The organism is Photobacterium angustum (assembly GCF_003026365.1).
Lineage (GTDB): Bacteria > Pseudomonadota > Gammaproteobacteria > Enterobacterales > Vibrionaceae > Photobacterium > Photobacterium angustum.
In genome coordinates this window covers 115343-173013 of sequence record NZ_PYOM01000010.1, presented here as the reverse complement: position 1 = coordinate 173013, position 57671 = coordinate 115343, and the positions used below count along the sequence as shown (strand labels likewise).

Genomic DNA, 57671 nt, shown 5'->3' with positions numbered 1-57671 from the left:
TCTGTATTAGTTTTCGATGCGATACATCCCTTCTATTTTGATAAAGATAATCAATAAAGGACGAATCTAGTCCGATTTTTTGACCAGCTTCATTTGGCAAACTACAAAAAATTGATGGCAATTTCTCGGACATTTTAATAGCTAATTCTTCTTGTTTTGGAGAACGCCAGAATTGAAAAGCTATAACCGATTTAACTAATTGATGAAATGATATTTCTTGTTTTAGAGCTACATATTCTCTCGGATCTCTTCTAAGTTCATTGAAAATTTCAAACACATTAGAAAGTTCGTTTTCAACCTCTTGGTAAAAGTCTTCGATCATTTGAGGGTTATCAAAACCTTTAATAGTGTATAGATGCTTTCTATACATCATCTGGGCAGGATGCATTCGACTAATATTTCCGTAAGGTTTCCTCAAAACAAACAACTCATCATCATTTTCAGGCGCAAAGCCTTTTAGATATACTTCAGGTAAAAAGTGATGCTTAACTTTTTGTTGTTTTGTCAAATGTAACTCCTTTAATCAAAAGTGTATCAATAAACATTCTTATTTTTAACAGTGTAATGCCTAAAAAACCAGACCATAATACTAGCTTTTTACATTGAATTTAATAGTATTAAAAACACTTTGTTGCTTATGAAAAGTTCATTAACAAAATATCAATGAACTTTTTCTCTGAATGGAGGAGGGTTATTTTGAGCTATCTTTGATATCTAGCTCATTGTTCGACAAAAGTAAGTTAGGCACTTTGCTTTATTTGAACTGATAGGTATTAGGAAAAATAGGGGTAACGTTCGAATAACGCCCTGTTAAGGGGTGAGCAACGCAATACCGAAGCCGCCACATTCCACCTTAAACACTAAAACCAACGCATAGTAAAAATGCCACGCGCTGCGAATCCCTCTTGAACAGTTTGTATGTGCATCCGTATTTATCTTGCCACTATATGTATTCATGAAGTGTACGAGCAGTGAGAAGCCTTGCACCATGGTCAACGAACTCTCTGATATTGAGTTCGGCTTTCCAGCCATTTTTTCCTTGTGAACCATATAAATAAACGACAGGTTTTAGATATTTATAGTCACCTAACTCTTCAATATCAAAGTTAATCTTTTGACCATGGATAATCTTATTACACGCTTCCCTTAGAGATAACTTTTGTACACAACTTTTTGACGACAACCTCCCACAATAAAATGGATTTTTTTCATCCTTATCCGCTTCAGACTCGTCATCTAATATGCGCAAGATAATAGCACTTTGCAATAAAGTACGACTTACTTCATCTTCCATAAACTCAAGAGGCAACCTGTTGATAAACAGATTATTATTACTAGCTGAACTTTGCTCGGCAAAAGATCTGCTTGCCTCGAAATAACATGCGAGCCTATACACATCTAGACGAATTTGTTTTAAGTCTAAGTTATGTCCTTTCAAGAAGTTAGGATTTTCTATTTCCGCCATTTATCCTCCAAGCACATAACAGTATATTAATAAGCATTCTTACTTTCGCGCAAAAACACACGCATAAAAAACCTTTATCATGCTTCCAATCTTTACTTATATAAGGTGTCTTGGGCTTGTCCAACACTTCGGATAGATGTCGGCTAAGCGACACATATCCTTATTTATTAGATTACATAACCATTTGCACTATTTATAAATTCCACCAATTTCCCCATACGTTCTTTTAAATCTAAAGTATCTAAGTCAACAGGATTGTTCTCTACATAGTGACGAGCAACTTTCACTTTATTTGCTGTTTTTTCTTCACTATTTCGCCCTTTATGATACTTAAGGAGGTTTTCCCACTCACCTTTATTTACTAATTTGCTTGCAGATGGATGAACTGCCTTAACACTTTCTTCAACTTTATCGAAGTCAAGGTAATTCTCGACTTCTCGTCCCTTAGTTACCCACGCAAATCCTGGACCTAAATTAAACTCATCTTTCAACCTTTGTTTAGTAGCATTGATACGCGCTCGAGGCTTATCTTTATCGCTATCAAACATTATCACCGTATTTCGATTCAGCTTTCTTACAGAAATTAAATCATCAACCGCTTCGTTCTCAGCATCCTGATCAAGAGCTGTTAGGTGGCTGAACAATCTACCACCATAAAACATAATTGAATAATGCACGCCCTCAACTAAATCTGGCGATTGGGCGCCAAGCCAATAGTTTAGATATATTCGGTCAGACGGTCCCTCAACCCAAATCACACAATTTGCTTGTAATATGTCTGAGGCTTTATATCCAAGATCATTACATATATTTGAACGCTGCTTAGTACTCGAAATAGCTTCTACACAGGAAACTCCATCAATTTGTGTGATATGGAAAATTTCAGATTCCACTGCGTCTAATAAATGAGCTGAATGCGTTGTAAAGAAATACTGATTTTCTGTCTTTTCTGACAAATATTTTATCAGCTTTCGCTGTAATAGAGGATGCAAATGAAGCTCTGGCTCTTCTACACAAACAATTGTTTCATCAAGTAATGTCGCAGCTGCTGCTAGAATCACTACTTCATGAACGCCAGTACCTAGTGACTCTAATGGAAGTGTTTTACCATCCATATGTATGAGTACCATATTTCTTTCATATGGTATTTCAATTTTTGCAGTCTCATTCTCCAGAACCTCTTGTATAAAGCCATTAATAGAGAGAAACTTTTCTTTTAGTTTTTGTTGGGCAAGAGGCGGGTTTTGAATTTTTGCAATTCTCTCGATTATTCCTTCGCCACTATAATCATTTGCTTCACTTCCAGCCGCTCCAATTTTTCTAATCGCAGGTATTACTTCAACGTTAGGTGTAGGGCCAGGTAAATAGGAAAGAGCCTTCAGAGACTCTGGTATCCAATCCGTTCTAATATCTCCCCCTGAACTACGAGTCAGTCCACTCCATAATTTTTTCCACTCATTATGATCAAGTTTTTGAAAGACCTCATCAAAATTAACCTCTAGTTCAAACTGACCGTTAGGGTTTTCAGCTTTATATGTAAACCAAACTGCTCCATTATGCATAAAGCTCTCAGAGCATAAAACTTTCCTTGCAAGCTGACGGTGAACAATGTGGTGCCTATCATTAGGCAGTTTTTGCTGGATGTAGTTTTCAATATCCTCCTCAAACAATGGGAATGAAACACGATGCTGAGCCCTTTCATTTGATAGGTGGCGATCAATATCTTTAAAAGGATTCTCTTTCTTACTTCCTCCAAAATTTTGTTTATTCTTTGCTTTGTCGACAAAGTAGGCATACTGATCATTTAAAAAATTGACAATATTTGATTTCCCAACATTGTTCTGGCCAATAATTAAATTAACTTTTTTTAGTGGTCCTATCCTGACCAATTTATCGCCGATACTTCGATACCCAGAAAAACCAAAACCTTTAAGTAGCACAAAATTATCCTTGTAAATCTAGCTGAATGTTAATAAGTATTATTACTTTTATACGAAATAATCTCCCTAAAGCCTCACAATCATAATCAATTTAATTTATAAATATCATGAGCTTGATTGCATTATTTTGTTTCAAAATATTTATTGTGTACGTTGAAGGTAGGAAATGTATTTAATCAGTCTTATTAAAACAGAACTCAAGCGATAAAATTACCACCTTTCATTATAACTGTTCATATAAACACACAATAAAACTAATCCAAATTCACGTTAATGCGATATGAATGAGTATTTGCTCTGAATGATAATGGGGCAAATTTGAGCTAGCTATGGAAGCTAGCTCGATATTGGAGAGATACGTTTTAAAACTGATACTCTAAAGAGCTTCTGTCAGATTAGGAAAAGTATGTTGAGATCTTAGAGGCTTGTTATATGTCGCCTATAAGTTGCTTTTCTCATATTAATAAAGCCCAAACCCATGTTCTTTATCTCGCTTCAACTCTTCTATTATTTGCCGGTTTATATATGCAATATGATCTTTAACCCAGTGCCTTACATTAAAATTATCATGTTCAATCAGTGGGCTTAGTGCTGCTTTCTCTGATTCTAAGTAGGGCACTAGAGAGCCTGACCAACCACGGGTTCCCATATTGGCGCTCAGTTCATTCGCTACTCGTTGATCATTTCCAAAGTTCTCAAGCAAGGCGATAAACAAAGCCGAAGGCTGTTGCATGTCATCAACTATTTCGATGACATTTAAGCAACGGGCAACAAAAACTGGGCCAGTATCTGGTTGCTTTAAGCACCATTCCATAACATTCTCAACTGGAATAACAGAAAATACACTTGGCACATTTCCCACCAAACTTGTTTCCCTATCTAAGAGCTGCTGTAACCAATATTTATCCATTCCTTCAGCTTGAACGATAGCCTCACCAAATATCGGCCAAATTACGTCACCATAGTCACTCATTAAACTCAGCATTAAAGGTTTGGTGTAAGACCAAATATCACTATGATTTAAGCCGAATTTACTGGCTGCAATTAATTGATTAGTTAGTGCAATCGCAAGCTCTTCATCTCGCTCTTTTAATAACTTTTCAGCCATATCATGCCAATGATGTGTATCTTTTGTGCTGTTCTCTTTCCCCTTATGTAAAGGTACAGCTGTGACTAAATACTTAAGCGGATCTCTTAGCTCTTTGATACTATCCTTATTGCTAAAACAATACATATAAATCACATTGAGCGCAGACCAGCTTGCCTGTTCGCCCAGAGCAGCCAAATGCAAGCAAAATACAGCCACCACATCCGGCTCAATGCTGTCAGTGACACTGCCATAACTCAGTGCATTCGCACTATTTGGCGATAGCACACCTCGCTGAATGAGATCCAACAGATTATCCAAATGTGTCTTGCTGATATCACCAGTCCGTATAAAATCTGGATAAAGATGAACCAATTTCTCATCTACTATTAAACGGTCAATATTCTCTTGCCAAAGCTCTTGCGACTGCTCAAACAAACCTCGATATAAACCTAAAACTAAACTAGGGTTAGGCTTTTCAATAGCGGATAAGCACTCTAGAGCAAAACCAAGTATCGGCATAACATCAGTTAAGTCATGAGCCAGTTGGCGGCCAAAAGCATAGGACTGCTTTTGCTCTCCCTGTAACAATAAGCTGAGGTGAGGGAGTAGTTCTTCAATATCATGGGAAAGTTCTGTCGCAAGTGCTTTTGCATTCTCTGCTGCCACATCGACGTAGTGACCATCTTCACCTTTATGATGCTCCCAGGGAGGATTGGTTACCAAAATCTTTAACTTCTCGGGTATTTCTGCTTTATCGGGGCTTAGTAACTTTAACCAGCTATTCAGTGCATCAGTCGCTTCTTGCTTGATATCTTCTGAATCATACTCAAAAGTGCTTTTGATGCTGTCTAGAGCTTCTGGCCAATAGCAGCCATTGATAGATACAACCGTCCTAATCGCCGAATCCAACATTTCAATCCGGCCACGAGCAACAAAGCCTCGAATTGAATGGCCTATATCTGACAGGACCTTTTCTCTTTGTGCATCGCCTCGTTTAAAAAGAACCAGCATTAAATCAATAGCTTGTTGCCAGAAATCAAAAATATCTTGCCATAGCGCGGGCTGCCACTCTTCAAGTGGTGCTTTAGTCCCCTGATATTCTGCCCCAATAGTTCGTGTGCCTCCATAAGTACTGATTGCTTCACCTAAAGCCTCAAGAACCACAATATCTATATGAGTTTGATTCACTGCAATAGCTCGCCTTAAAATATCAAAGCGAATATTAGGCCGCGCTTGCGTTCCAGATAGATGTACTCGAAACAACTGAGAAAACATACCTGTTGCATTGTTGCTCCAACTTTCATTTTCAGCAGATGCCAGCAATAACATACACCATGCTGATTTTTCAAATACGTCCGCATGAAAGCATAGCTTTTCCAATGCCCATACTAGGTTTCTTCGCGTATCACCATCTATAGCTTGAAGTTGTTCAAGACTGTACTCAGACAAAACTCGGTATAAAGCATCACTAGTTGACTCGGGGTTCACCTCTACAAATGCGCGGAAGAGTTTCGAACCCCTTTCTGTAAGCAGTTCCTCCGCTTGGACAAAAGGGCTTTGCCCCCCAAATAATCGTCCTGAAAATCTTTGAACACTTTGCTGTTCATCAAGATACGAAGCCTGAATACAAAAACTCTGCATTAAAGAATCTGGAAGGGAATCAATTAGCTGCTTTTGACGATCGTATGACGCCTCCTCCCACCATTCTGACGCCAGTGTCAGTGCCAGTGGCTTAGGTACCAGTCTCGCGTACCGGCCCGCACGATTTATGATTTGCCGACTGGTGAATGTTCTTAATACTCTGTCAAACGTTTTTAAGTCGGACCCTGCAACATCTTCTGCAATATATTTAGCCTCTTCGCCAGCTGTCCCTTCAGCCGTACCAAAGACATCGAACAGGGAACAAGCAGATAACATTCCCTTCTCAACATCTGTTATACCGCCATCACCATCGATTAGTTTTCTTACGACAGAACTACTTTCTATCGAACCAAGCAACCTACCCTCTTTCTGATACTGTACTGCGATTAGAGTAGCCATAAGAGGATAGCCTTGAGCAAACCGAGCTACACGATCAACGTCACTCGAATCCATTCCAACTAATATTGGGGACAGGACCTGCTTTATGGCCTCATCTGACAATGGAGAAAGTTGAATATGAATAGATTCATCAACTTGTTCATCTGAATAGCCAACTGTAACAAGTTTTAATAGGCAATCTGTTTTATTGACCTCCTTGACCAAATGGTTGTGCAAGTCAATATTACAATTTTCAATTACTACTAGGCCATGAACACGGTCTTCAACCATTGCCCGAATACTTTCTTTAATGATTTTTTCGTAACCAGGTGCATTAAAAATAAGGACACATGAATCATCAATAGAAGTAGATACATCAATAGCTTCTAATAATAAGCGTGTCTTACCTAACCCAGATGCTCCTGTTAGCCTAATCACAGCTCTTTCTAAATTCAAAGCAGCAACACACGACTCAAAATCTTTTGTTCGATTTTCATCAGTCGCATAATGGTAACTATGATTTCTTTCTACACTTTTCCAGTCTTCGAGATCTCGTGAGGCAGTATTTTTATATCTATTTACGGTATGTTCTTCCAAAATAAATTTTTTAAAAACAATATATGAAGATGATTCCATACTTTCCGGTTTAACAATTGAGCTGTGATTAACATCGTTAATTGTTTCAACCTGATGATGCCTGAAGATACTCTTGGAACTAGAAGAAGATACAATATCATCATTTGCAGCGATAATGCTCATAATCTCCAGAGCATTGTCCAGCTCACTATCTATCCACTGATCATTTAAATCATCGAGTTCGCTGGAGTCACGACACAGACTTTGAAGATGCCTATTTCTGAATGAAATATACTTGCCAACATTTGCGAACCCTGACCCATCATGTGGGACGTCAAAAAAGCATACTTTTCTGATTTTATGGTTTATTTTTTTATCCTTCATGCGAAGGAGAAGTTTTTTCACCACTAGGCCACCCAAACTATGGCCAGCAAGAATAATTTCATCGTTGTCCAAGTCGCACCGAGCTTTTATATCGGTGAGTAGGCCATTTGCTATATTCAAAATACTGGGGGCACGCTGTAAAAATTGTTTAATTATATGGGGCGACTGATAGCCATATGAAACAATGTTATAATCAAGGTCTGCATCCTGCTCAAGAAACTCTGGAAATTTTCCCCATGTTCCGTCAGAGGAACCGCCCAGACCGTGGACGAGTATTATTTTTTTTCCCATTTTAAAACTCTAATTTAGTGAATTCGAAGGAAACGATAGAACAAAATAACTCTTCGTTTTCCAATACACAGACTTGACTGCCACCGTCGATATCCATGGTGCTAAAGGCATATAACAGTGTATTTTCAGCAGGTATTGCCTTTATAATATTTTTAGAAAACACAGACACCATATCAACAACATACTGCTCTATAGGTCTTATCCTTCCACTAATAAATTGCAAAACATGTCTGTTTAATTATAAGTAATCAACTAGACTCATAATCTGCTATTAGTATTTTTAGGTCAAGGGGTTACATGAGAAAGTAGTAAGGTATTGATGTTTGAGAATACTGAGTAGCAAGCGCCATACTTTCTGTGTGGACACCCGGTTCGTGAGCACATAGCAATCATGAACTTATCTGAGCGCTACTGTATAAGTTTGGTCTCATACCCCTGTTGACCATTAGAAAATATGAAAAGCATCCAATTAGCTTTATTTGGGTAAACTACGAATAATTGAAACAGAGAATTCATCCGACGAAACTAGCAAATAGGCTTATATAAGCTAGCCAAGATAGCTAGCTCATTTGTTGGACATAAACGAAGATCTAAATCGTTTAGAACAGATTAGAAATAATATGAATAGGAGTCTAATACCCAGCACTCATGAGTAAGGGGTCTCGAAACTGCTATTTTTTCTAAACCAACAATCTAGATTATCGCAACGATATTCTCCGTCTTTTTCTGTGGCATGTAATAGAGTTAACGGTCGAAAATTGGAGTTACTGTCTAGGTTTAGATTTACGAAATCATACATGTGCCAAAGAATTTCTGATTGCTCAATTTCTTCTTTATCACCGCCAACAATTACTACACACCATTCATCAACGATATATTCTAATTCTTTGAACCTGTTCTCTATATTGTCGATAACCGACTGGTTCAACAAACCTTTCTTGATTAAGTTTTGCATCCAAAAGTAGTTTTCATTATCTTGAAAATACTGTGTTTCGGTCAGAAATGTATATAACTGAAGTTGCCCCAAAACAGCCCATTTATTGAACTCAGAGCTTCCCCACTTTTTAACCTCTATTATACTTATACTGCCCTCTGGAGATATTCTGAGGATATCAGGTCTAGCTAACTTGTCATTAATGGCATCTGTCCCGTAAGGTGTATACGCTTCTTCGATGTATGTATCTTCGGACCATGCAGATCTCATCCAGTTACATATTATCTCTCGCCATTTTGTCTCATGCATATAATTGTGCGTTCTAATATTTCATTGTATTTGTAATTACAGCCTCAATTAACCTCAACTCGCTATTGTGAATAAAGTCAATCCTGATAACCCAATAGCAATGTTTCCTTCTAACTCACCAAGAAACTTACATGGTATATCTGTACTGTACACTTCATTAATATCAATTCTATAAATAGGAGAACCATTACCATTTAAGACAAACTCACCATCAAAAGAACCAATAACAGAACCGTTTACATCTAATACTTGCTTCACTAACCTCTCCGATAAACATAATTATTTTAAGGTAAAGCCTAAAAAACTAGACAATTATACTTTAACTGCATTTATAATGTCATGTTCTTAGTGATATTTATTTAATAAGGCAAGTTAGGAAAACTAAGGTTAAAGATATAACTAATTTAAAAATACATTAATACGATATGAATGAGTATTTGATCTAACACAAAATGGGGCATAAACGAGCCAGAACAGAACGCCCTGACACATGATAGCTAGCTCGTTGTGAGCAAAATACACTCTTCAAAATTAAATCAGGAACGACATAGCAGCTTAACTCACCGTCGATTATTGATGGTGCATATCACTCTAACTGCTGCACCATGTTTTGCTCAAAACCATCAATAAATTCAATTTTTAAGGCCGTTAATTCTTAAACATTACGTTCCCTTCTGAACTTCACAGAAAAGATCACCAATGCACAGTAAACGTAGAGCATATAAATTGAAATAGAGGAATTTATTCAAAGCATTTTAAAGTCATGTGGTAACGCCACTGGTCACTTCCTTCGCATCATCTTAAGATGAAATTATTCTTGTATGAGTTACATAAATGCACTATTTCTATGACATTTTTTGATGTTTATTTCTATTATCACACCCCAATCAATAGCCTTTGCCTATCAACAATAATATATCAATAATTAGCACCTACTAATAATCCTAATATAATTCCATGATTTACATAGCTCGGAGAAATTCAGGAATATCAAATTATTAGCATTTTAATATATTATTGCAATAATATCATACGCTTACAAGGTTTTCGCTTTGTTGTAAATTAGACTATTGTGAAATCATAAAATGATCATCAAAGAGTCTTTATGCTAACAAAAATTGTTCAACAGCCTTTCATGCCCAATGAAATCATCCGGTCTCTTAATTTATGGAAACGAGAGATAGCAAAGTCACATCAGTACCTACCATTCGTCACTGTTCGTCAGGTCAACAAAGTAGGTCGCCGTCATTGGATTTATTGCCCACGCCAAGGAAGAGATGTACACCTCCTTTCCGACGGTGAACTTAGCGCATACAAAATTTTATTGTGGCAACCTGAGACCATCAGCGTCGAAGAACAGTATGCGTTGGATATTGATGAAACCTTGGATATCGCAGTCTCAAGCAACATTATCCACCCCCGCGATTGGAAAACGAATTTTGCTCACATTATGACCACGGATTTTGTGCGAACAAAACGAACAGAATCAGGAGCTAAGCAGCGAGTCGCTTACACCTTTAAGTATTGGAACCAGCTTTACGAACACTGTGCTGATGGGAGCATTAAGCAAATAAATCCGCGTACCTGGCAGAAATTCGCGATTGAGCGGGAGTATTGGCGTCGTCGAGGAGTAGCCTATCGCGTCATCACAGAGCGAGACACAACTAAAACACGAGTTTGGAATATTAACTATTTCGAGCTAGCGTATGATTTGGTTACTAATAAAAATGAGCTTGTTGAATTTGGCGAGGCATTTATTGAGTCCTGGTCTTTAAGCCCTCGAGCAGAACTTCAAAACCATTTGAGTAATATATCAAAACAACTAGGAACCACCTATCGGCGCAGCCAGTCGCTGTTTCAATACAGCGGGCTTCATCACTTGCTTCCTATCGACACCACAAACTATATCCGTCTCTTTCGTCCGGTGGGGCTCAATTTATGATTTACGCTGGACTTCAAATTTTATCAGAGGATGGCGAAACCAATTTATTAGTCTGCCATGTCCTGTTTCATCATCAACTAGCAGCTGTTGCTGATATGAAATTAGCGATGACCAGCGCCAATATATCTAAGCCGAAAATATGGGAATTCAAGCAGCTAATCAAACTCATCCATAAGACCGGTATACAATCTCATCACTTTAAAAATCCAGCTGAAATGACTTTCAGTGATGAAGAGCTTAAGAGACAAAAGCGACATACTTGGTTAATTAAACGCGATGCTAAATACGACCGTATTAAGTCGGTTATTTGTGAGCAGCACATCAGTCAGTACCTCTATGGAAAAGGCCTAGCGGACGAAATCTACCAGCTCAAACAACGCAATTTAGAAAAGGACCCAGAAACTGCCTGGACAACAGTCGGTGCTTACTACAACGCCCTTAATCGCTATATAGTGTTTGGTTGCACACCCAATGCGCTACTTCCAGTAAGGCTCAAGGCCTGCGGCTCAAATTACCTGCATATCGAAAAACCTGGCGAAAGAAATGTAAAGCGAGGACGCGGAGGCGCAGATAATCGAAAAAGTCGTTCAAAAAGCTGCGGTGTCACTAAGCATCACAAGCAAAATATGAGGAAAGTTATTGCCTTTGTGAAAAAAGCCTTTGATAAATTCACCTTTTCAAAAGCTCGTGAGATTTTCCAACTCAATTTCGAATGTCATGTCGTTGAGCGAGAAACCGAAGGAGTCGTTCAGCGAACTTATTTCCCTTATAAAGAGGAAGATAGCTTATCTGATGAGCAGCTTCGGTATCACTTCAATCAGATCCTAACAAAAGCCGAATACCTCAAGATCAAGTTCGGCAACCTCGTTTATGAGAAAGACTACGCCGACAAGCAAGGCGATGCGCACGACGGAGTCATCGGTGCGACACATCGCTATGAAATCGACGCTACTGTGTTGGATGTCTATGTTCGTTACCCTTATGACACTACTGGACAATACTCTATGGGAAGACCTGTCCTGTATCTGGTTATTGATGTCTTTTCTACCATGATTGTAGGCATGTACCTTGGATTTGATGGGCCAAACTGGCAAGGGTCTGCGCAGGCATTAGTCAATGCCTGTATGGATAAAACCGAGTTCTGTGCGCGGTATGGGGTGCCGCCCGAAAAGGTTAACTGGCCAGCGGCTCATATCCCAGTTCAAGTGACGGTGGATAATGGGCGCGAGCATACTGATGGGGTCATTAGCTCTGTTCTTAAACATGAAATCGGCATTCGAGCCTATAACTTCACAGCAGTCTTTCGAGGTGATGCAAAGGGAATTGTTGAGAGAAAATTCGGGGTTCTAAATGATCAGGTTTTTCACTTTATTGCTGGAGCTATTCCCAAGACTGCCGACAGAGGTGAACAACACCAATCGAACCAATCTGAATATGATTATGATGCACTGGTATATCGGATCATTTTGGAGATCCAATTCCATAATAACTCGGCAGAGCGCATAAAAAAGTTAGATATCAACGCCATCCGAGCGGGTATTGAAATTACGCCACAAGCGCTGTTTTTGCACTCTCTAAGTCAGGAAATGAACGGGGGGCGTCCATCAAATGATGAAGAGCCAGGACGGATCCACTGGGCATTTTTACCGGAGGAAACAGCCACTGTACGCAGTGATGGGATCTACCTTGAGGGCCTAATATATAACAGCGAGTTTGCCAGAAAGGCTGGTTGGTATACCCGAGCACGTCACCATGGTTCGTTTAAAATAGCCGTAAAGCGCCCACGAGATTGGAGTTCTCAGCTCTGGCACAAGACCCCTGATGGTGAGTATGTTTGCCTTTATCTAAAGAACACAAACGCCGAAAGCCCGTTCATTGATATGCATTGGGAGCCTCTGCTGCACTTACTGGAACAGTTTAAAGATAAGAAAAATCAAAATCGCCTAGACCAAAGAAAACTGCTCGCCCTCAAGCAAGGCTTGATTGACCAAATCGAGGCACATAATCAAGCACAAATCGGTGACGCTCCAGAGAACACTCGTGTATCAATTCAACCTGGCATTAAAAGCCGCCAAGCCGTGCAAAAAGCCTTGGAAAAATTACTTAACGCCGTTGAATTTCATGAAGCAATCATGCAGGAATCCATCCCTGAGGCTCCTCGCCGGAATCAGTTTGATGATCTTGACACAGAACTCAATATGTAAGGAGCCAACATGATTGAAATCGAAGCAAATTATCAGCCACACCTAGACGAAAATCTCAATGGTAACCCTCTAACCGAAGCCATTACAGTAGAGCTGGATAAGAAGGCGTTCCTCCGAGAAATTACTTGCACTCCGAAAATTCAGCAAAACTTTTGGTCTCTGCCACCGATTTATCAAATGACTCAGCTTCGCCAGTTAACGGATGTACATCAGCCCCTACCCCAGGCCTGGAACCTTTACAACAAACTGTTAGGATTGATCCTCTACTCATACACTCGACGCAATCCGTTTTCACGCGAGATGATCCTCCAGAAAACGAATATTGCAGAGGAACTCCGCAAAGGTCGATTTACTAAAGGAGTACCAGTTGGGCTGACAACCGCACCATCGGTACTGATTTCAGGCGATTCTGGAACAGGGAAAACCACAACGATTCGCACCTTATTGAGGAAAATCCCTCAAGTCATTCATCACATAAACTACAGAGGGCGACACTTTGCCAATAAGCAACTAACTTGGGTGAGCTTTGACTTACCACCAAATGGTGCGCCAAAAGCTATGGCTGCAAACTTTTTTCGCGCCGTGGATATCGCACTTGGGACTGATTATGCTGCTGAATGGGATGAACGTCAAAAAGACTCCATTGATAAGCATCTGTCTGGTATGCAGCAAGTGGCCGCCGAGCACAATCTTGGGCTTGCGCACGTGGATGAACTCCAGTTCATGCTGGCCTACGCCAAAACCCCCAACTCGCCTTCACTTCAGATCCTCGAAAGCCTATTCAATAAAATCGGTGTTCCAATTGTGCAGAGCAGTACCGCAGAAGGTGTGGCTCTTTTTGATACCTTAGAGACAGGTGATCACCGCATCGGTCCAGATATGACGACCGTACGAAGGATGCTAAACGATAGAGCATTTCAGTTTTCTAACCACGGCGTCAATTCTGAGTATTTTAATACGTTATTCGACACCCTATTCCCTACGGGGCTGATTTACGATGTCAATGGAAGTGATGTTATGGCATTCCGTAATAGGTTTCACCAATTGAGCTGTGGGCTGCCTGCGGTAATGATCCGCTTGGCACTACTTCACCACGAAACCCTTTTAACCTTACTCAGCAAAACAGTGGCTGGAGCGAGTGGATATCAAACCTATGATGTGAACCTACTAAATCGTGTCTATAAAAACCAATTTAATTTGATTGATCCGGCGCTAGCACAATACCGACGAGGGGATAAGTTGGGATATGAAGATTCGATTCGAGCTGAGACCCAAAAAACTGTCTATAGCAACCAGGATATGAAGAAGGAGCAAAAGAAACTCTCTAAAAAGACACCCAACGTAATTAAGACGGAGCATGCTGAACGCTTAATCATGGGTGTCAATGAGCACATGTCGCAGAAAGACTTTCTTCAGGGTTTCGACGAGGGTTTGAATGACTAGGCATTGTTTACCAGCTCCCTTCCCCAATGAGCATCTGCTGAGTGTGCTCGCTCGTTGGTTTGACTTCACTGGTCGCAACGATTTTCTTATGACGGCAAGGGCGTTGTCGGCCAATGTGGGAAATCTTACGCCTGCGGCGATTTGGCGGCCTATCTATCATGATTTGGCCAGTCACTATGCTGCGACGATCAATTGGGAAAAATTGTTACAGCACCATACACTGGTACCCTACTATGCCCCTTTTTTGCAATATTCAGAAATAGCACTGATTAGGAAAAGATGCGAGGAGTTAGGTACTACTAAAGTACAGCCAATGCAACAAAACCGCGTGCGCCATGCTCACCGTTGGCGTTGGTGCTTACACTGCGCCGAATCCGATTTTGAAGAGTTTGGAGTGGCCTACTGGCATACCTTTCACCAGATACCCTCGATGGTTTGCTGTTATCGCCACAATACACCATTACTAACTCATTGTGAAAATTGTGGTTTTTCGTATCAGCACTTTCAGAAACACTGGCTTCCTCCTATTAATGGTCGTTGTCGTACATGCCATAGCGAAGTAATACAGCTAGAACCAAAGCAATCCCCCCTAACCCAATGGTTGGACGGTGTGAGCTTTGGGTTACAAACCCACGGACTTAAGATTAACCGGCAGCATTTACTTAAGCTAATGAGACAACAGATTGGCTTCGAATCGCTCCCCTCAAATTTGCCGGTTGCGACAAGAGCTCAAGTCGCCGCTATTCAACGGGATTTTCAAACATGGCTATCTGATGACGTCTTATCGCAATATTTCATGCTAAGTCGAGAAGATACATTTAAGCAGGGAAATCAAATGCTAAAACTTGTTTCTGTCGCTTTTCGTGACAGACAAGTGCCTCCTATAAATATGCTATTGATGTTGAAGTTTCTGGGACTCGATAGTGATTTGATAAGGCAGATAAATTAACCAAACAGATAATAACAGCGAGGTTGTTATGTTGGTCTTTAGCCCCGAACTTTTTGACGATGAATCCCTATATAGCTGGTTAGCTCGTTGGGGGCTTCGCTCGGGCATGCCGTCAAACCGCGTTGCACTAAAACACCTGATTGGCGATGGTTATAGGCAGTTAACCTCATTATTGCCCAGCTATGCTGAACCTCTCTCCAGACTATCACACCAGCCTGTTGTTGAACTGATTGGAAAACACACAGCAATTGGCTACTTCCGGCTTTTCACTGATATTAGTGTTTTCGAACAAGTTGTGGCAGATATGGTAAGTGGGGATACACACAGTGTTTACGCCCGATTATCAATTGTGGCCAACCGAGTGGTTGAGCCAACAGATATAAGATTCTGCCCCATATGTGCCGCTCGTGATTACAAATACCATGGCGTAACCATATGGCACATGGAACATCAGCTTCCCGGCGTTGTTGCCTGTGCACATCATCGCGTTCTTCTTTGCAGTATGGTCAGAACACGAAGTCGATTGCTGCTCCCGCCACAAACGGACAAGACCACTCATCTATCTATCGCTCCTCTGGCCGCAGTTCGCTTGGCACAACTCAGTACAGAGTTGCTCTACTCAAACATGAAAGCACTTGATAGTGGCAAAGTGGCATACTGTTATCGTGTTCGCCTTGCAGAAAAAGGCTATGCCTCTATTGGGTTAAAGGTACGACAAGATGCCTGGAGAAAAGAACTAGAAAATTATTGGCTACCAGTGCTTAAAGAACCTTCAATAAAGTCCGTGTTTGACCTTGGCAATGGTCTACAATTTCCGTCCTGCATGGTAAGGGGCATCGCAGCTCAGCACCATCCACTGAAACATCTGCTGATGATAGGAGCGCTATTCAATTCGGTGTCTGAATTCGCGAACTATTACCAAACAGCAGACGCGATACATAAAAAGCTTAACGAACTCCACAAAAGAAAACCAAACAAATCAAAAGACTTAGCTGAGTTAGATTATCAGCAACAAGTTCTTTTTCAGCTTCATAATGGAAAAAGCCTTCGCCAAGTCACGCAAACGCTTGGCGGGAGCGTGACAACAGTAAAACGCATTGCTCTAAGGCATGGCATAGAGATCAACCGTCGAGCTCAAAAACTATTTGAAGCACAAAGATGCGCTATCCGGCAACTGTTGGTGATAGGAAAATCCACACAGGACATAGCCAAAGCTATTGGATGCTCCGTAGGTGCGGTAGAACAAGAGTTGGGAGCTTACCCTGAATTGAAAGAATTGCGAAGGAAGATACGATTCTACCGCAAACGTGGTGAACACAGAACTAACCTACTTCAAACAATAGAAGACCTCGAAGTACCAACAAGAAAACAGGTACAAACTGTTGCTCGGGCTAGTTATACATGGTTGTTTAAGCACGATAAGGAATGGTTGTATGAGCATTTGCCGGTTGCCACTAATTCACATGGTAGAAGCCAATTAAAGGTGCCATTAACTCAACGAAAATGACCAACCCACTTAGCCTGAACTGACAATCCGACCAAAGCTTGATAGCAAGTCAGCCACTCTTCGTTATAGGTTGCCCGATTAGGCCAAGTTATTCATCCTAACTTGTTCGATCGAGTATGAGTCAGCATACCTGTATATATATCGCCAATTCAGCAAGTTGCATCTCATGGTGTGCTGCAACCTAATCAAATTTGACACACAATTGATTTGAGACAACATATCTCTGTATCAGTACCACAACCTGAGCAAACTTGTTTTTTAACAATATTTCCTTTCTTCATCTCGCGGTCACATGGATTTGTCACAAACTTCATTAACATAACGACCTTCATAAGCTAATACGTTTTGCTTGATAGTCACAAACTTTATTGCCAAATCATTTATTGTAACCTTATGATTTTGCTTGAACGGTTGTCACAATCTTTATTCACTTATAACACCTATTTGAGATACGAATTACGTCCGTTAGCTTATAGCAAAATCAAAAAGCGAACCCATAAGGTTCGCTTTTTTGTCTATGAGCGAGATAAATATACAGCTTGAAACATTCGTTTGATGGTTAGCGTAATGATAATAATCATAACAATATCGTAGAATCGCTAACTCACATTTGGACATTAACTAGTTTACTGATAAGTCCGTTTAACTCATTTTTCTCAATTTAGGTTTACTTGAAGTATTAATTGATTAAAAAGGCAAGCTCAGGAGCTGTCTTGCTTGGTACAAACTCTGTTAGTTCGTAATTGGCTAGATTATAAATTTTAAAAGGGTCATTGTTTAGTATTGTCTCTAGTTCACTGCGATTTTCAGCTTGTGCAAGAATAATCCCACCAGTGCGGGGAACTTTTCTACCTGAAGCTATGAAAATACCTAACTCGTAGTACTTGTTTAGGTACTCAATATGATCTTCAAGGTACTTATCAACTTCAGACATTTCACTAATATAAGTTAAAGATACAATAAACATTGTTAGTCCTCGTTTAAATTATCGTTGGCCATAGTAAGAAGTTTTCAACTAATATACGCAATTTTTCTTTCACTTAAATGATATTGTTCATGCAAGAATCTCTCTAAATTATCTCCATTAAACTTTTTATCACACTTAGTAACTATGAAAGAATGTCGTTGTACGCCTTTGACAAGCACAAGAAGTATAACGCCATAAGCTATGCCTTTTTTAGACAATTCATAACGTTTATTACTTGATAAACACCCCGCGTTAAAAGCAGCATACATATCTGTTAAATTAAATACTTTATCTCTATCATCCAAGAATAAGAATTTTGATTATTTATATATCTAGGTAGTCCCATAAATTAACTCTTAATATGTTGTTTACGATAGATATAACATTAGATTGCTTTCGAGTGGCAAACTAAACGCTATACCCGTTTTCTATCGATAATATCTTAATAGATAACATCGTACTCGAATTAAATTATTCACTTTTTAGTAAATAAACCCAATCCATATAAGAACAAAGCTATATTTATTTCATCCACATTACTTTAAATATTAACGACTATAGTTAACGTTACACTTTTAGGTATTCATAAAATAATAAATCCGTTTCTAACGCAAAAAATTTGAATTAACTTAAGGATAGGGATATTTAACAACACAAACATCAATCATAACAACTAATATATTTAATTTTCAAATTAAATTAACAAAGTGAAATAAAATTTTAACCGATTGTTATATTTATATAACCATTATCTTAACCGTAAAAAGAATTTTAAAGCTCAGAAACCCTAAAATCCACTCAATTATATTTAATGATAATAGGTATAAATATTTTCATATAAAATTACTCTATGTGATATTTTGCGCAAATCATTTATTTCCTCTGAAATATTATTATGGAGAATATTTATAGGGAGTAATAAATGAAAATTAAATTAATCAGCATCCTTACTGCTGCTTGTATGACATCTTCAACATTTGCTTGTACAACTATCTTAGTTGGTAGTGAAGCATCTTCTGATGGTAGTTTTATAATTGCAAGAAATGCGGATCATAGTTCACTTGTTAATCAGCACTGGTTTTATCATCAGCCACAAACTAATGAAGGTGGTGAATTTAAATCGACTAGTAACGGATTTACTTATGCTTTGCCGAAGAATAGTCTTGGATTTAGTAGCTTCTCTAAAGCTAAAACAAACGATAAATCTTTTGGTTCTGCAGGTTTTAATGAACTTGGCATTGGCATGTCAGCAACAGAAACAATTTATAATAACCCTAAGTTACTGAAAGTTGACCCTTATAATGAAGCAACAGGAATTAATGAAGATTCTATAGTAAACGTAATCTTACCTCGTATTCACTCAGCTAAAGAAGGAGTAGAAATTCTAGGCAAAATTATAGAAGATAAAGGTGCAGCAGAAGGGTTTGGTGTTGCTTTTGTTGATCGAGACGGCATTTGGTATTTAGAAACAGGCAGTGGTCATCAATGGATGGCTACAAAAATAGAAAATGATAAGTATTTTGTTTCAGCAAATCAGGGGCGTCTGCAAAAAATAGATCTTAATGATAAAGATAATTATCTATCTAGCCCTGACTTGGTCAAGTTTGCTCAAAAAAATGGATTATACGATCCTGATAAAGATAATGAATTTAATTTTCATAAAATATACTCTGTTGATGATGTAAATGATATTAATTATAACTACCCTCGTGTTTATGAACTCCAGCATCTCTATAACGATCAAATAAAAACAACCTTAGATAAGCCGTTACAGTTTCCTGTATTTAAGTCACCAAGTGAGAAGCTTAGTGTTAATGATGTAAAAAAAGGGCTAAGAGATCATTATCAAGGTTCGAGTCATGATCCTTATGCTAATAGCAATCCTAAAGAGTTATATCGACCAATTTCAGTATTTCGTGCATATCAGTCCCATATTTTACAAGTAAGACCAAATTTACCTAAGTCAATTGGTGAAGTTGCTTATATTGGCTGGGGGATGACGGATTTAACACCTTATATTGCATTCTATCAAGGGGCTGAAATTCCAGCCATATACAAAACAGGGGTTGGTACAAAGGCAGATAATATCTCTGCTTATTGGCAATTGCGGAAAGTACAGACATTAACGATGACTAATTACAATGAATTTGCACCAATAGTAAAAGCTGCTTATAAAAATTTCGAGGAAAAACAAGCTAATTTAATGAAAGATACAGAAAATCAATATTTGGAATTAGTAAAAACGGACCCTAAACAGGCCCAGATACTATTAAATAATTTCGAACAACAAGTTACACAGCAAGCTATGGCTACGGCTCGTGAGCTTGAAAATACATTATTTACCAAGCTGACATATAATATTGATGAGACATACCATTTCAGTGGCGCATAAAATATAGTCGCAAATGACATATTAAAAGCGGCGTTTCACGCTGCTTTTTTTATGCCGCGTTAATTAATAAATTTTATCTTTTTTAAATCGATTTTCTCGCTTGAGAGTAAGGTATATTAATCAGGCAGTTTTAAAGAGAATATGTTCCATGTGGCTAAAAGTGTAACATTAACAATTAATATCTAAGTTTATGTGGATGAACAGAAAGAAAGTTATGTTCTTATATAGCACGTTGTTTCTCTACTGATAGAAATTGAATAATGCAGTGTTATCAAACTCATTTCTGTCCAAAGTTAGTTAGAACGTTTGCTCTATTCAGGTTGCTTATATTAGGAAAAGTAATCAACTTTATTTTTTGAACAACGCTTCTATATACTTTAGAGCCTAAAGCGAAAAGTTTAGCTGATGTTTAATAACAGGGGGAGTCTATTAGCAGCGTTAAGTGGTGAGCACCGTAACCACCCTACCTAAACCATTGTGATATAAGGTTAAATTGAAGTAAGCCGAAAACACTATGAGTTGGGTATCCGTCTTAAACACTTTGTTAAGTTACTATATTTTGAAGAACATGAACGTGCTAAGTCTCTTGACTAACCTAACTAGCGTTCAAGAGACAGCCGAAAAGGCAGCCTCTTAATTACTTTGTCAAAGGGACAATATCAAGCAAATTCACCAGCACCATGAATAGAACGCTCACTATTCTCGACAAGGAACACTGTGGCGGTTTGTTTTAAGATTTCCCACTCTGCATCCTCAACAAAAATGCCCTCTTCCCATGATACTTTTTGTGCACGCCTTAGCTCTTCACTTTCGATATGAATAGCGTAACCTTGCGCACTCTCGTCAAGGTTAAAGTCGTTGGTCGAGATCTCTATAATCATGTTATGGTAATCCGCAGCATACCCTTCTATAACATCAGAGAAGTAGACTTCCGGTGCGATATGACCTCGGTTTAACACATACAAGGTACGTTTCGGACTGGTGCCATTCACCCATTGTGTACGACAGGCTATCCCCTTGGAAGACAGTCGAGCTAACTCACTAAATGCTAACCAACGGTTGTGGCATTGTTTTAGCGTAATGGTGACAGACTTACTCTTCACCATTTTTTCTAACGCAAAGTCCAACACCGCAGGTAAATGACATGCAACACTGCCATTATGCAAGTCAACTTCAATGGATGAGTCTGTATTGACAACGAAGGTCACTGCGCAGTCCAAATCTAGATTAAGGAACAAACTGGCGTTGTTGAAGTGACGTACACCGTGTAAACCAACCATTTGCAGATCCGCCACCATATTAGCAATCACATCCGCCTCACCACAATGGCGACGCATACCAAGAAAGGCTTTGTTTACCGCAGAAACTAGTTCATTGTGAGAAACGATCATAATGCAAAACCTCCATCGATTTTTTGATTGTCGCTTCGCGCGATATTTTCACGCTCAGGCATGGTTGGAAAAATCCACGTATCTGTATACTCAGGATCGTTGATTTCATCTAACAGTGGTGCGCCTTGATAAAAGGTCACACGCACCCACCGATCCGACCTCGGGTCAAACTTTGTAGCACCAAACATCGCTAGCTTACAGCGCAGCAAATGCATTGGTAGTGCATCCTTACGAAGTACGTTCATTTGGATATCACCCATTTCTCTATTGCCAAGCGTCCACACACGACGAGTGATTGCACGATACTGAGGATGTTCTAATAAGAACTCTGCCAATGATGTGTCTGACTGGCACGACCGCAGTACATGATAGAGGCGGTTTACTTGTCGCCCGATATCAAGCGGCAACTCACGTTCTTCGCCAATCTCATCGCCACGAACACCTAACCTCGGTTCCTCTTTATCTTGCGAGCGATACCAGAACCAATAGTTGTTCTCTGGTAACGAATAGTCCGTATCAATCGACCAACGGTATTTACCCTCTAGTATTTGCGAAACATCTTGAACGCTTTTGCCACCAGGAATGGACAGCGATTCATCGCTGTTCATTTGGTTTTCAAATTCGTCAACTAAAGCAGGGTAAAGCTCTATCAAACATGACGTTAGAATTTCTTGAGCTTCCAAACTCATCGTTGTTGTTTGTTTTATCAAGCTTGCCCAGTTCACGTGTTTCGTCATCAAGGCGCTCAGGTTTGTTTGCAATGCTTGAATGTCTTCTATCGCTTTGTGATTCAGTTGGTCTTGATGTTCATTAATGGTGATTACCTGCTCTAGGTGGCGCTGCGCTTTTGCCAATAATGATGTCAGTGGTGCTTCTTGTCGGATCTCACAAGGCATCGCCAATACTTGAGCAATAGCACGTTCACGGGACGTCATCCATTGGTCAACGATACAAGGGTGATTGATAAGATAAGGCGCCATCCCTAATCCTGTTGCATTCCCTATACCAAGATAACGTTGTAGCCCTTTGTGCAGAGCAATAGCTTTATCTCCACCTTTTTGTTGAGCTAGATAATGTACCCAATCGAGGCTGAACCCTCTAAGTATGTACACCGCACACATTTGCGCACTAAAGGATTGGTTAAAATCGGGATTGTTCTCTAACAGCTTAAAATCTGCGATACCAAACTTACCGTTTCCGTATACGGCTGTCGTTCTCAGTATGTAGCCAACCTCTGCAAGTACATTAGGATCTGGCTGCTCACCTTTTGCCAATTCAGTAACTAGGTGCTCAAACACACGAGTGCTTTTGTTAGCACGAGCAAGAACAAGTACGTTGTTAGGATTACGTCCTGCTTCTTGTAATGGCACATTGGCTCTCAGCCGCTCTAAAAGCTCAACATGGACATCCCCTTTTACAAAAGCAAAAGTAACGTCCCATTTCTCGGCTATAACGCGATCATTACGATCTTCATCGGCAATCTCATCGCAAAAGACAACTAAGTGATACACATGTTCAGGCGTTTCGATTTTATAAATAACATAACCAAAGCCACGTGGGCATAATTGCCATTCATGTTTACTGACTTGCCATTCTTGGTTTGCCATCTTTCGAATCAAACTTCTCACAAAGCTGATTCGGTTTTGATGCATAGCCCCTAACCTATCTGGCGCCATCACAATAGCAGCGTTGCGAAGCGTTGTTTCAGTGTAAGTAGTACGATGTGCATCCATTTCGCTCACCACCTATTTTTATTGTAAGAATATAGACTTTTACGGGTCAGCAGGATTAACCCGCACAAGCTCCACGTTATTGTTTTTTTTAAAACATTTTTTAAGTACTGTTTCTAAATCACTGGTTATCGCTTTCTAGCGACTTATAACCCCTGTTCCTTTGCCATATTGATGGCGATCTGCGGTGCATTCCAAAGTGACGGCAGTAAGATTAAGGAGACAGGCACGGCAGTGATCACAATGAAAGATTGCAAGGCCGAAATGCCCCCCGAGCCTAGAGAAATCAGAATCAGCGCGGTTACACCCATCGCTACCCCCCAGAATGCACGAATGAAGGCATTGGGTTCTGTTTCACCACTTATCACGACACTGATGGTGTAAGTCATCGAGTCTCCTGTGGTCACGATGAAAATAGTCGTTAACACAAGGAATAAAATAGAAATTAACATCGGCATCGGCAGTTGTTGCGTTACAGCAAGTAAAGCCCCAGGTAAGTTAAAGCCTTCAAATGCCGAACTCACGCTACCAGGGTTCGCGATTTCAAACGCCAGACCTGAACCTCCAACAATCGTGAACCAGAAGCATGTAGTCAGTGGTGCAACGATGCTAATGGTTGTAATTATTTGGCGAATAGTCCGTCCACGCGAAATGCGAGCAATAAAAATTGCCATCATTGGGCCATAGCCGAGGAACCAGCCCCAGAAGAATACCGTCCACCAGCTCAACCAACCTTCATCACCGCGGTAAGTCGCCATAGGGATAAAGTTATCCAGCATGGTGCCCACACCTTGGATGTAAACGTTGAAAATAAAGCCTGTTGGGCCAAACAGTAGGATGTAAGCCATTAGAGCAACCGCTAAGATAACGTTGTAACGACTCAACATTTGCATACCGCGGTTCAGACCGCTCAGCGCAGAAACGGTATAAAGCACGATAGCAAAGAGAGTAATGATTAGCTGTGTTGTGAAACCATCAGGAATATCAAACAATGCATTTAACGCATAACTAACCTGTAGTCCTAAGAAGCCAATTGGGCCAATAGTACCTGCTGCAACTGCAATGATGCAGCACGCGTCAATCAAAGCACCTATTTGGCCTTTCAATGCACGCTCGCCCAGCACTGGATATAGTAGAATTCGTGGCTTGAGTGGCAAACCTTTGTCGTAATGTAAGTGCATAACCACGATAGAAGTTAAGCTACCAACAATGGACCAAGCGAGAAAACCCCAGTGCATAAAAGATTGTGATAGTGCGTTTACTGCTCCCTGCTGAGGATTATCTTGTACACCATACAAAGGCGGAGGACTGACGTAATGAGCGATTGGCTCAGCTGCCGCCCAAAACACACCACCACCGGCGAGTAAAGTACAGAAAATAATCGCCACCCAACGAAAACCGTCCAACTCAGGTTTAGTCGTGCCACCTAAAATCACCTTGCCTGTTCGCCCAGCAGCCAAACCAAGACCAATAAGAAAAGTTAGAAGAAGTAATAACTGCCAATATGGCCCCAAGATTTTTACTGACCACGCAAATCCTGTGTTCACCAACATGGATAACAACTCACCATCATAAAGTGCAATTGCTACAAAAAGTGCTATAAAGCCGCCACTGTACCAAAGTGCTGGATTGCTCAACCCCAACTTATCCATTGGGTTTTCTTTTGCTGAAATGCCGTTGCGTTTAGCTTGTGGTTTCTTTGGTGACACGCTCAGCGAAGAAGCTTTCGTGCTATTGGTTATATTGGACATGCTCTGACTCCAGAAGTTTATTGCAGCTGCCTTAACGGCGACACAAAGTGACTTTACGCCCGCTTTATTATTGTATTGGTGGCGGGTAATTCTTTGATACGGTTACAACCTATAGCTTGGCCTCTAGACCTTTTTCCAAGAAGTTAAACCAGTTCTCACCCAGTATTTTTCCTGCCTCAGATTCACTGAATCCATTACGCATCAGTCCGTTATAGATATTCTCCATCCCCTTACTACCGCAAAACCAAGGCAGTGCATCGGGCCAACCAGAATTACTTGCCGAACCTTCACCATAATCCATCGTTTTTGACCAACGACCATTACGCATCCACTCAAGGACTTTTTGCGGCTGATTTAGACATAGATCACTCCCAATACCCAGATGCTCCACGCCAAACAAATCGGCGGCTTTGGCGACCATTTGACAAAAATCTTCAAGCGTACATTGGCTACCATTTGGCAAATGGAAAGGGTACAAACTAAAGCCAATCAAACCATCGCGTTCCGTTAGTGCTTTGATAACGTCGTTAGATTTATTACGCAGAGCATCATGGGCAAACGTTGGGTTTGCATGGCTAATGCAAATTGGACGGGAAGAGAGGTCAATCGCTTCCAATGTCGAGCGCTCCGCACTGTGTGACATATCGATGATCATCCCGACACGGTTCATCTCTTCGATAGCTTGCTTACCAAAGCGAGTCACACCGGAATCATTTTGCTCATAGCACCCTGTCGCTAACAAACTTTGATTGTTGTAGGTCAGCTGCATAATCAACAAACCTTGACGACGCATCACTTCAATCAGACCAATTTCATCATCAATTGGAGAACAGTTTTGCGCACCAAAGAAAATCCCTACTTTTCCTTCTGCCTTCGCTTTCTCTACATCGGCCATGGAATAGATTGGCATAATGAGGTCTGCGTGTTGCTCGAAGCGAAGGTTCCATTCAGCAAAGCGAGTTAACGTTTCTCGTGCATTTTCGTGATAAACGATCGTTGCATGCACGGCGGTGATACCACTGGCTTTTAGTGTCTGAAAGTATTCTCTATCCCAATTGCAATACTGCAATCCATCAATCACAATCCGTTGTTGATACATAACCACTCCTTAAACATTAGTTTGTCTTTAAGGTGGAAGCGCATACTTGGCTGCGCTATGTCACTTAGTAAGGGCGTTGATAAGCGGTTTTCACCACGGTGTAGAATTCTTTTGCGTATTGACCTTGCTCGCGTGGACCAAAACTTGATTCTTTTCGACCGCCAAACGGTACGTGATAATCCGTCCCCGCAGTTGGAAGGTTGACCATCACACAGCCAGTTTGTACTTGTTGTTTAAAAATAGCGCTGCTGCGGAGACTTTGTGTGATAATGCCGCCCGTCAAACCAAAGCGAGTATCGTTCGCCACGGCAATAGCTTCATCGAGATCCGACACGCGAATTACACTTGCCATAGGTGCGAATACTTCTTCTTGGTTCACTTCCCAGCTATTTTGCGTGTTGAGGAACAGGGTTGGCGACATATAAAAGCCTTCATTTTTGAGGTTTAATCGCTCGCCACCAAATGCCAATTCCGCACCACTTTTGCATGCCTTATCTATCCACACAAAGTTAGCTTCCAATTGGTTACCATCCACCACAGGTCCCATGAAGATACCTTCTTCTAATGCATGGCCGACTTTTAGTTCGCTCATTCTCTTAATCAGTGCTTCAACGTACGCATCATGAATTCCATCCATTACAACTAAACGGGATGAAGCCGTACACTTTTGACCTGCACCAGAGAAAGAGCCTGCAATAGTCGCTTCAACTGCGATGTGAATATCAGCATCATCGGCAACTACGAGTGCATTTTTGCTTCCCATCTCAAGTTGGCAGCGGACAAAGTTTGGCGCTGTTGCCGCCGCGACTTTACGCCCCGTATCAACAGAACCTGTAAAGCTCACTCCGTTGACATCTTTCGAATGGATTAGGGTGTTACCTACTTGCGTACCACTGCCTAACACCAGGTTGAATGTACCTGCTGGTAAGCCTTGTCGATGGATAATCTCAGTCAGTGCAACCGCACTTGCTGGTGTTAAGTTCGCCGGCTTCCAGACTACACTGTTACCAAACGCAAGAGCTGGTGCGATTTTCCAAGCGGCAGTCGCTGTTGGGAAGTTCCAAGGGGAAATGATGGCGATAACGCCGACAGCTTCACGAGTCACCTCAACGGAAACACCTGGACGGACAGAAGCTGCGTTATCGCCAATTTGACGAAGCACTTCAGCCGCAAAGTATTGGAAGAATTGTCCAGCACGGTAGATTTCGCCTCGACCTTCTGCAAATGGTTTGCCTTCTTCGCGTGAAAGCAATGTACCAAGCTCGTCACAACGAGCAATCAGCTCATCACCAATCGCTTGTAGTACTGCTTGTTTTCGTTCAATCGGTGTTTTTTCCCATTCAGGCTGCGCAACTTTCGCGGCCTGAATCGCTTGTTCAACTTGCGCTTCACTCGCCTGAGCAAAGTTACCTAAATTTTCACTGATGTCTGAAGGGTTAATATTCGCAATCGTGTTGATGCCAGATTGCCATTCACCGGCAATGTAGAGGGATTTTTCTGATTGAACATTATTGATAAAAGTCATTGCTCTGTCCTTGTTCTTCCTGACGTCTAGTGGTCTTCCACCAGCTCATTCATCTCACTTAATAAGCCAAACTGGCTGTGTTTTTTTGTTCTTTACTCTGGCTTGTTTACTGAGGCATAAACTACAAATTCCACTAACATTTCTTCACGGGCCAGACCTGCGACAACCATGGCTGCGCGGTTTGGATAAGGCGCTTCAAAGTATTCCGCATACACTTGGTTTACCGTTTTAAGGTACTCGCGTTCCGTCACGTAGATAAGTACTTGTAGGACAGAATCAAGCGACTCGCCCGCGCACTCAAGGGTGTGAATGAGATTGTTAAAAGTTTGGTGTGTTTGCGCTTCAATACCGCCTGCAACTACCGCACCAGTATTATCGATTGGGATTTGCGCCGTGTATAACGTGCCATTGTTAAGGATGGCCCATTCCAGTGGTGCTTTAGAAGCAAATAATGCCGTTTCAACTGGGTATTTTTTCGTAGATGTATTCACGTGCCCTTCAATCTTTGTTACAACCTTGTTTCAACATAGTTAAATAATGCACATTGACACGCGATAAATCTAACGGTAAATTTCTTACATTTGATAAATAAAACCTATCAGCTTATGACAGATCCTATAAATAAAGGGATTGCAGGGGTTTCAAGATGAGTATCAAGCTTCAACAATTAAAGCATTTTGTGATGGTGGTCGAGGAAGGCGGTTTTAGAGCGGCCTCACATAGGGCAAACCGCTCTCAAGCTGCGCTGTCAACGTCGATTAAAGAACTAGAAAAAAATCTCGGTCAAACCTTGTTTGAAGTAGGGAATAAATCCAAACTCACGCCCTTCGGTGAGATCTGTTTGCCCAAGATCATGCAGTTTCTCAATATCTATAACGGGTTGAATAACGACTTAAAAGCAGCCGCCGCTGGGCAGCAAGGTCGAGTACGAATTGCCAGTGTCCCCTCTGTTGCAGCAAAACTCATTCCGAGCGTTTTAGGTGCATTTTGTGAACAATATCCTAACGTAGAGGTCAGTTTAATTGATGATAATGCAGCAGGGGTCGAAGCCCGCTTGTTATCAGGAGAGGTCGACCTAGCGCTTGGTAACCCCTACCATTTGGATGAAGGTGGCATCGAATTTACCCCCTTAATATCTGATCCCATTGGCGTGGTGTGTTTAAGAGATAACCCTATTGCTCAACAAACAGAAGGAATTAAATGGCAGACCTTGTTAGAACAGCCATTTATTCGAAACGGAACCTGTACCCTACTCGATCCGACGCCTGCACGTACGCTCAGCGAACTAGCTTTATATTCCGTTGAGAACATCACTTCTTTGTTTTCTGTTCTGGAACTCGGTATTGGTGTCACTACACTGCCTAAGTTGGCATTCCCAACCAACGAGACACGCTTGGTTTGGATTCCGCTGATCGATCCACCGTTAGAGAGACAAGTAGGTATTTTTACTCTGACGGACAGAACTATTTCCCCTCAAGCCAAAGCGTTTCATGATCTATGTATTCATTATTTGAATTACCAATAAGAAGCAGAGCTCACATGAGTAGTAATCAAAGTCAAAAAAAACGATACAATACAGCGACTATGAAGGCTTTTATTAAACTAAATAACTAGAGAATGTTACTTTGTACGCTTATAAACGATACAAAAGTTACCACGCTTGGTCCGACACTTAGATCAACGTTTGCAATCCACTTCCGTAGGGTTGCAGTCTTTTCAGCACTTGCTCAATAGTAACTCTGCCAATAACTGACAAAAAACGTGAATAACTGAATGATGGTATTTGTAAGGCTTAATTGCTATAAAAAGCCGTTACATTTGTTCAGTATTGCTAATCATCAGAGTTGATTATTCACTCGTCGTTTCTCGTCATGTTTGGCATCTGACCCAACATGCCAGACTCCCCAAAATGGAACGTTTCAAGCTGGGCTCGTGGCGTTGAACTAGGCTTGATAGAGCTTGTATGCAGAGCATCATCTTTCGTGCTAGCGGCATAAAGCTGACCTGAGAATGGGATACTTGTGTCGTAATTTTCAAACCAAATCCCCATCGCTTCCGTTAACTCTTTATCTGATTTATCTACATGTGCCAAAAATGCATTGTGGTTGGCAAAGAGTCTTAAGTCATGGACTAAATTAGGGGTATTTTCATCAGGAAATGCAGCGGCCATCAAGATACCTGGGATTTTTTCATACCACAAATTACAGACTGTCTGAAAAGAAGCACCCAACTCTTTCATCTGGTTCGGTTTAACATAGCGCATTGTAAATCCAAATAATGCAGGGCCCGCTTCTCCCCCACCATCAGCTTTAATAAAACCAGCCATGCATTTCTTAAAATCGTAACGCACACCTTGAATATTCTGAGTCTTATCAAGCGTGTCCTTGTCCCAACCACCATACACAATCAATGTATCAGGATCTTCTGTTGTACTTTTATAAGAGGCCCATAACGGCTCACTCTCACTTGGTCGCCCCCAATCGTTCGCGAAAGCATTTGCACTCTTAACCCAGATAACATGCCAGTAAACTAATGGGTCTTCTTTATCTGGAAATGCAAAGATAGCCTTAACGTCTGGATTGCTCTCGTAGACAGACTTGGAAAACACTTGATACTGGCTCTTAAACTCTTCTAACATGTCATCTTTGATACGACGCTTACCGTAAATGATGACTGGCGTTGTTTCAGTTGCCCCTGTAGGCGCTTTTTCTTCACTAGCTAACTGCGATGCCGAATTATCTACCTTTTCATTCTTTGATAATGTCATCTTTACTCCTAGTAAAATTTGCCCTATTTAGATCAACTCAGAAAATATTAATATTCTAAAATCAAGTTAATATATTAGGTGTTAGAAAACTACCCAATCAAGTAAACCTCTGAGCTCTTAATTCTTCATTTGGGAGAGCCTCTTGCGCAGCTCTTTTTGTAGCGCATTAACAGCATAAGGCTTCATCGAGTTCCACTGGCTGCACTCTTGCCGAGTTCTGCCGCATCCTTGGCACCAACCTTTTTGGCTAGAGAAATCACACAAATCGATACACGGACTCTTGCGTTTCTTCATAATCTATTCCTTCAGCTTGTTGCTGAGTTGAGCGTGTTAGAGATCAAGCAATACTTTATCGATACTCGATTCCAATGCTCTGAGTCTATTAAACTCTTCATAAATGCGCTGTTCGAGATTTTTAAAGTTCAATTGCAGGGTGCGCTGACACACGCCATAGCTAGACTCGGAAATTTTATAACCCTTCCAGCTATTAATTCGTTCGCGTTCAAGCTGTTTAAATCGACGAATGAATTCAGATTGCTCAGGACAATCTTCTTCTGCATGCATGCATACGAGAAACGCCTTTTGCTTGATTTGAGGCGCTTCAATATAGGTCTCAAAGTGGACGCCACCTTGTCGATGATTAAACCAATTTTCCTTGTAGAGTTGGAGATAGTTGCCGCGGTTGTATATCTCCCAGTCGTCATCGAACCAACTCGCTTTTCTTAGCATGCTTTCAAGGTTTCGAAAAACACCTTTTATATCTTTCATATCATCTCACTTTACAAGTGGAAGCTACTACCCATCTTGTAATTATCAATTTTTTATATCAGTAACCCGTTTTCAAGCAATATACCCACCGTAATATATTTTTCTACCATAAGATTAGTATGGTTTTAGGCTTTAGATGAGACGTATAAATCACGATTGGACAAAGATGAATTAGCAAACATGCTGGCTTTTTGTTAGATAAAAAGTATTTCTACTGGACTTGGTGAATGCCTGTAAATGGTACAGAATTAGCGCCTTTAGCAACGAAATCTCTACTACACTCTGCCACTGATAATGATAGAATCTGCACATCAGAATTACCGAGAAACTCTATGTTTATCCATCACGTTAACGACATCGACTGGCTGGTGATTACAGCTTTTGAAGAATTCAAAACCATGTTTATCGAAGAAGCCGGTAAGATACCTAATTGCTTTTCTACCACCAGCGAATTGAGCCTGATTGATCAAGCCAAGCGTACTTATGGATATTTGCCTTCACTCAACGGTGTTATCACCGATACAGGTACGTTTCAAAGCAAAGATAACGAAGAAGGTTTGAACCCACAACTTGCCTGCCTAGTTGAAGGACGTGGTCGAGTGTTCATCTATCATGGTGGCTTCGTAGCTTTTGTTGATGACGAGCAAACCTTTATTACCCGAATAGACTGAAAACGATACACTAAGTCGTAATCGGAAAATGGGTATCCCTACCCGCTCATCCGTCAGCATTTCATTTATTAACAGGCAGCGTATAAATATTGCCTGATTAAATACAGCAAAGGCTAAGTGTATTGCACTTAGCCTTTTTCATACGCTTAATAAGCGCTTTATTCTACGAATCTAAAACGTTATTTCGAATTAGCTACTTTGCCCATTCAACGCCAGTGTCATACGTTGATGAGTGCGGTAATTTGGAATCGAAATAAATTGATTCTGAATCGGTTTAGCACGAGGGTTATCGTAACCGTATATATCAGGACGCATCGCTAACTGACCATTCGGTGTTACCCAAGCCGTTAAGTAAGCCACATCAAGATTAACATGTGTATTTAAGCCAATCTCACGGTGCTTGTTGGTATTAATCATATCGTCAACAGAAGGCAAATTCGGCATATTTTGGTAAGACAAAATAAGTGTCGCCATTTTACGTGGTTGTTGTACGCGCATACAGCCAGAGCTTAAATCGCGATGATGACGTTGAAACAATGGATACTCTGATTGCGATTCATCGTGCATATACACAGAGAATGAATCAGGCATCAAAAATGCTACCCGACCTAACGCATTTTCAGGACCGGGATCTTGACGAAACTCATGAGTAAATGTTTTTGGGTTTACTGTTGCCCAGTCTATAGAGCTCGGTGGCACAACAGAGCGATCACTCCAGCTATTAATCACATCCATACGATTATTCGCTAAGAAATTAGGGTTTGCTTTAGCCGATGGGATCGTATTCTGCACTTTAATGGTTTCAGGCACATACCAGTAAGGGTTAATCACAACCGTATTAATATATGACTGGAACAAATTGGTTGGACGTTTTGGCATCCCATCAATAATTTTCGATTCAAAGACTGGCTTTTGGTTATCGTATAGCGTCATTTTGTAATCAGGAATGTTCACAATAATTTGTGGGCCATCCCCTTCTAATTGGGCAAAACGCTCACGTTGTATGTTTAATGCGGCAAGACGTACCAAACTGGAATATGGGCGTGTTAATTGACTCACAACGTCAGGCCCTATAATACCGTCCGCTTTCAAGCCATAATTCCCTTCAAAAGCTTTGATAGCTTGGTTTATAGCACCGGTATTTGTAATTTTTGCTTGAGCAACAATTTGCTGATATTGAGGCTGAGTTAAATAACCCAAATTCCAAAGCACTGTTGCGACTTTGTCACCATAAGGGATCGGCTCACCGATATTAATAACCTTACCAAAGTGAACGTCACTTGAATCCAGTGGATTAGCTGGCAAACTTAATAAATGGTTAATCACCCCCACTGTTGGAACAAACTGCGAAGAAGGAATAAGAGAATTGATTTTTTGAACCGTTAATGGGAAATATTGCTGAGCCATTGTTAACGATAAAGACGTTAATTTTACTGGCTGCGAATTATATAACGGTCGAGGATCTTGCATTAACTGGTGCACATAATCCACGTACACCAAATAGGTATCCGTTAATAGCAAATCAAAGCCACGCTCATCTCGCCTTGTCTCTAATTTCTTCAACTCTTGTATACGCTGTTTCATACCGGGTAATGTATTGGAATCTGCCAACGCTTGTAATTGCGGCATGATCGCACTGACAAGCGCTGGATTTAACCAATACGGCATAAAGTTATTATCAGCGTATAGCGCATCTAAAATGTTATCGTTGCATACTTTTACTGATGATTGCGGACATAAAGACGCAGTGCTATTTACTTTAACACCATCTAACACATGCCAATCTAGATCTGGCCGCGCCACATTATTAGCAGCGAAAGCCGAGGTACCAGTCAATAAAGCCGAAACCGCCATTACCGAACCAATGAATGTACTTATTTTTTTTCGACTAAACTTCATCCAACATTCCTTAACAAAAACTAAGCAAGTAAATATTTACCCCTTAGCATTTGAATCATTCATCATTAAAAGTGACAAAGATTTCAAAGTAACTAATAGTGAGTAATTTATGCTAAAAAGCGATAAGTGGAAATAACACTTTCGGAATATTAAATTTTAAGCTGAACTTTGTTCAATTACGGTTGATAAAAATGATGCAATAAAGATCATTTATTGATTGTTTTGTTAAAATAAATTTCTCATCAGTGGTAATGAATCATTATTAATAAATAGTGAATAAATAAAAACGAAAGAATTTGAGCGATATTCGGTAATTTAAAACTAAAAGCAAACCAATAATAAAAGTGAACTGATTATTTTTTTGTAAACATGAATGCCGCTAGTTATTCTAGCTCATTTCTGCCCCATTTCTTGTTAGAACAATTACTCATTCATATTGTATTAACGTGATTTTTGATTAGTTTTATTGTTTATTTTTTATCTCATATAACGAATTATGCTGATTTTATCTATTGAATTTCGTTTTTAATAAGACTGAATAAAGGCATTTCTTAATTTCAAAAAGCGTTATGAGCCGAAAATAACATCGAGCTTATATTTAAAAGGAATTAATTGTTGCTGATAGTTATGAGCTCATGTAAAAAATAACTCAAATTATAATATGGAGTTGAGTTATATGGGATTAGTTGTACGTCAGGTGACTTTGGATGATGCTGAAGGGATCACAAATGTTCTCAACCCAATCATTGTTGAAGGTTTATACACTGTATTGGATACGACCTTTACACCTGAAGAAGAGAAAGATTTTATTACTCACTTCCCAGAGAATGGAGTGTTTACAGTTGCTTTTTCCGAGAGTGACTCAAAGGTTATTGGATTTCAAAATATCGAGCCGTTCGCACAATATACAAAAGCTTTTGATCACGTAGGCATTATTGGTACTTTTGTTTGTGAAAGTGCTCGTGGTAAAGGTATCTCTAAACAGCTTTTTAACTCGACTTTCGAAGTTGCAAAACAAAAGGGTTATGAAAAGCTATTCGCGTACGTTCGTAGCGATAATGAGCGAGCTTTAACTGCTTACCTTAAACAAGGGTTTGAAGTTGTTGGTACTGCAAAAAAACATGCAAAAGTTCGTGGGGAGTATGTAGATGAAATCCTTATTGAAAAGTTTCTTTAGGCTTTGAGTAGTAAAGAAAAAGAGAAGGATATGTGTCGCTCAGCGGCACATATTCGAAGTGAAATGTAAGCCTAAATAGAGCAAATCACCTAAGCAGTTTCTGTCCACATTCGAGCTAGCTTCCACGGCTAGCTCAGAAATGCCCCAAACTTTGTTATAGAGTGGTTTACTGCGTTTTTCAGGTAACAGGGACTCAATGATCTCACCCCTGATGAAGCCTACTTTGGTAGGCAGAGATACGCTGCATGAGCTGGATCAACCACTTAAGAAGTTAGCTTATGTGTCCAACCATTGGGGTCCACTTCTATCTTCAAATTTGTTAGCTCTAAGATGAATAAGGTATTTACTGTAGAATCAAGATTAGAGCTTGATACTTGTTTCCATCTTGAATATTCGCCAGATATTTCTTTTATAGAAGCGTAGCCAGAGGGCTACACTATCTTTACGTTTAAAAATGATGAATGAATATCAATAGTTATGATTCATAGGGCTCGATGTAGTACTGCAATAAAATTTCGTTATTAGCCTCTCCTCGTTTCTTGAACATAATACAGTAAGAGTCGTCTTTAGGTATTCTAAAGTTACTTTTTTTCGTCTTGATGGAAACAATTTCTTCTAGGAAGTAAATGCTTTTTTTTTATGCCAGTGAATATTAAGATCAATATCTTCTAAGCTGATGAATTTAACATGTAGGATTTCATTAGTATGTGCTTCGAAACACTCTTCTATAATGCCGATTTTTTTCTTTAAAGTTAAAGGTCTCTTTAATCATGTCATTTTAAAATGAAGCTAAAGAAAATAAAATTAAATAAAGAAAAATAAACCTCATAAATATCCTTATAAAAAGTAGAAATATTGTTAAGACTAGCCTAATTATAAGTATTATAAAGGTACCTTTAATAAATATTTCCAAATTGAGAGGCTTATATTACCGTTTATCATAATTATCGTACATATTTTCTCATTGCTCTGAAGTAAAAAGACTATTGTATATATCTTGAAGTTCAGATAAGAAAGTTAAACTATTATATATTTCTTGAATCTCATACAAGGCCGTTAATGATTCTTCCGACGTTGGCTCTTTATATACAGTATCTTTGTATGTAGAACAGTTAATTAACTGGTTGTAGTCTATATCAGCCTTTTTCATATAGATCCAAGAATTGTTATCTCGACGATCTGTTGGGATATTTTTTGTTATATTCTTAATATTAGGAGAAATGAGTTTGAATAGTTCTAGTTCACCACTTTCTGGATTGTCATAAAGAAAAATATCTCCCATAACTAAGTCTTGCTTATTATGTTCAAAAAATGGACCTCTGAACTGCCAATTTGAATTATCATTATTAGAGTTAGGTAGATTTTGATAGCTATCATTCGTTATTTGAGAGAGTTCATAATAATTATTACAACCATCTTGTTTTTTTACTTGATAATAATCTCCAACTTCTCCTGCATTACTGTCTTCTTTTATGGTTAGAAATGTTCTGCTTAAAAGTTTTACATCGTTATAAATGCTTTTAATCCAAGTGATTTTCTTTGATAGACTTGCTCCTACGACAAGGCTATTATCGCCTTTAGAAGTAATGGCTACAATAACATCTAAGCCTTTATGTTTATACCACCAAGCGGAACCACTATCACCTTTGGTTGGCAGGGCCCATTTGTTATTATTGTTTTCTACTAGCCATATCAGAAAGGCATGTTGAGACATGATACGCGTTATAATGTTTTCACCATATAAACGACGTTGATGTCCAAATGCCGGACTATAATCGTCTGATATATCATTACCAACTCCCCATGAACCGTGACCGACAAAGCTGACTTCAGTATTTACCCTCAGATGTTTGTCGTTAAGTATTGGAAAGGGAACAGGAAAACCAAATTGATCTAATAAAACGTCAACAGTCGGTAACTTCAATATTGCCATATCATAATAGACGCGATCATTTTTGTGTAATAATGGTTTTCTAATTAGTTGTTTAGGAACGAAAGCTTTGCCCCTTCCCTTTGCAATAATCTCTCTATTCCAAGATATAAATGTTGCATTAATATCTGATTCTGATTTTTCCTTATTGTAATTAATACAATGTGCAGCGGTAAATATATATGAAAATCCATTATTGTCTTGCCCTAACAATGTTGCAGTACATACAGCATATGAAGAGTTTATAGTTCCGACAGCTAAGTATTCTGGGTGAAGACTCATTTCTCTCAATATCTCATTGTTTAATCTGATACTATTGGGAATATTATTAATATCTCCACCAATTTCTTGAAATTTGCTTTCAGAGAGAACAATTGAATGAGATGTTGAAATAGCAAAAAGCATTGATAGGAAAATTATAAATTTCATTTTTCTTAACCTTTTGGGGATATCATAAATATGACCGTGCCTTTCAACTTATAATTTCAAAAAATATTTTTATTTTTTCATCTAATAAAATTAGATATTTATAACGTTTGTTTTTTTTAATATAGAAGTGGCCCCCAATTTTCGGATATTGCTTTAAGTGATTGATCTGTTTGTATAGTAACTAAAAATACTGGAACAGATTATGACTAGAAAACGTAGAAACCACTCACCCGAATTTAAAGCTAAGGTGGCGCTTGATGCTGCTAGAGGTGATAAAACTGTCGCTGAGTTAGCTCAGAAATACAACCTTCACGCTAACCAAATCTCTACATGAAAAAAAAGCTGCTCGAAAATGCAGCCATGATTTTTACCTCTGAAAGCCAGTCAGGCAAGGACAGCTCTGAAGAAGTGGATAAACTGCACGCCAAGATTGCTCAATTGACCATGGAAAATGATTTTTTGGCCAAAGTGCTCGGTCGTTAGACCGAGCCCAGCTAAAGAGCTCGCTGGTTAAATCCACCCAATTGCCAATAAAACGCCAGTGTGAGCTTCTCAGTATTGCTCGCTCTACTACTTAATCAACCCATAGGACTCTCTGCTGAAGAGATTAAACTACGCCGCATGATTGACGAAATTCACTTTCAGTATCCGTTCATGGGGAGTAGACGCATTCGAAATGAGTTGGCTAAAAAAGACCATAACGTTAATCGTAAACGTGTCGTTCGGCTCATGCGAGACATGGGCATTGGGGCTATTTACCCCAAGCCTCGAACGACCCTAGCGAACAAAGCACACAAGTTTTATCCCTACCTTTTGCGAGATATCAAAGTCACTTACCCGAACCAAGCTTGGGCGATTGACATCACGTATATCCCGATGGCTAAGGGATTCCTGTATTTAGTCGCCATTATCGACTGGTATAGCCGGAAGGTGCTGTCTTGGCGGCTATCCAACACGATGGACACGAGCTTTTGTATCGAAGCTCTTGAAGACGCGCTTAAACATTATGGGCCGCCAGATATCTTCAACTCAGATCAAGGCTGTCAGTTTACCAGCACCGAATTCACACAGAAGCTACTCGACCATGGAGTCAGGATAAGTATGGATGGGAAAGGACGCTGGGTCGACAATGTTTTCATCGAGCGATTATGGAGAAGCCTGAAATATGAGGAGGTTTACTTAAAAGCTTACACACGCCCCGAGAAGCAGAGCTTGAAATCGGCCACTACATGGTGTTTTATAATGAGAAGTGTAACCATTAGGGACTCAAATGACCTCCCCCCTGATGAAGCCTACTTTGGTAGGCAGAGATACGCTGCATGAGCTGGATCAACCACTTTAGAAGTTAGCTTATGTGTCCAACCATTGGGTCCACTTCTGGCTATCTAACAAAATTTTGTCCACGAATGAGTTTGCTATTCAGCAAGCTCATAATTGCCCCAAAACTTGTTAGATTAAATACTCATTCATATCTTATTAACGTGATTTTGGATTAGCCTTATTAAGCAAGTCACTATAAATTTATCTGTTAGTAAAATATCACGTTTGGGGCTTTCATGCGCAAACACCTTCCTGATTGAATATTCTGAAATCAGTAACATCATTAACAAAATAATAACGTCTATCTTGTTGTTTTTTCTATACTCTACGTTGCTGGTATGCATTGTTTTCTGTACAGTTGCCTTGGGTTTTAATCATGAAAGATTTTTATTTTTAAATAGAAGTGCTTTCAAGAGAATTTACTCATATTTTGTATTTTATTTTAGATTATTCGGAGAGTTAGATGAAAAAGCTAATTGTTGTTTTATTGGCTAGTCTTTTTGTTGCGGGTGCAGCTAATGCATGCCCTAAAGGACAACATCCTTACGGGGGAACTGGCTCTCATCACAAGGGCGGATATTGCGCATAAATAGCTTTGTCTTGGAAAGACCGTGCATATAGACGGTTTTTTGTACCCTAAAAGGTACTTTATGGAAGAGTTATCCATACTTTTTATAATATTGACCAGTTTTGATAGGGTAAAATATCTAACACGCTTTTGCCCCATTTCTTGTTAGAACTATCACTCATTCATATTGTATTAACGTGATATTGGATTAGCTTTATTTACTGTGTATATAAACAGATATAATGAAACGTAGTTATTTTATCGCTTGAGTTCTGTTTTTAATAAGAAATATTTCTCGTTAAAAGCAGAGATAAAGATATAAATAATTGATAATTAAAAGATTTAATATTTCACTTTGTAGTTAATAACACTGATTAAATACATTTCTTACTTTTTACATCCTCTTTTAAATCTATAAATGTAAAAAAATGCTACCAACCTCATAATATGTAACGATTATATCGAGTATGGTAAAGGTATTTCATGAGTATATTTTGCGCGAAAGTAAGAATGCTTATTTATACTGTTAGGTTTTAGAGTTTATCCAGAGTAAATAATGGAAATAGTGTTTGTTTATAGGACGTATTCAATATTTGGCGGTAACGCAACTCTAAATATTGCAGGAAAGTGGCTGAGCAAACAGTTAAAAGAAAATTATGGTGGAACTATTACCTCAATTACCATTGAGTTTTGCGCCAAGAATGTTTCGCCTCCTAGAAAATCATTAGAGAAAAATAATGACAAGTTTGAAGAATTTTTCCTACAGCTTCCTATTGTCGAGGTTCAACAAAAGGGAACAGAGCTTCGAATTTGCTCGAGGTTAGTGAAACACTATCACGATGATATTGAACGTGACTCTCAGGTATTGTCGCTAAAAGTATTTAAAACAACTCTGGGTAAGAGCGCTAGCTTGATAGAGTCGTCAGGGACGAAGAACAGCAACCTGAAAGGGCTAGATACTGAAGCTTTATCTAGGGATATTAGAAGCGTAATAGAGAAGGCACCTCAAACGCTACGTGAGCTAGCAATGTTATACCTTGAACAACAAACCTAACAAAGCGTTTAAGACAGATTCCCAACGCTTGGCGTTTTGCACTCTAGGTTGGGTTAAGTATTTACGGTGTAAAGGTTTAGGTAAGATTGCTGGTGTTGCTCACTACTTAACGCGGCGTTTGGCTTACAGAGCGAGAAACGATGAAAATATTATATTCGGGCGGTCTACAGATCCGCTCTTATGATGCACTTGAACGCTTGTTAAATGTTAATACCTTCTTTGAAGGTGAGTTGGCTTTCCACAATTTATATCGAGAAGTTAGAGCAAGTGATTTTCCTATTGCTCAGGATTGCTTTGGTGATCAATTTCTTATTCGAGATAACTTGGTAGTTAAATTGAATGCTGAAACCGGTGATATCGCTGAATTTGGTTGTACTTGGGATCAGTTTTTGGCTTGGGTTGACGAGGACCCAATTGAAAGATTGGATATTCCAAGCGACTTGGAGTTAAAGGTTGGCCAGTTATTATTCGCGTATCCACCTTTCTGCACTGCTGAAGGTAATAATGCATCTATAAAAGCAATTGATGGTTTTGAGCTAATCAGTTTTCACGCTGATTTTGCAAAGCAGATAAATTGTGAATAGTAAGCCTAACAATCAGTTTAAGAGGTTTCGCAACGCGTAGTATTTTCACTATGCATTTTACCCCTTAACAAGGCGTTACCCTTACTTTTCCTAATACCTGCCAACCGAAATAGAGCAAATAATCTAAGCAGTTTTTGTCCACATTTGAGTTAGCTGATGTGGCTAGCTCACATTTGCCCCAAAACTTGTTAGATCAAATACTCATTCATTTTTTATTAACGTGGTTTTGGATTAGTTTTATTTACTGTTTATATGAACAGTTATAATGAAACGTGGTGATTTTATCGCTTTAGTTCTGTTTTTAATAAGAAATATTTCTTGTTAAAAACAGAAGTGAAATCATAACTGATTGAAAATCATATCATTTAATATTTCAGTTTGTATTTAATAAGACTGATTAAATACAATTCTTACTTTTCACATCCTCTCATTGGCGTCAGGCGTGAAAAATTGTTATCAACTTCATGATATATATAGATTATATCTAGTATGATAAAGGTCTTTTATGCGTGTATTTTTGCGCGAAAGTAAGAATGCTTATTAATATACTGTTATACGCCCCGAGAGTTGAACATTCATAATAGGTGCTAGATGGAATTTGAAGATTGGATTGTTAAAAATACCCGAGCAGGTAAGGCATCAGCGATTAAATATTCAGGCGCTATAACTGGGCGACTATCTAGCATGGCAATAGAGCATGGGTTGTCTAAAGTCGATTTATTTGAGTCAACTTGCCCTAAAGTTGTATCGATGAACCTGAAAGAACTAGATGAGTTTGCAGACCTAAATTCAACTGGTAATTCAATGTATAGTCGTGCATTAGATTTATTTCTTATGTATGTGGACTCACATAACCCAACCGTTGAAGCAGAACTTGAAGCTATAATCCTCGATTCATCAACTACACCAACGGAAAAATCTAGCTTAGTTCAATCTCGTCTTGGTCAAGGTAAGTTTAGGCAAAAGCTTATCGAAATCTGGGGCTGTTGTGCTGTCACTGGTTGCAATGAATCTAAGCTGCTTATTGCTAGTCATATTAAACCGTGGTCTCACTGCTCGGACAAAGAGCGATTAGATCCATCAAATGGTTTATTGCTTATAGCTACTTTAGATAAGGCATTTGATGCAGGTCTCATCAGCTTTGACAGTGAAGGGGTGATTATGATTTCCTCACTTTTTCAAGAACATAAGCTTGCAGGTGTTAGTAATACTATGCGGATAGAGCTTCAAGGTAAAAATAGAGAGTATCTCGAATACCATAGAAAGTACGTGTTTAAAGGCGCATAACAAGGCATTTAAGGCGGATTCCCAACGCTTCGCATTTTCGGTTTGATTCGGCTTAAGTGTTTACGGCACAATGGTTTAGGTTCAGTGGTCTGCGTTGCTCACCACTTAATGCGGCGTTATAACTCATGAACTCACTCGAAGTCTGAGTCAGAAGATTTGATGTTTCTTTAGTTTGGTAGTTTCATATCAGCTTAGGTTAATATTACGAGGCTATTATGAAATCTAGACAATGTCCCAAGTGCCAGAAAAATGTTGCATGTAGCTGGTTTTTTTTCAGTGCTCATTGACAAAGTATCGCTGTGTTAAATGTGGTTCGCTAATGAAATGGAGTGGAAGGCGAGCTTATGTAGGGGCTATATGTGGTGGTTTTGCTGGTCCATTTATCATTTCTACACAATCTATCATTCCATCTACGTTTATTAGAATTTCAATCGCCGTTATTTTTTTAATAGTTGTAGCAACTTCTGTGAATAAGCAAATCGAGTACATCGATGAAACTGAGTTATAACAAATAAGGATATGTGTCGCGAAGCCGACACCTATCCGAAGTGTTGGACAAGCCTAAGCCGCCTTATATAAGTAAATATTGAAATATCATTTAGGGTAATGCCGAACATTACCCTTACTTTTCCTAATACCTACCAGCCTTAATAGAGCAACTTATCTAACAAGCTTTTGTCCAAAAGTGAGTTAGCTATTCGGCTAATTCATATGTGTTAATCTTTATTACCCTTTGGTAGCTCTACTTTTATATTCTTTTTTATACATATATAAAAAAGTGAATCTGGTAAGTGCATGTAAGACATACCAAATTCACTCATCCGTTCACTTTTATATTTTCTTTAACGAGAAAGAACTTAAAGTCTGCGCTTTCGATAAGCCCTTTACATCATTAGACTTTAGTTTGTGTAGAAAGCGCGCTTCAATGCCATTTCAAGGCCTCGAACTTCAGCTAAGCCTTTCAAGCGCCCAATTGCAGAATAACCAGGATTGGTCTTCTTTTTCAGATCGTCCAATATTTGATGACCATGATCAGGACGCATGGGAATTAAACGATTATCGCCCACTTCTGCACGGCGTTTTTCTTCATCCAGAATCGCCATCACCACGTTGTACATATCCACATCGCCATCTAAGTGCGCCGCTTCGTGGAATGTCATCGGGTTGTTTTCTTCACGCTTGGTTGAACGCAAGTGAGTGAAGTAAACACGGTCACCGTACTTTTTGATCATCTTCACGAGGTCGTTATCACCACGCACACCGTAAGACCCCGTACACATGGTTAAGCCGTTCATTTTACTCGGTACTTTTTCGGTCAACCAATCAATATCTTCAATAGTTGAAACAATGCGTGGCAAGCCAAGAATTGGGCGCGGAGGATCATCTGGGTGTACCGCCAATTTCAAACCATGCGCTTCACAAACAGGCATGAGCTCTGCTAAGAAGTAAGCCATATGCTCACGTAGCTTGTCTTTGCTAATGCCCGAATAACGGTCCAATTGTGCTTGGAACTCTTCTAGCGTGTAACCTTCTTCAGCACCCGGTAAACCAGCAATGATGTTGCTTGTCAGTTGTTGGATTTGCTCCGTCGTCATGTTGTTGAAGTATTCAAGCGCCAGTGCTTGCTCTGCTTCGGTGTAATCCGCTTCTGCGCCCGGACGCTTAAGAATATGTAGCTCAAATGCCGCAAAAGCGATTTGGTCAAAACGCAGCGCTTTAGAGCCATCCGGCATTTCAAATTCGAGGTCTGTACGTGTCCAGTCGAGTACTGGCATGAAGTTGTAGCAGACCGTATCTACGCCGCACTCTGCAAGATTACGCAGCGTTTCTTTGTAGTTGTCGATCCATTGTTGGAAGTTGCCCGTCTGAGTTTTGATATCCTCATGAACAGGGACACTTTCAACCACCGACCACGTTAAGCCTTTCTCTTCGATAATAGCTTTACGTTCTAAAATCTCTTCTTTTGACCACACATCACCATTGGGTATGTGATGTAAGGCATTCACAATGCCTGTTGCGCCAGCTTGACGAATATCGTCTAGCGACACAGGATCATTCGGACCGTACCAACGCCAAGTTTGTTCCATGACACTCACCTTTTTTAAGACACACTCAGCCCGCTCGAATTTATCAAGCTAAGTGCACAATGACTTCTTAATATGCAGCTACGATAATGCAGCTGCGCTGATTAGAGCCGACCGAAGTCGGTAATATAGTTAACTGTTTTCAGTACCCTGCAGAACAACAGGGTTAGAACTGAATAAGTAACCATCAAAATTCGGGTCATCAATGTCAGACAGCTCCAACAGACGCTGTTTAACGTTTTCAAAGTGTTGCCACATGGCATTTTTTGCAGCAATAGGATCTTTACGCTGCAATGCGGCGAGGATTTTGGCGTGATCGTCTAACCACTCTTCACGATACTCTTGACCAGCAATGTGAGAATGAAGTTTACTCCACATAGGGCTGCTCTCGCGTCGATCCCAAGTTTGCTTCAGCATGTCTACCAGAACAGAGTTTTGAGTTGCCTCTGCAATGCAAATATGAAACTTCTCATCACCGTTACAATCTGCGGTGCCACTGGCGAGTTCTTCTCGTTCTAACTTAAGGGCGGCGCGCATTTTCACGATGTCGCCTGGCGTTACTTGCATTGCTGCAAATTCAGCAATGTTACTTTCAAGCAACTGGCGAGCTTGGAGCATTTCAAACGGACCAGCATCATCGCTGATCACGTTCTCACGGGAGTTCGGTTGAGATGGAATATTGATGACATACACTCCAGAACCTTTCTTCACTTCGACAAGGTTTTCCAGCTCCAGCATGATGATCGCTTCACGCACAACTGTGCGACTAACGTCGAGACGTTCTGCGATATCGCGTTCAGGCGGCAGTCTATCTCCGACCACGTAACGGCCATTGATAAGTTCTTGTCTAAGGACTAAACCGATCTCTTGATACGGTCTTTTCGGTTCAAAAGGCATCATGATGATATTGTCACTATATTCCATCTACTTCTCACGCCATCATAACGACCAATCAAAATTGGTCAACCTCTATATACCAGAATGTGGTAACACTATGTTTTCGAATATTTATTACTAATAACTTTATGAATTACTTAACGGCTTTGATCTTCTCAACCAATTCATTTAATTCAGGATTTGTTTTTTCTAAGTCCGCATACATAGGTTTAACAGCTTCAACAAATGCAGCCTTATTTGGCTCTACAAACGTCACGCCAGCCTTCTCTGCTTTCGCGCGCTCTTTCGCTTCAGACTCAGCCCATAGCTTCTTCATGTACTCCGAAGAGTCTGCAGCTGCTTTCATCAATGCTTTTTGCTGCTCTGGCGTTAGTTTGTCGTAGCTCTTGGTTGAGATAACCAAGACATCAGGAACCATAGTGTGCTCATCTAAGCTGAAGTATTTCGATACTTCACTGTGACGGCTCAAGCTGAACGATGGGATATTGTTTTCCGCAGCATCGACTACGCCTTGTTGCAATGCTGTGTATAGCTCACCGTATGCCAATGGTGTCGGATTACCACCTAATGCTTTTACCATCGCAATCGCAGATGGGCTCGGTTGTACGCGTACTTTCAGACCTTTCAGGTCTTTAGGCGTATTGATTGGTTTACTGGTGTAGAAGCTACGTGCACCTGCATCGTAATAAGTCACACCAATAAAACCGCTGTCCGCTGAAGAATTCAGGATTTCACGCCCCACTTCACCGTCTGTCACTTTGTAGTAGTGGTCTTTATCACGGAACAAGTAAGGCATGTTGAATGCTGCGTAAGCTGGGGAGAAAGCTTCCAGTTCTGCTGCGTTGCTCTTCACCATATCTAAAGCACCGTTTTGCATTAGCTCCATCGATTCACGCTGTGTACCTAGCTGTGCATCAGGGTAAATACGGATACGAACCTCACCGTCTGTCATTTCACTAACTTCTTTTGCCATAAAGTCCATTGCTTTATGTACGGCATGGTCACGAGGGTGGTTATGACTCAGCTTTAAAGTGGTCGTCGCAAAAGCAGAAGCTGTGGCGCCGAAGGCCAGTGCAGTACCTACTACAGCGCTTAAAAGAGTCTTACGCGTCATCATTGTTCTGTTCTCCTTGGATTGGTTATCCAATATGTAGGGTAGTTTTAATTATCAAGAGTGTATCTTGTTGATACGGGCCATTATTGGCGATAAAAAAATCTACCGTCAAAACAAAAATGCAAATTGATTGACCAAAATCACAATTAACCCCCTTAAATTGGTTAACCAATTTAATTGTGAGCCGACTCACGGACAACCAAATCGGCTAATTTATAATCCAACCAGACAAATTAGCGTGTATCACTGCCCTTAAAAGAAAAAAACCTCACATTGGTTAACCAGTCGATGTGAGGGACGCATATTTACTTAAAGGAAATAAAAATGAAGAAATTGGTCGAATACATAAACAGGGGGCTGGCTGCCTTTACAGTCTCTCTCTCGAGCTTCCTCGTCATTTGCGTAGTCTGGCAAGTGTTATCACGTTATGTGATTGGCAAACCAAGTACCGTTACCGACGAACTTGCTCGTTATCTCTTTATGTGGGTGGCGTTAATTGGGGCTGCATACACTACTGGTCTTAAACGTCACCTTGCTATCGACTTGCTCACAATGAAGTTGCAAGGCAGACGCAAACTCATCAATGAAATCATTATTCAAATCGCTATTGCCATCTTTTCTTATGTAGTTTTAGTCCATGGCGGTACCCAACTCGCACTAAAAACATTGGCAACTGGCCAGTTGACACCCGCGCTTGGCTTAGAAATGGGCTACATCTATTTTTGCCTACCAATCAGTGGCGCGCTAATGATCTTCTACTCTGCGGTATTTGCTTTCGACCGTGTAAAACAATTGACGTCTGGTGAAACCCTACTCACCGACATACAACTTGATTAATAGAGGCTTCCACAATGGAATGGCAATTAATTCTCACCCTATTCGGTAGCTTCGCAGTCTTATTGACGATTGGCGTACCGGTTTCTTTCTCTATCGGTTTATCATCGCTAGCCACTATTTTAATGAGCTTACCGTTAGAGCCTGCTATAGCCGTTGTCGCGCAACGAATGGCGGCAGGCCTTGATAACTTCGCCTTACTGGCAATCCCGTTCTTTATCTTAGCGGGTAACATCATGAATCAAGGTGGTATCGCACTACGTCTTATCAATTTTGCAAAAGTGCTCGGTGGTCGCCTTCCAGGATCACTTGCACACGTAAACGTAATGGCGAACATGATGTTTGGTTCGATATCTGGCTCTGCGGTAGCGTCTGCAGCAGCAGTTGGCGGCACCATGTCTCCTCTACAAAAGAAAGATGGCTACGATGAAAACTTCTCTGCGGCAGTGAACATCACCTCTTGCCCATCAGGCTTGTTGATCCCGCCAAGTAACACGTTGATCGTATTCTCATTAGTGTCTGGTGGTACATCTATTGCAGCATTGTTCCTAGCGGGCTACATTCCAGGCATCTTAATGGGTCTGAGCATCATGATAGTAGCCGGCATCATTGCGAAACGTCGAGGCTACCCAGTGGCAGCACGTCCTTCTCTTGCATTGGTATGGACTACCTTCTTGAAAGCAGCTCCATCTCTTTCACTGATTGTGATCATCATGGGTGGCATCATTGGCGGTATCTTCACCGCAACAGAGGCTTCAGCTATCGCGGTGGTTTATACCTTTGTGCTTGCGGTGCTGATTTACCGCGAAGTGAAATGGCGTGATATTCCAAAGATCATCCTAGAGTCTGCGGTTACCACTTCTATCGTATTGCTACTGGTTGGCGCATCAATGGGCATGTCTTGGGCGATGGCGAACGCCGACATTCCTTACATGATTGCAGATGCCCTACTGGCTATCTCTGACAACCCAATGATGATTCTACTGATCATTAACGTCATTCTGCTGATTGTCGGTATCTTCATGGACATGACCCCTGCGGTGCTGATCTTTACGCCTATCTTCCTGCCGATCGCGCTGGATATGGGTATCGACCCAGTACACTTCGGTATCATCATGACCTTCAACTTGGCTATCGGTATCTGTACCCCACCAGTCGGTAGCGCGTTGTTCATCGGTTGTTCTGTGGCGAACGTTGCCATCGACAAAGTGATTAAGCCTCTACTTCCATTTTACGTTGCACTGATTGCCGCACTAATGGCCGTGACCTTTATTCCTCAGCTAAGTCTGTTCTTACCTCACCTTGTTCTTGGTTACTAAGCGCTGAGTTATAAGTTCTAGATTACGAATTATTAAAATACACCATTCCGCAGGTTCGCCTGCGGGAAAAGGAAAACCACAATGAAAACTATTTCGAATTCAACGTTGAATAACAACGTTCTACTTCCGGACTACGACCGCTCAACGCTTAAAAGCCGTATTGTTCACCTTGGTTTCGGTGCTTTCCACCGCGCACACCAAGCACTATTCACTAATGAAATGTTGAGCAAAACAGGTTCGGATTGGGGCATTTGCGAAATCAACCTATTTGGTGGTGAAGACTTAATTCAATCGCTGCGCGCACAAGACCATCTATATACAGTTGCAGAAAAAGGCGCAGAGTCGACCGAGGTAAAAGTGATTGGCTCAGTCACCGAATCATGCCATCCAAGCCTCGATAGCATTCAAGCGGTGTTAGAAAAAATGGCAGAGCCACAAGTGGCGATCGTTTCAATGACGATTACCGAGAAAGGCTACTGCGCCGACCCAGCGACGGGCACGCTTGATAAAAACAACCCGTTAGTCATTGCTGATCTTGCCAACCCAACGGAGCCAAAATCAGCACTGGGTTACATCGTCCAAGCACTGAAAATGCGTCGTGAACGCGGTCTGACACCATTTTCCGTTATGTCTTGCGACAACGTGCAAGAGAACGGTCATGTTGCAAAAGCAGCTGTAATTGAGTTCGCTCAACTGCTTGATCCAGAATTACGCGACTGGATTGAAACCAACGTCACCTTCCCCTGCACCATGGTTGACCGCATAGTGCCAGCTGCAACCGAAGAGACGCTGACCGAAATCGCTGAGCTGCTTGGTTGTGAAGATCTATGTGGCATCGCTTGTGAACCTTTCCGTCAATGGGTTATCGAGGATAACTTCGTGGCAGGTCGTCCAGATTGGAACGTGGCTGGCGCAGAATTTGTTGCTGACGTTGTGCCTTACGAGGAAATGAAACTACGCATGTTAAATGGTAGCCACTCGTTCCTAGCGTACCTAGGTTACCTTGGCGGTTACGCGCACATCTCTGACACTATGACAGATGAAGGCTACCGCAAAGCGGCCTTCGACATGATGATGCAAGCACAAGCGCCTTCGCTGGATATGCCAGAAGGCACCGATTTAGAAGGCTACGCTAAGCTGCTTATCGAGCGCTTCACTAACCCAAGCTTAAAACACAAAACATGGCAAATCGCGATGGATGGCAGCCAGAAGATCCCACAACGCATGGGCGGCAGCTTACGATTCCATCTTGCTCAAGGTTCTAACTTCTCATGGTTGGCAACGGCGATTGCAGGTTGGATGCGCTATGTATCCGGTGTTGACGAGCAAGGCAACGACATTGAAGTTCGCGATCCAATGGCAGAGACACTACGTCAAATTTGCGACCAACACGGCTTGAACGTTTCTGTTGTGCCTGCGTTGCTTGCTGTTGAAGCAATCTTCCCTGCAGAGCTTGGTCAAAACCCACAAGTGATTGATGCGGTGAGCAGCGCTTACCAATCGCTAATTGATAACGGTGCTCGTGCCACTGTCGCTGCGCTGTAATCGGAGTTAACAATGAAGAATTTCTTGTGTGAAGACTTTTTACTCTCAAATGAAACTGCACGTCGCTTGTACCATGAGCATGCGAACCATCAGCCAATCTATGATTACCACAGCCACCTAAACCCAGCGGAAGTGGCACAAAATCGTCAGTTCGATAACTTGGGTCAAATCTGGCTTGAAAGCGATCACTACAAATGGCGTGGTATGCGCTCGGCAGGTATTGAAGAGCGTTTAATTACGGGGGATGCAAGCGATTACGACAAATACATGGCGTGGGCAAAGACGGTTCCTCAAACTTTGGGCAACCCGCTTTACCACTGGACGCACTTAGAACTGCGTCGCCCATTCGGCATTACCAATACGCTGTTTAGCCCAGACACCGCTGATCAAATTTGGCATCAATGTAATGAGCTACTGGCGACACCTGAATTTTCTGCTCGCGGCATCATGCAGCAAATGAACGTCGTAATGACGGGCACGACCGATGATCCTATCGATTCACTAGAACACCACAAAGCGATCGCAAATGACGATACCTTTGACGTCAAAGTGCTGCCGAGCTGGCGTCCGGATAAAGTGTTCAAGATCGAACTGGATATGTTTGCGGATTACGTGCAAAAACTGGGCGAAGCAGCAGACATAGAGATCCGCCGCTTTGATGATTTATTGAGTGCACTCGATAAACGTTTGGCACACTTCGATGCACATGGTTGTCGTGCGGCAGACCACGGTATTGAGATCGTCCGTTACGCGCCAATTCCAAGCGAAACGGATTTAGATGCGTTGCTGGCTCGTCGTTTGAATGGTGAAGTATTGTCAGAGCTTGAATGTGCGCAGTTCTCTACCGCGGTTCAAGTTTGGCTCGGCAAACGCTACGCGCAGTTGGGCTGGGTCATGCAGCTCCATATTGGCGCTCAACGTAACAACAGCACACGCATGTTCCAATTATTAGGTGCCGACGCTGGCTTTGATTCGATTGGCGATCGCCCCTTTGCTTTTGAACTGGCACATCTATTAGATGAAATGGACCAAACCAACGAGCTGCCTCGCACCATTCTTTACTGTTTGAATCCTCGTGATAACGAAATGATGGCGACCATGATTGGTAATTTCCAGGGTGGCGGCATCGCGGGCAAAGTGCAGCTTGGCTCCGGTTGGTGGTTCAACGATCAGAAAGACGGCATGCAACGCCAAATGGAGCAGCTTTCTCAACTTGGTTTACTCAGCCAATTTGTCGGTATGCTGACAGACTCGCGCAGCTTCTTGTCATACACCCGCCACGAATACTTCCGTCGCATCCTGTGTAACATCGTCGGTCGCTGGGCTGAGAACGGTGAAGTTCCTAATGACTTATCGTTGCTTGGTCCTATGGTAGAAGACATCTGTTTTGGTAACGCAAAATGCTACTTTGAAGAGAGGGCGTAATCCATGAAGCACATCGCTATTATAGGTGAATGTATGATTGAGCTGAATGGCAAACCGTTTGGCTCAATGCATCAAACATTTGGTGGAGATACGCTGAATGCTGCGGTTTATTTAAGCCGTGGCTGTGAAGCCAATCGCAAATCTGATGAGGTTAAGATCTCTTACGTTACAGCGCTTGGCAATGACCCAATCAGTACGGGCATGCTGACTCGCTGGGAAGAGGAAGGCGTTTCGACAGACTTAGTACTGCGTGATGAGACTCGTACACCGGGCTTATACTTGATTCAACTTGATGACCAAGGCGAACGTACGTTTCTATATTGGCGTAACCAATCAGCAGCACGTTACCTACTTCAACATCCTAACTTTGAACTAGTTAAGCAGGCATTAACCCAAGTGGATACTGTGTTTCTCAGCGGTATCTCTTTAGCCATCTTGCCAGAAGAAGACCAAATTTCACTACTCAATTTATTGGTTGAGCTTAAAGCCCAAGGCGTTGAAATCGCGTTTGATAGTAATTTCCGCCCTGCACTGTGGCCTGAAGACAATAATCAAGCCGTCAAAAACGTTTACCAAGCCATGTATCAACTGACAGACGTTGCTTTGGTCACTTTTGATGATGAGCATTTGCTCTGGGGAGACGAAACACCAGAACAAACGATTGAACGCCTTACGACTCTTGGCGTGGGAAAATGTATCGTCAAACTAGGTGCAGATGGCTGTTTGATTCAAGACTCGAAAAATCAGGGGTCGAGCGCGTCTCTGGCTCCACAAGCTGTGCCAACCCAATCCGTCGCTCAAGTAGTGGACACCACATCAGCGGGCGACTCATTCAATGGTGGTTTTTTATCTGCATACCTCACTGGTGCAAATCTAGTGACCTCATGTCAAAGAGGCAATGCACTGGCAAGAACTGTGATTCAACATCGCGGTGCCATCATTCCTAAAGCATTAACACAACCGGCGCTTGACGTCGTTTAAGGAACATTCATGTCTAGCATTAAAGAACAATTGAAAGCTCTGAAAGTTATCCCTGTTATCGCCATCGATAAAGCAGAAGATATTATCCCATTGGGTAAAGTACTTACGGAGAACGGATTACCTGCTGCTGAAATCACCTTCCGTTCAGCAGCGGCTGAACAAGCAATTCGTCTACTAAGTGAAACCCAGCCAGATATGCTGATTGGCGCTGGCACTGTACTGAACCGTGAACAAGCTATCGCCGCAAAAGAAGCAGGAGCAACCTTTATCGTATCACCTGGCTTTAATCCAAATACCGTTAAAGCATGCCAAGAAATCGGGATTGATATCGTACCGGGTGTGAACAACCCAAGCACAGTTGAAGCCGCGCTGGAAATGGGATTGACCACCTTGAAGTTCTTCCCTGCAGAAGCCTCTGGCGGCATCAACATGGTGAAATCACTGCTTGCGCCATACACCGACATCGAACTAATGCCTACTGGTGGCATTAACCCAGCGAACATCAAAGACTACTTAGCTATCCCACGCGTATTGGCATGTGGTGGTACATGGATGGTAGACAAGAAACTGATCGAAGCTGGTAACTGGGAAGAGCTTGCACGCCTAACTCGCGAAGCAGTAACGCTCGTGAATGAGTAATGATTCTTAAGTCATTTCAGAGCTCTTAGGTAACCCCTTAGCGATTTAGATAAAGTGCCCAGCCCTCCCTTTGTGGAGGGCTGATTCGTTCAAAGCATGACTCAACTGATTGCGTTATCGCGACTGGAACAGTTATCGTTGATAGTCAAACGCTATGTTAACCAATGACATCAAAGAGTAGATCAATATGAGAAGGTTCTCTTCGGGAAAATATAGTGGCATTAAATGACCGCCCATAGAGGCGGTCTTTTTGTATCTGGGACGTTACCGCGTATCGGATCGCGATAGATTGAATATGTTAAATGGGACATATTTAGGCAAAAAAAAACACCGGCGGCCAAGCAAGAGTTTTTTTTGAGTAAGGAAGCTTATATCTTTTGAAGTTTAGGGGGAGCCAAACTTCAAGTTTTGTATTATGCCTCATGGGTATTATTTGTTTTGTGATATCGCTCTAAGAATAACTTTGTCAATACGTTACAGCGTATCTGTATCGGATCGCTTTAGATGCATATTGTTAAATAGGACTGATTTAAGGCAATTTAGGATCCTAACTAACATTAGATTTTTATAGGAAGATATATGGATAGTTTTGTTACTTTAGTAACGGCATTCGGTCTCGGCGGAGTAATTGTAAAATTAATAGATATTTTTCTTTTACAAAGATTTCTAAAAAAGAAAGAGTTAGATAATTGGTTAAGAGAAAAACGGTATATTGCATATTCTGAGGCAACAAAAAATCTAATATCTATGGGCTTTAATTCAGAAGATGATTCGCCTTTCATTCATTTGACATCGCTATCTGAAACTTTGCTTTTAGTAGACAATGAAGATTTACATAGCAAAATTCGAGAACACATCTTTGATCGTAATGAATTGAATAAGGCTCACGATCAAAATCCTGATTCTGCAGAGTTTAAACGTCTCTTTAGTAAAGTTGACAAAGATTCAAACGATATAATCTTATCTTTAAAGTCTGACTTGCGTGGCCAAATCTACCAATCATTCAAACAATGAATTAAACCAATCAGTCAGCATAAATAGTTTTACTGTTAAATGACCGCCCATCGAGGCGGTCTTTTTGTATCTGGGACGTTACCGCGTATCGGATCGCTTTAGATTAGACGAAATAATTAAGATTACCAGTCACTATGTTATGTGAGTTCTTACACATACACAGCTAATATTAATGACAGCCAAGTTAATACAAACATAATGATACTCGTATCTTCCATTTCGTTGTTAATGTGTAAGAACAATAACGTAAAGAAAAATGTAATTGAGGTATTAGACATTAAGGAAATATCTGGAGTAATTTCGTGTCCAGTAAGGCCTAAGATGCCTCGCATCGAAATTACAATTACCGATACCGCAAAAGCCATGCGAATCATCCATATCCTTAAATGATGATCTGACTTCATCGGTTTTACGAAATTTAATTGGAATACATCCTTTAAAATAGCAATGATTTCTCGATCTTGTTTACCCATTTAGTTCCTCAATATAGCCTAACGTTTTCCATACTGCGATAAACCGCTTTTGTACATAGGTTAATGTTTCATAGTCAATATTAATTTAAAGTCTTAAATAATGGTTTGTATGTTACATAGCAGCATCTTTGTACGCATAAATAGCTTTATTGTTAAATGACCGTCCACAGTGGCGGTCTTTTTGTACCCTAAAGGTACTTTGTGAAGTAGTTACCAATACCTACCAGCTCAAATAGAGCAGAGTGTCTAACACGTTTTTGTCCAAAAATGAGTTAGCTATTCAGCTAACTTCAAAGAGAATATATCTAGAAAGTACTAAGAAAAATACCAACAACCTCCCCCTCAAACCTGACAACTACCTGACATAACCCCACAAATATAGCTACTTTTGTCATAACCCTGTAAAAAGTAAGTTATTCACACTGCAAATGATTGCTTTTAATTCATTCACAACCTAACATCTTCTGCAATATTTATTCATATTATAAAAAAGGGTTTTACATGAAGAAGTTATGTTTAGCAGCAATGGTAGCTACAGTTCTTGTTGGTTGTAATGCAGGTGACGAAGTTGTAGAACACGGCGGTATCGACATCAATAATTTATCTCAAACCCAAAAACAAGAATACGCAGAGTTAACTGCCGATGCATTAGCAGTCATCGCACATGCGGCTGATGATTTTTCAAATGCTATGGCTGTTGGCGAGACAAAACAGTTTGACCTTAGCGCTAACAATACAACTACAACTATTCTTGTAGCAAAAGGTCAAATTGAAATTGAAAAACAGGAAAACCAAAAAGTCATTGTTCATACAACAAAAGCAATGGAGTTTACCTCTCCAAATGCAGTGACAAACGGTGAAGTAATTTCACTCAATTTCAGTGAAAACCTGGATAAAGATTACAACATGACCATTGAAACTCGACCAGGCAGTATTGATAACGTCAGCTTTAAGGGAATGCTCATTAATACCGCTGACAGCGATGCAAAATATTGGTCTACTGAGTCTACAAATGGGCTAGAGCTTAAATATAATGAAAATTCCAAAATTCCGTCTTTTATCAGCGGTGATGCCGTAATCACTGGTAAAGATAACCAGAAATTTAATTGGTCTGCTGATAGCAATGGCGATATTATCGCTAAATAGGTTTACACCTAGCATTCATTTATCCAGCACTATAACCTAGTGCTGGATTTTTTATATTCAACCAATTGTTAATTAAACAATAAATTTTTTCCATCTGCGATAATAGTAATAAGTAGTAACCTTTATTTTTCTAGTCCCAGTTAACATCATTCAATATCTTAGTTGCTTTATTAGATTAGTGTTATGAAAATCATTTAAAACAACCATTACTGTCATCTCTTTGTTAAAACCAATCCATTAACACTGCGAATGATTGCTTTCAATTTATTAACAACCTACCATCGCTCGCAGTATTTATTCATATATTGAAAAAGGTCTTGCATGAAGAAGTTATGTGTAGCGGCAATGGTAGCAGCAACATTATTGGGTTGTAATGTTGGTGATGACGTTGTTGAGCACGGCGGGATTGACGTTGATAACTTGAGCCAAGCTGATTTACAGAATTATGCAAACATAACTGCAGACGCCTTAACTGTTGTTGCAAAAGCAGCAAAGGACTGCGCTGAAAACCTACCGGTTGGTAATTCTAATGAGTGTTATATCCCTGAAATTCAGGGAAATATTGATGTTGATGTTGCAAAAGGTCTTATCAAGGTAGAAAAACAAACTGACAGAGTAGTTATTCATACCATTGAAGCTATGCAGTTTACTACCCACAACGCGATTACAAATGGCGAAATAATATCATTAACTCTGAATGAAAAAACAGATGATGATTACATCATGACGATGAACAATAGTAATCAAATCACATTTAAAGGCATGTTCGTTAATACTGCGGAAAACGATGCTAAATACTGGTCTACAGAATCTAAATCACCTCTGACATACCAATACAATATCAATGAAGTTCATCCGTATATCACAAATGGTAGCGCGATTATTTCAGGTAAAGATAACCAGCACTTTACTTGGTCTGCTGATGCAGATGGCTACATTTCTATTAGTCGATAAATGATTGATCGCCCAGCGCGTCACTATGAATGGGTATGTGCTGGGCGATTAATAGAACGCGTTTAATTACTATAATGAATCACGTTCTATTTTAAATTAGCTGCAACACTTGCTTGATTAACGTCACCCCTTCTGGTGTAAACGATAGAATAAACACCGCACAGTTAAGTATGATCATTAGCCACAATATAGTTTTAAATGGCTGTTTTTGAGATTTATGACGCAATATTTTTTGTGCCCACAACGCACCAGGCCATCCCCCCACTAACGCTAATACATGCAAGCTTGCTTCTTTGGTTCGCCATTTATCTAACTTAGCAGCACGTTTATCATGCGCATACACCGCAAACGTCACAACGCTTAATACTAAATATCCAATCAGTACTTGATAAGGGGTATTAAAAAGCGACACAGATATCGCAACAAAAGCCAAAAAGATAACACTAAACCACTGTGCTTTTGAAAAAGGCGCGGTGTATTTGTCTAAACCTGAATGTGCTTTGGTAAATGTCACCGTTGTTGCTAACATGCGCCCTTTTTTATCTTTACCTATACAAAATGTTACGGCCTCATTGATTCGAGGACGACACTGTTTATCTGGCAAGGCAGATACGTGAAAAAAAACATCTTGCTCGCAGTTATCTGGGGCAATAAATCCAAAACCTTTTTGCTGATTCCAGCTAATAATTTTTCCCTGTTGGGTCATGTTTGTTCCTAGCTTAAAAAATGTCGTCTATCGCAACGATAGACGTTGTTTTAAATGTTGATGGGCTGAATCAGAGATATCGCTACCCCATGCTTGGCGTGATAACTTATCGGCCGCCACTAACGTTGAGCCTGAACCAAAAAACGGATCGGCAATAACATCACCTTCAACACTACTT

Annotated in this window: 46 protein-coding genes and 1 pseudogene (2 of these 47 running past the window's edge); 23 read left to right on the top strand and 24 right to left on the bottom strand. The window is 40.5% G+C overall.

Annotation, left to right across the window (positions count from 1 at the left end; all coding sequences use genetic code 11):
* From CTN01_RS12370 to CTN01_RS12340, 6 genes are all read right to left on the bottom strand, one after another.
* A protein-coding gene (locus CTN01_RS12370; RefSeq protein ID WP_045149336.1) for a DUF4238 domain-containing protein crosses the window boundary here: on the bottom strand, positions 1–508 show its 5' portion. Its footprint begins 317 nt before the window's first position; only the first 508 of its 825 coding nucleotides appear in the window; it begins with the start codon at positions 506–508; its stop codon lies beyond the left edge, outside the window.
* 435 nt (positions 509–943) lie between these two features.
* Complete coding sequence (locus tag CTN01_RS12360; RefSeq protein WP_045149338.1) at positions 944–1465, bottom strand: hypothetical protein; 522 nt, start codon at positions 1463–1465, stop codon at positions 944–946.
* Positions 1466–1632: 167 nt separating this feature from the next.
* Entirely contained in the window at positions 1633–3405 is a 1773-nt protein-coding gene (locus tag CTN01_RS12355; RefSeq protein WP_045149340.1) for an ATP-dependent nuclease, read from the bottom strand.
* 460 nt (positions 3406–3865) lie between these two features.
* Positions 3866–7765: an esterase/lipase family protein gene (locus CTN01_RS12350; RefSeq protein ID WP_045149341.1), complete on the bottom strand. Its 3900-nt coding sequence runs from the start codon at positions 7763–7765 to the stop codon at positions 3866–3868.
* A gap of 646 nt (positions 7766–8411) precedes the next feature.
* Positions 8412–8969, bottom strand: coding sequence for a hypothetical protein (locus tag CTN01_RS12345; protein ID WP_146150427.1), 558 nt, complete (start codon positions 8967–8969; stop codon positions 8412–8414).
* 93 nt (positions 8970–9062) lie between these two features.
* Positions 9063–9266 carry a hypothetical protein gene (locus CTN01_RS12340; protein WP_045149343.1) on the bottom strand — a complete coding sequence of 68 codons (204 nt, stop codon included), beginning with the start codon at positions 9264–9266 and terminating at the stop codon, positions 9063–9065.
* Between the two features lie 847 nt (positions 9267–10113).
* Here CTN01_RS12340 and CTN01_RS12335 point away from each other — a divergent pair.
* Genes CTN01_RS12335 through CTN01_RS12315 form a run of 5 tightly spaced genes read left to right on the top strand, consistent with a single transcriptional unit; the run spans position 10114 to position 17053 of the window.
* A complete protein-coding gene (locus CTN01_RS12335) occupies positions 10114–10950 on the top strand; it encodes a TnsA endonuclease N-terminal domain-containing protein (RefSeq protein WP_045149344.1) in 837 nt (278 codons plus the stop codon).
* Complete coding sequence (locus CTN01_RS12330; protein ID WP_045149345.1) at positions 10947–13154, top strand: DDE-type integrase/transposase/recombinase; 2208 nt, start codon at positions 10947–10949, stop codon at positions 13152–13154. The genes CTN01_RS12335 and CTN01_RS12330 overlap by 4 nt, the downstream gene beginning before the upstream one ends.
* A 9-nt stretch (positions 13155–13163) precedes the next feature.
* Positions 13164–14597 carry an ATP-binding protein gene (locus tag CTN01_RS12325; protein ID WP_045149347.1) on the top strand — a complete coding sequence of 478 codons (1434 nt, stop codon included), beginning with the start codon at positions 13164–13166 and terminating at the stop codon, positions 14595–14597.
* Positions 14590–15546, top strand: coding sequence for a TniQ family protein (locus CTN01_RS12320; RefSeq protein ID WP_045149348.1), 957 nt, complete (start codon positions 14590–14592; stop codon positions 15544–15546). Before CTN01_RS12325 ends, CTN01_RS12320 begins: the two co-directional genes overlap by 8 nt.
* A gap of 28 nt (positions 15547–15574) precedes the next feature.
* Positions 15575–17053, top strand: coding sequence for a TnsD family Tn7-like transposition protein (locus tag CTN01_RS12315; protein WP_045149349.1), 1479 nt, complete (start codon positions 15575–15577; stop codon positions 17051–17053).
* Between the two features lie 679 nt (positions 17054–17732).
* On the opposite strand, the gene CTN01_RS12310 is transcribed toward CTN01_RS12315, so the two are convergent.
* Entirely contained in the window at positions 17733–18020 is a 288-nt protein-coding gene (locus CTN01_RS12310; RefSeq protein WP_045149350.1) for a YciI family protein, read from the bottom strand.
* 922 nt (positions 18021–18942) lie between these two features.
* Between CTN01_RS12310 and CTN01_RS12300 the strand changes: the two genes are divergently transcribed.
* Complete coding sequence (locus CTN01_RS12300) at positions 18943–20412, top strand: C69 family dipeptidase (protein WP_045149354.1); 1470 nt, start codon at positions 18943–18945, stop codon at positions 20410–20412.
* Positions 20413–21071: 659 nt separating this feature from the next.
* Here the strand turns inward: CTN01_RS12300 and CTN01_RS12295 are convergent.
* The 6 genes from CTN01_RS12295 to CTN01_RS12270 all read right to left on the bottom strand — a co-directional run bounded on the left by CTN01_RS12295 (position 21072) and on the right by CTN01_RS12270 (position 28399).
* Positions 21072–21803 carry a DUF3726 domain-containing protein gene (locus CTN01_RS12295; protein WP_045149356.1) on the bottom strand — a complete coding sequence of 244 codons (732 nt, stop codon included), beginning with the start codon at positions 21801–21803 and terminating at the stop codon, positions 21072–21074.
* Entirely contained in the window at positions 21800–23536 is a 1737-nt protein-coding gene (locus CTN01_RS12290) for a hypothetical protein (RefSeq protein WP_045149358.1), read from the bottom strand. Before CTN01_RS12290 ends, CTN01_RS12295 begins: the two co-directional genes overlap by 4 nt.
* A 143-nt stretch (positions 23537–23679) precedes the next feature.
* The gene (locus tag CTN01_RS12285; RefSeq protein WP_045149359.1) at positions 23680–25284 is read right to left on the bottom strand and encodes a BCCT family transporter; all 1605 of its coding nucleotides are present in this window, start codon (positions 25282–25284) and stop codon (positions 23680–23682) included.
* Positions 25285–25393: 109 nt separating this feature from the next.
* Positions 25394–26383 (bottom strand): membrane dipeptidase, encoded by a 990-nt coding sequence (locus tag CTN01_RS12280; RefSeq protein WP_045149360.1) that lies wholly within the window; start codon positions 26381–26383, stop codon positions 25394–25396.
* Positions 26384–26447: 64 nt separating this feature from the next.
* Positions 26448–27908, bottom strand: a complete 1461-nt coding sequence (locus CTN01_RS12275; protein WP_045149361.1) for an aldehyde dehydrogenase family protein — start codon at positions 27906–27908, stop codon at positions 26448–26450.
* Positions 27909–28000: 92 nt separating this feature from the next.
* Positions 28001–28399, bottom strand: a complete 399-nt coding sequence (locus CTN01_RS12270) for a RidA family protein (protein ID WP_045149362.1) — start codon at positions 28397–28399, stop codon at positions 28001–28003.
* 155 nt (positions 28400–28554) lie between these two features.
* Between CTN01_RS12270 and CTN01_RS12265 the strand changes: the two genes are divergently transcribed.
* Entirely contained in the window at positions 28555–29433 is an 879-nt protein-coding gene (locus tag CTN01_RS12265) for a LysR family transcriptional regulator (RefSeq protein WP_045149363.1), read from the top strand.
* 327 nt (positions 29434–29760) lie between these two features.
* On the opposite strand, the gene CTN01_RS12260 is transcribed toward CTN01_RS12265, so the two are convergent.
* The 3 genes from CTN01_RS12260 to CTN01_RS12250 all read right to left on the bottom strand — a co-directional run bounded on the left by CTN01_RS12260 (position 29761) and on the right by CTN01_RS12250 (position 31443).
* Complete coding sequence (locus CTN01_RS12260; protein ID WP_045149364.1) at positions 29761–30675, bottom strand: hypothetical protein; 915 nt, start codon at positions 30673–30675, stop codon at positions 29761–29763.
* Between the two features lie 117 nt (positions 30676–30792).
* A complete protein-coding gene (locus CTN01_RS12255; protein ID WP_045149366.1) occupies positions 30793–30969 on the bottom strand; it encodes a DUF1289 domain-containing protein in 177 nt (58 codons plus the stop codon).
* Positions 30970–31005: 36 nt separating this feature from the next.
* Positions 31006–31443, bottom strand: coding sequence for a hypothetical protein (locus CTN01_RS12250; RefSeq protein WP_045149367.1), 438 nt, complete (start codon positions 31441–31443; stop codon positions 31006–31008).
* Positions 31444–31775: 332 nt separating this feature from the next.
* Here CTN01_RS12250 and CTN01_RS12245 point away from each other — a divergent pair, with 332 nt between their 5' ends.
* A complete protein-coding gene (locus tag CTN01_RS12245) occupies positions 31776–32114 on the top strand; it encodes a hypothetical protein (protein WP_045132817.1) in 339 nt (112 codons plus the stop codon).
* A gap of 189 nt (positions 32115–32303) precedes the next feature.
* On the opposite strand, the gene CTN01_RS12240 is transcribed toward CTN01_RS12245, so the two are convergent.
* Positions 32304–34013, bottom strand: coding sequence for a L,D-transpeptidase family protein (locus CTN01_RS12240; protein ID WP_045149368.1), 1710 nt, complete (start codon positions 34011–34013; stop codon positions 32304–32306).
* A 676-nt stretch (positions 34014–34689) separates the two neighbouring features.
* On the opposite strand from CTN01_RS12240, the gene CTN01_RS12235 reads away from it, so the two are divergent.
* Entirely contained in the window at positions 34690–35190 is a 501-nt protein-coding gene (locus tag CTN01_RS12235; protein ID WP_045149370.1) for a GNAT family N-acetyltransferase, read from the top strand.
* A gap of 961 nt (positions 35191–36151) precedes the next feature.
* Here the strand turns inward: CTN01_RS12235 and CTN01_RS12230 are convergent.
* Entirely contained in the window at positions 36152–37549 is a 1398-nt protein-coding gene (locus CTN01_RS12230; protein WP_052666672.1) for a trypsin-like serine peptidase, read from the bottom strand.
* 202 nt (positions 37550–37751) lie between these two features.
* Here CTN01_RS12230 and CTN01_RS12225 point away from each other — a divergent pair.
* The 5 genes and pseudogenes from CTN01_RS12225 to CTN01_RS12205 all read left to right on the top strand — a co-directional run bounded on the left by CTN01_RS12225 (position 37752) and on the right by CTN01_RS12205 (position 42362).
* Positions 37752–38872: pseudogene (locus CTN01_RS12225) on the top strand (IS3 family transposase).
* A gap of 460 nt (positions 38873–39332) precedes the next feature.
* A complete protein-coding gene (locus CTN01_RS23115) occupies positions 39333–39458 on the top strand; it encodes a hypothetical protein (protein ID WP_255419064.1) in 126 nt (41 codons plus the stop codon).
* 535 nt (positions 39459–39993) lie between these two features.
* Complete coding sequence (locus CTN01_RS12220) at positions 39994–40491, top strand: hypothetical protein (protein ID WP_045149371.1); 498 nt, start codon at positions 39994–39996, stop codon at positions 40489–40491.
* Positions 40492–40631: 140 nt separating this feature from the next.
* Positions 40632–41075, top strand: a complete 444-nt coding sequence (locus CTN01_RS12210; RefSeq protein ID WP_045149373.1) for a hypothetical protein — start codon at positions 40632–40634, stop codon at positions 41073–41075.
* Positions 41076–41666: 591 nt separating this feature from the next.
* Entirely contained in the window at positions 41667–42362 is a 696-nt protein-coding gene (locus CTN01_RS12205; protein WP_045149374.1) for an HNH endonuclease, read from the top strand.
* Positions 42363–43261: 899 nt separating this feature from the next.
* On the opposite strand, the gene uxuA is transcribed toward CTN01_RS12205, so the two are convergent.
* The 3 genes from uxuA to CTN01_RS12185 form a co-directional block, all read right to left on the bottom strand.
* Positions 43262–44449, bottom strand: a complete 1188-nt coding sequence (gene uxuA / locus CTN01_RS12195) for a mannonate dehydratase (protein ID WP_045149376.1) — start codon at positions 44447–44449, stop codon at positions 43262–43264.
* 129 nt (positions 44450–44578) lie between these two features.
* Positions 44579–45370, bottom strand: a complete 792-nt coding sequence (locus CTN01_RS12190; protein WP_045149377.1) for an FCD domain-containing protein — start codon at positions 45368–45370, stop codon at positions 44579–44581.
* A 106-nt stretch (positions 45371–45476) separates the two neighbouring features.
* Positions 45477–46460 (bottom strand): TRAP transporter substrate-binding protein, encoded by a 984-nt coding sequence (locus CTN01_RS12185; RefSeq protein WP_045149378.1) that lies wholly within the window; start codon positions 46458–46460, stop codon positions 45477–45479.
* Between the two features lie 321 nt (positions 46461–46781).
* Between CTN01_RS12185 and CTN01_RS12180 the strand changes: the two genes are divergently transcribed.
* The 7 genes from CTN01_RS12180 (at position 46782) to CTN01_RS12150 (ending at position 54214) form a co-directional block, all read left to right on the top strand.
* Positions 46782–47294: a TRAP transporter small permease gene (locus CTN01_RS12180; protein ID WP_045149379.1), complete on the top strand. Its 513-nt coding sequence runs from the start codon at positions 46782–46784 to the stop codon at positions 47292–47294.
* A 14-nt stretch (positions 47295–47308) separates the two neighbouring features.
* Positions 47309–48610 (top strand): TRAP transporter large permease, encoded by a 1302-nt coding sequence (locus CTN01_RS12175; protein ID WP_045149380.1) that lies wholly within the window; start codon positions 47309–47311, stop codon positions 48608–48610.
* Positions 48611–48691: 81 nt separating this feature from the next.
* Complete coding sequence (locus tag CTN01_RS12170) at positions 48692–50155, top strand: mannitol dehydrogenase family protein (protein WP_045149381.1); 1464 nt, start codon at positions 48692–48694, stop codon at positions 50153–50155.
* A gap of 12 nt (positions 50156–50167) precedes the next feature.
* On the top strand, positions 50168–51580 hold the full coding sequence (gene uxaC / locus CTN01_RS12165; RefSeq protein WP_045149382.1) for a glucuronate isomerase: 1413 nt from the start codon (positions 50168–50170) through the stop codon (positions 51578–51580).
* A gap of 3 nt (positions 51581–51583) precedes the next feature.
* Positions 51584–52561: a sugar kinase gene (locus CTN01_RS12160; RefSeq protein WP_045149383.1), complete on the top strand. Its 978-nt coding sequence runs from the start codon at positions 51584–51586 to the stop codon at positions 52559–52561.
* A gap of 9 nt (positions 52562–52570) precedes the next feature.
* Positions 52571–53200, top strand: coding sequence for a bifunctional 4-hydroxy-2-oxoglutarate aldolase/2-dehydro-3-deoxy-phosphogluconate aldolase (locus CTN01_RS12155; RefSeq protein ID WP_045149384.1), 630 nt, complete (start codon positions 52571–52573; stop codon positions 53198–53200).
* A gap of 579 nt (positions 53201–53779) precedes the next feature.
* Positions 53780–54214 carry a hypothetical protein gene (locus CTN01_RS12150; RefSeq protein WP_045149385.1) on the top strand — a complete coding sequence of 145 codons (435 nt, stop codon included), beginning with the start codon at positions 53780–53782 and terminating at the stop codon, positions 54212–54214.
* 149 nt (positions 54215–54363) lie between these two features.
* Here the strand turns inward: CTN01_RS12150 and CTN01_RS12145 are convergent, their stop codons facing one another.
* Positions 54364–54687 carry a hypothetical protein gene (locus tag CTN01_RS12145; RefSeq protein WP_045149386.1) on the bottom strand — a complete coding sequence of 108 codons (324 nt, stop codon included), beginning with the start codon at positions 54685–54687 and terminating at the stop codon, positions 54364–54366.
* A gap of 501 nt (positions 54688–55188) precedes the next feature.
* On the opposite strand from CTN01_RS12145, the gene CTN01_RS12140 reads away from it, so the two are divergent.
* Together CTN01_RS12140 and CTN01_RS12135 are read left to right on the top strand one after the other, a co-directional pair.
* Positions 55189–55833: a hypothetical protein gene (locus tag CTN01_RS12140; RefSeq protein WP_045128716.1), complete on the top strand. Its 645-nt coding sequence runs from the start codon at positions 55189–55191 to the stop codon at positions 55831–55833.
* A gap of 321 nt (positions 55834–56154) precedes the next feature.
* Positions 56155–56787 carry a hypothetical protein gene (locus tag CTN01_RS12135; protein ID WP_045149387.1) on the top strand — a complete coding sequence of 211 codons (633 nt, stop codon included), beginning with the start codon at positions 56155–56157 and terminating at the stop codon, positions 56785–56787.
* A gap of 91 nt (positions 56788–56878) precedes the next feature.
* Here the strand turns inward: CTN01_RS12135 and CTN01_RS12130 are convergent, their stop codons facing one another.
* Both CTN01_RS12130 and CTN01_RS12125 read right to left on the bottom strand, forming a co-directional pair.
* On the bottom strand, positions 56879–57493 hold the full coding sequence (locus tag CTN01_RS12130) for a DUF1294 domain-containing protein (protein WP_045149388.1): 615 nt from the start codon (positions 57491–57493) through the stop codon (positions 56879–56881).
* A 27-nt stretch (positions 57494–57520) separates the two neighbouring features.
* On the bottom strand, positions 57521–57671 hold the 3' end of the coding sequence (locus CTN01_RS12125) for a DNA-methyltransferase (protein WP_005365740.1). It continues 509 nt past the right edge of the window; the window shows 151 of its 660 coding nt (coding positions 510–660); its start codon lies off the right edge, out of view; its stop codon occupies positions 57521–57523.

Coding starts and splice junctions, on each gene's coding strand:
- CTN01_RS12350 (WP_045149341.1), bottom strand. CDS start 7,765: ATGGGAAAAAAAATAATACTCGTCCACGGTCTGGGCGGTTCCTCTGAC.
- uxuA (WP_045149376.1), bottom strand. CDS start 44,449: ATGGAACAAACTTGGCGTTGGTACGGTCCGAATGATCCTGTGTCGCTA.
- CTN01_RS12310 (WP_045149350.1), bottom strand. CDS start 18,020: ATGTTTATTGTATCTTTAACTTATATTAGTGAAATGTCTGAAGTTGAT.
- CTN01_RS12250 (WP_045149367.1), bottom strand. CDS start 31,443: ATGAAAGATATAAAAGGTGTTTTTCGAAACCTTGAAAGCATGCTAAGA.
- CTN01_RS12285 (WP_045149359.1), bottom strand. CDS start 25,284: ATGTCCAATATAACCAATAGCACGAAAGCTTCTTCGCTGAGCGTGTCA.
- CTN01_RS12190 (WP_045149377.1), bottom strand. CDS start 45,370: ATGGAATATAGTGACAATATCATCATGATGCCTTTTGAACCGAAAAGA.
- CTN01_RS12230 (WP_052666672.1), bottom strand. CDS start 37,549: ATGAAATTTATAATTTTCCTATCAATGCTTTTTGCTATTTCAACATCT.
- CTN01_RS12335 (WP_045149344.1), top strand. CDS start 10,114: ATGCTAACAAAAATTGTTCAACAGCCTTTCATGCCCAATGAAATCATC.
- CTN01_RS12260 (WP_045149364.1), bottom strand. CDS start 30,675: ATGACATTATCAAAGAATGAAAAGGTAGATAATTCGGCATCGCAGTTA.
- CTN01_RS12315 (WP_045149349.1), top strand. CDS start 15,575: ATGTTGGTCTTTAGCCCCGAACTTTTTGACGATGAATCCCTATATAGC.
- CTN01_RS23115 (WP_255419064.1), top strand. CDS start 39,333: ATGAAAAAGCTAATTGTTGTTTTATTGGCTAGTCTTTTTGTTGCGGGT.
- CTN01_RS12150 (WP_045149385.1), top strand. CDS start 53,780: ATGGATAGTTTTGTTACTTTAGTAACGGCATTCGGTCTCGGCGGAGTA.
- uxaC (WP_045149382.1), top strand. CDS start 50,168: ATGAAGAATTTCTTGTGTGAAGACTTTTTACTCTCAAATGAAACTGCA.
- CTN01_RS12330 (WP_045149345.1), top strand. CDS start 10,947: ATGATTTACGCTGGACTTCAAATTTTATCAGAGGATGGCGAAACCAAT.
- CTN01_RS12290 (WP_045149358.1), bottom strand. CDS start 23,536: ATGGATGCACATCGTACTACTTACACTGAAACAACGCTTCGCAACGCT.
- CTN01_RS12320 (WP_045149348.1), top strand. CDS start 14,590: ATGACTAGGCATTGTTTACCAGCTCCCTTCCCCAATGAGCATCTGCTG.
- CTN01_RS12175 (WP_045149380.1), top strand. CDS start 47,309: ATGGAATGGCAATTAATTCTCACCCTATTCGGTAGCTTCGCAGTCTTA.
- CTN01_RS12135 (WP_045149387.1), top strand. CDS start 56,155: ATGAAGAAGTTATGTGTAGCGGCAATGGTAGCAGCAACATTATTGGGT.
- CTN01_RS12295 (WP_045149356.1), bottom strand. CDS start 21,803: ATGATCGTTTCTCACAATGAACTAGTTTCTGCGGTAAACAAAGCCTTT.
- CTN01_RS12245 (WP_045132817.1), top strand. CDS start 31,776: ATGTTTATCCATCACGTTAACGACATCGACTGGCTGGTGATTACAGCT.
- CTN01_RS12185 (WP_045149378.1), bottom strand. CDS start 46,460: ATGATGACGCGTAAGACTCTTTTAAGCGCTGTAGTAGGTACTGCACTG.
- CTN01_RS12255 (WP_045149366.1), bottom strand. CDS start 30,969: ATGAAGAAACGCAAGAGTCCGTGTATCGATTTGTGTGATTTCTCTAGC.
- CTN01_RS12235 (WP_045149370.1), top strand. CDS start 34,690: ATGGGATTAGTTGTACGTCAGGTGACTTTGGATGATGCTGAAGGGATC.
- CTN01_RS12145 (WP_045149386.1), bottom strand. CDS start 54,687: ATGGGTAAACAAGATCGAGAAATCATTGCTATTTTAAAGGATGTATTC.
- CTN01_RS12360 (WP_045149338.1), bottom strand. CDS start 1,465: ATGGCGGAAATAGAAAATCCTAACTTCTTGAAAGGACATAACTTAGAC.
- CTN01_RS12275 (WP_045149361.1), bottom strand. CDS start 27,908: ATGACTTTTATCAATAATGTTCAATCAGAAAAATCCCTCTACATTGCC.
- CTN01_RS12210 (WP_045149373.1), top strand. CDS start 40,632: ATGAAAATATTATATTCGGGCGGTCTACAGATCCGCTCTTATGATGCA.
- CTN01_RS12240 (WP_045149368.1), bottom strand. CDS start 34,013: ATGAAGTTTAGTCGAAAAAAAATAAGTACATTCATTGGTTCGGTAATG.
- CTN01_RS12265 (WP_045149363.1), top strand. CDS start 28,555: ATGAGTATCAAGCTTCAACAATTAAAGCATTTTGTGATGGTGGTCGAG.
- CTN01_RS12345 (WP_146150427.1), bottom strand. CDS start 8,969: ATGAGATCTGCATGGTCCGAAGATACATACATCGAAGAAGCGTATACA.
- CTN01_RS12140 (WP_045128716.1), top strand. CDS start 55,189: ATGAAGAAGTTATGTTTAGCAGCAATGGTAGCTACAGTTCTTGTTGGT.
- CTN01_RS12205 (WP_045149374.1), top strand. CDS start 41,667: ATGGAATTTGAAGATTGGATTGTTAAAAATACCCGAGCAGGTAAGGCA.
- CTN01_RS12280 (WP_045149360.1), bottom strand. CDS start 26,383: ATGTATCAACAACGGATTGTGATTGATGGATTGCAGTATTGCAATTGG.
- CTN01_RS12130 (WP_045149388.1), bottom strand. CDS start 57,493: ATGACCCAACAGGGAAAAATTATTAGCTGGAATCAGCAAAAAGGTTTT.
- CTN01_RS12300 (WP_045149354.1), top strand. CDS start 18,943: ATGAAAATTAAATTAATCAGCATCCTTACTGCTGCTTGTATGACATCT.
- CTN01_RS12325 (WP_045149347.1), top strand. CDS start 13,164: ATGATTGAAATCGAAGCAAATTATCAGCCACACCTAGACGAAAATCTC.
- CTN01_RS12170 (WP_045149381.1), top strand. CDS start 48,692: ATGAAAACTATTTCGAATTCAACGTTGAATAACAACGTTCTACTTCCG.
- CTN01_RS12155 (WP_045149384.1), top strand. CDS start 52,571: ATGTCTAGCATTAAAGAACAATTGAAAGCTCTGAAAGTTATCCCTGTT.
- CTN01_RS12180 (WP_045149379.1), top strand. CDS start 46,782: ATGAAGAAATTGGTCGAATACATAAACAGGGGGCTGGCTGCCTTTACA.
- CTN01_RS12220 (WP_045149371.1), top strand. CDS start 39,994: ATGGAAATAGTGTTTGTTTATAGGACGTATTCAATATTTGGCGGTAAC.
- CTN01_RS12160 (WP_045149383.1), top strand. CDS start 51,584: ATGAAGCACATCGCTATTATAGGTGAATGTATGATTGAGCTGAATGGC.